A 49,760-nucleotide genomic window follows, 5' to 3' on the forward strand; every position below is an offset into this window, starting at 1 on the left:
CGCGGGGTTCAGAGTTGATGCGCGAAGGTGCGAATGCCCTTGAGGAGCATCTCCACCGAGATCGCCACCAGGATCAGCCCCATCAGCCGCTCGAACGCCATCACCGTGCGCTCACCCACGAGGCGCTGGATGTGCGTGGCACTCAGCAGCACCACAGCGCACACGGCCATCGTCGCGCACAGCGAGCCGACCCACGTCCACATGCGCCCGGGCGCCTGCGACACCAACAGCATCACCGTGGCCATCGCCGACGGCCCGGCGATGGCCGGGATCGCCAGCGGCACGATGAAGGGTTCGCCGGTGGGCTGCGACTCGGCCGCACCTTCACGCGGGAAGATCATCCGCAGTGCGATGAGGAACAGCACGATGCCGCCTGCAATCTGCAGCGACATGTCGGTCAGGCTCATCATGCGCAGGAAGCTCTCGCCAAAGAACATAAAGACGAGCAGCAGCACGAACGCGATACCGACCTCGCGCAGCACGACGCGGTTGCGGCGCTCGGGGGCCACCGGCCGCAGCGCCGAGATGAAGATGGGAATGTTGCCGAGCGGATCGGTGATCAGCACCAGCAGCACGGTCGCCGAGACAAAGGTGTATTCCATCGCCTGATGTCGATCAGGCGCCGCGACGGTATGGGCGTTCACGCAGCCATTTGGTGGCGATCCACTTCTCGCCGCGCTCGACCGGCAGGCCGGCGTGCAGCGTGTCTTCATCCAGCGTGCCGTCGGGGCGCTTGTAGACGAAGAAGACGGCGTTGCCCTTGACCGGCGCCACTTCCAGCCCGAGCTTCGGAAAGCCCGTCGCGCCGCCCGCCTGCACGCTGTTCAGGTAGATGACCATGGTGGCCACGCGCTGGCCGCCCACTTCAAGCTGGCGCGCCTCGCCGCTGCGGCCCGGGTTGAAGAAATCGAAGTGCGGCTGGTATTCGCCGCCGGGCTGGTAGTTCAGCACCTGGAAGCCTTCGCCGTGTTCGACCGGCACGCCCACGGCCTGTGCGATGCGCGCTTCGATCTTGGCGATCAACGGATGCTCGCCGACTTGGAACATCCCGCCCTGGCTTGTGCGGGCCGAGATCAGGTTTTCCTCGCCCGTATCGGGGTTCACGACGGGCGAGCGCTTGAGGCGGTTGCGCCCGATCGCGATCAGCTCGTCACACTCTGCGTCCGACAAGAAGTGCTGGAACAGCACGATGCGCGGCGTCTCGAGTGCAAACAGGATCGGAATGTCGCCGTCGGCGGTATGCACGGCATTGCTGTTTTCAACCGCCTGGTCGGCAGCAGGCGTCGGCGCGGGCGCCACGACGGGGGCGGGCGCGCGAGCGGTCAGCGCCTCATCGACGACACGGCGCGCGAAGGCGCGGTCGTAGCCGGATTGCACCATCGACGCCACCAGGGATTCGGCCTCGAAACCTTCGGTCACATGACGCTGCAGCCAGTCGCGCAGCGCGTCAGACATCGTTGCGTACGGTTGGGGGGTGGACATGCGGGATGGAGATGCAGGCGAACGAGAGATGGCCCTATTGTAGGCCCACCGTTCGCCGACAGAAGATCAGGAACCGCCTGCCGGACCGCCAGCAATACGTAGTGGCGAGAAAGGATTGCGCGCCGGCACTTCAGGCAATGCCTTGGCACGCGCAGCGGGGACAACGGGCTCGGCCGGCGCAGACACCGTCATCGCGCTCGACTCCTGATACTGCCAGCGCTTCCACGCAGCGAGCACGGCATTCGGATATTGCGGCTGGCCCCGGCTGCCGTTGTAGCGGCCCAGCGCCAAATACAGATTGCCGCCTTCCATGTCGAGGTAGTGACGCAAGATCGTGCAGCCGTAGCGCAGGTTGCTCTGCAGATGGAAAAGCTTGCGCGAGTCGTTGTCGCCGATGCTGCGCGTCCAGAACGGCATCACCTGCATCAGGCCCATCGCACCGGCACTGCTGATGGCGTATTTGCGAAAGCCGCTTTCCACCTGGATGAGGCCGAGTACCAGCGCTGGGTCCAGGCCAGCGCGCTTGGCTTCGTAATACGCCGTCTCGATCAGTTCGACGCGCACCGAGGCCTGCGGAATCTTGCCGGACATGCGCACCGACATCTCGGCCAGCCAGCGCAGGTAGCCGAGTTGCTCGTCGTTGCTGGCAAATACCGGGCGCAGCGGGCGGCTATCGGCCACGGCAGCAGACAGCGCGCTGCGCACGGCGTCCGCCAGGTATTCCTCTTTCTGGGCGCCTGCCCACGCTGCCTGCGTGCCCGCGAGCAACGTCCCTGCGCACAGCGCAGCAACGATCGGGCGGAGGGGCAGGCAGCAGCGCATGGTGGCTCAGTGTGGTGACGTTATTGCGCGAGGCGCGCCTTGAGCGTGGCCAGCACGTCGGTCGGCGCCACGGCGGTGGCGGCTTCGTCGCGTCGGCCCTGGAATTCCAGCTTGCCTTCCTTCAGGCCGCGGTCACCCACCACCACGCGGAACGGCACGCCGATCAGCTCCCAGTCGGCGAACATCGCGCCGGGGCGCTCGCCGCGGTCGTCCAGCATCACATCGATGCCGGCAGCGACGAGTTCGGCGTGCAGGCGATCGGCTTCCTCGCGCACGGCGTCGGAGCGGTCGTAGCCCACGGGGCAGATCACCACCTGGAACGGCGCGATCGAGGCCGGCCAGATGATCCCGCGCGCATCGTAGTTCTGCTCGATGGCCGCACCCAGGATGCGCGTGATGCCGATGCCGTAGCAGCCCATCACCATCGGCTGCGTCTTGCCGTTTTCATCGAGGAACGTGGCGTTCATCGCCTCGGAGTAACGCGTGCCCAGCATGAAGACGTGACCGACTTCGATGCCGCGGCAGATGGCCAGCGTGCCCTTGCCATCCGGCGACGGATCGCCTGCCACCACGTTACGCAGGTCGTAGACCTCCGGCTCGGGCAAGTCGCGGCCCCAGTTCACGCCGGTGAAGTGGTAATCCTCTTCGTTCGCGCCAACCACGAAATCGCTCATGGCGGCCGCCGTGCGATCAGCCACCACCTTCACGGGCAGCTTGGTGCCGATCGGGCCGAGATAACCGGGCCGCGTGCCGAACACGCGCAGGATTTCGCCTTCGGTGGCAAAGCGGAAATCGGCCAGGCCGGGCACCTTCGATGCCTTGACCTCGTTGAGTTCATGATCGCCGCGCAGCAGCAGCAGCCAAATCTGGGGTTCGCCGCCCTCGACGTCAGTGGCCAGCACGATGGATTTGATCGTGCGCTGCAGCGGAATCCCCAGTTGCTCGGCAACAGCCTCGCACTTTGAGCGACCAGGCGTATGCGTCTTGGTGAGCGCCTCCACGGCGGCACCACGCGGTTCGGCCGGAGCCACGGCTTCCGCAGCCTCGATGTTGGCGGCGTAGTCCGAATCCGGGCAATAGATGATGGCGTCTTCGCCCGTGTCGGCAATCACGTGAAATTCGTGCGAACCCGAGCCACCGATGGCGCCGTTATCAGCGGCCACGGCGCGGAATTCCAGGCCGAAGCGCTGGAAGATGCGCGTATAGGCGTCGTACATCTTCTGATACGACACCTTCAGGCCTTCGGCGTCCCGGTCGAAGGAGTACGCGTCCTTCATGGTGAATTCGCGGCCGCGCATGATGCCGAAGCGCGGGCGGCGCTCGTCACGGAACTTGGTCTGGATCTGGTAGAAATTGACCGGCAACTGCTTGTACGAGCGGATTTCGGTACGGGCGATGTCGGTCACCACCTCTTCCGACGTCGGCTGCATGACGAAATCGCGCTCGTGGCGATCCTTGAAGCGCAGCAGTTCGTCGCCCATCTTGTCCCAGCGGCCGGTCTCTTGCCACAGCTCGCCCGGCTGCACCACCGGCATCAGCACTTCCACCGCGCCGGCGGCGTTCATTTCCTCACGCACGATCTGCTCGACCTTGCGGATCACGCGCAGCCCCACGGGCATGTACGTATAGAGGCCCGCGCCAAGCTTCTTGATCATGCCGGCACGCATCATCAACTTGTGCGAGACGATCTCCGCGTCGGCGGGCGCTTCCTTGAGCGTGGAAATGAAGAATTGGGACGCTTTCATGCGACTGACAATAAGGGATGACGCAGCCAACCAAAGCCGCGAAAACAAGGGCAAAAGCCACCGGAATCAGGAGATGAGACGAGGCGCCTAGCGCACATTCGCGCAATCGACGCCCCTCCCCCAGGAGGCGCGAGTGAGCGGCAACATTTCGGCTTCTGTGACAGCCGAGCGACGGGCCGCTCTATAATCGGCGTAATTCTAAAGTATTCGAGGTGCAGTCATGCTCGATCGTGAAGGCTTCCGCCCGAACGTCGGCATCATCCTCATCAACGCAAGAAACGAGGTGTTCTGGGGCAAGCGCATTGGCGAGCACTCCTGGCAGTTTCCACAAGGCGGCATCAAGTACGGCGAGACGCCCGAACAAGCGATGTTCCGCGAACTGCACGAAGAAGTCGGCCTGTTGCCAGAACACGTCCGGATCGTCGGTCGCACGCGCGACTGGCTGCGGTATGAGGTGCCGGACAAGTTCATCCGCCGCGAAATACGCGGCCACTATCGGGGCCAGAAACAGATCTGGTTCCTGCTGCGCATGGTCGGTCGCGACTGCGACATCCAACTGCGCGCCACCGAGCATCCGGAATTCGATGCGTGGCGGTGGAGCCAGTACTGGGTGCCGCTCGAGGCCGTCATCGAGTTCAAGCGCGAGGTGTATCAGCTGGCGCTGTCGGAGCTTTCGCGCTTCGTGCAGCGGCAGGCGCGCGCACCGCTCTCGCCCTACGGGCGCGGCGGGCAGCACCGTGAGCGCGACGGACGTGATGCGCGCGATCACCGTGAACGTTCCGGCGGCCAGAGCGGCCGGAACGAGCCGTACACCCAGCCGGCCCTGACCGTCACCACCACGACGGTCATCGTTGAAACGGTGAGCGTATCCGCGCCGACCGCCCCCTCCCCCAACCCTGACGACACGGCTCCCAAGGACAATTCGTGAATCTGATGACGACGACACGTGGAGCGCACCGCGCTCTCGTGCCGCTCGCGCTGGCGGCTGCGCTGGCGTTGACGGCATGTGGCCATAACCGCACCGGCGACCTCGAAGACAAGCTGTTGATGGACCCGTTCAACGACAAGCCTTTCAAGGAAGACGCCGTGACCTTCCCGGCCCCGCCGGTCGATCGTGATGCCGTGCCGTTCGATGTGGGCGGCCGCACTGATTCGCCGCTGCGTTTTGCCATCGATCCGAAATCGGTGTCGATCGGCAAGGACAACGTGGTGCGCTACACCGTGCTGATCACCAGCAAGACCGGCGCGCGCAACGTGAACTACGAAGGCCTGCGCTGCGACACGGCCGAGCGACGCATCTATGCGACGCTGCGCAATGACACCAACCAATGGATCAGCAACCGCGCGGTGGACATGAACGAAACCGCGAATACCGAGTCCGCCAGCATGAATGCCTACAAGCCCGCCACGGATTGGCAGCGCGTTGGCAATGGCGGTCCGACGGACTATGCATCGGCGCTGTTGCGCTCGTACTTCTGCGACGTGCGCTCGGTAGCTGGAGATGGAAAGGCCTCTACGCTGGTGCAACGGTTGGGACAGGGCGGCCGGTATTTCGGGCCCTGAGCGGCAAACGTCGGCGTACTGCATCATCTGCCTCAAACACAAAGGCCAACCCCGCAAGGTTGGCCTTTTGTTTTGACACGCCGCCGAGCGACTGAATCAGAGCAGCACCAGGTTGTCCCGGTGCACCAGCTCCGCGGCGCTTACGTAGCCAAGTACCGACTCGATCTCGGAGGATGCCCTGCGCGCGATCAGCCGGGCCTCGGCCGACGAATAGTTCGTCAGCCCCCGCGCCACTTCACGGCCTGCCGTATCCACGCAAGAAATCACCTCGCCGCGCGCAAATTCGCCCTGCACTTCGGTCACGCCGATCGGCAGCAACGACTTTCCGCCGGCCGTGAGTTTCTCTACCGCACCGGCATCCAGCACCACTCGACCGCGCAGTTGCAGGTGATCGATCATCCATTGCTTGCGTGCCGCCATCCGCCCCGTCGGCGCGCGAAGTTGCGTGCCGATGGCCTCGCCATTCGCCAGGCGCGCAAGCACGTCGGGCTCGCGCCCCGAAGCGATGATGGTGTGCGCACCCGACTTGGCCGCACGCTTGGCCGCCAGAATCTTCGTCAGCATGCCGCCCTTGCCGATGCTCGAACCGGCGCCGCCGGCCATCTGCTCAAGATCTGGCGTGCCGGCTTGCGCCTCGTCGACAAAGCGGGCGTCCGGGTCCTTGCGCGGGTCAGCGGTATACAGGCCGCGCTGGTCTGTCAGGATGATCAGCGCGTCGCCTTCGATCAGGTTGGTGACGAGCGCGCCCAGCGTGTCGTTGTCGCCAAACTTGATCTCGTCGGTGACGACCGTGTCGTTCTCGTTGATGATCGGCACGACACCGAGGCCCAGCAGCGTGAGCAGCGTGGAACGTGCGTTGAGGTAGCGCTCGCGATCGGCCAAATCGCCATGCGTGAGCAGCACCTGCGCCGTGCGAATGCTGTGCCGCGCGAACTCGGATTCGTACACCTGCGCCAGCCCCATCTGCCCCACGGCCGCGGCGGCCTGCAACTCATGAATCTCCTTCGGACGCTTGGCCCAGCCCAACCGCTGCATGCCCTCGGCGATGGCACCGGAGCTGACCAGCACGACTTCCTTGCCGGCCGCCCGTAACGCCGCGATCTGCGCGGCCCAGCGGGCAATGGCGGCCTGGTCTAGGCCACGGCCATCGTTGGTAACCAGGCTGGAACCGACCTTAACGACAAGGCGGCGCGCATCGGCAATCAGCGAATGCAGGGCCATGGTGGACGTGTCTCCGAAGGGTGTTTGGTGTGTTCAGGCTTGACCGTCGTGGTCGACGTTGTGCAGGCTCGGGTCCAGACGCTGGTCGGGCGCGGCCGCTGCGGCGTCCTCTTCGGCGCGCAGCTCGTCGAGGTATTCCTGGATCGCGTGGACAAGCGCCTGCGTGCCGTCGTGCGTCAACGCAGAAATGCGGTGCACCGGGCCCTTCCACTTGAAGCGCTTCACGAAGTCCTTCACGCGCGCTTCGCGTTCGTCCTCGGGCACCATGTCGAGCTTGTTCAGCACGAGCCAGCGCGGCTTGTCGAAGAGTTCAGCGTCGTATTTCTTCAGTTCGCCGACAATCGCCTTGGCTTCGGCCACCGGGTCCACGCTCTCGTCGAACGGGGCAAGATCCACCACGTGCAGCAGCACGCGTGTGCGTTGCAGGTGGCGCAAGAACTGATGCCCCAGACCGGCGCCTTCCGCTGCGCCCTCGATCAGGCCGGGAATGTCGGCCACCACGAACGATTTCGACGGGCCCGTCCGGACCACGCCCAGATTCGGGTGCAGCGTCGTGAAGGGGTAGTCGGCAATCTTCGGACGCGCATTGGAAATGGCGGTGATCAGCGTCGACTTGCCGGCATTCGGCATGCCGAGCAGGCCCACGTCGGCCAGCACCTTCAACTCGAGGCGCAGGTTGCGGCGCTCACCGGCCTTGCCGTCGGTCTTCTGACGCGGCGCGCGGTTGGTGCTCGACTTGAAGTGGATGTTGCCCCAGCCGCCCTCGCCGCCCTGCGCCAGGCACAGGCGCTGGCCGTCGACGGTCAGGTCGGCGATCAGCTCTTCCGTGTCGGCGTCATAAATGGCGGTGCCCACGGGCATGCGAAGCGTAATGTCGTCGCCAGCGGCGCCGTAGCAGTCGGCACCTCGGCCGTTTTCGCCGTTGCGCGCGAGATGCTTCTTGGCAAAGCGGTAGTCAATCAGGGTGTTGATGTTGCGGTCAGCCACGGCCCACACGCTACCGCCGCGCCCACCGTCGCCGCCATCCGGTCCGCCAAACGGGACGAATTTCTCGCGGCGCATCGAGGCGCTGCCGTTGCCGCCGTCACCAGCGATCACTTCAATCCGGGCTTCGTCGATGAACTTCATGGAGGGTCTCCGCCCGTGCGGCGTGCGCACGGCAGGTAAAAAGAAATCGGCGCCGCTCGCGCCATTGCTAACAGAACGCGCCTGGAAACAAGCGCCAAGAAGCAGCGTACCGCCCAGGATCAGGGTCGCGTTTTGTTAGCAGCCAGAAACGAAAAAGCCCCGCACGGGTGCGGGGCCTTTTGACTACAAGGCTGGATCAGGCCGCCGGAACAACGTCGACGAACTGCTTCTTGCCTTCGCCGCGGTTGGCGAACTTCACGTGGCCATCGACCAGCGCGAAGAGGGTGTGGTCCTTGCCCATGCCCACGTTCACGCCAGCGTGCGTGCGGGTGCCGCGTTGGCGAACGATGATGCCGCCAGCGTTGATGGCTTGACCACCGTACACCTTCACGCCCAGGCGCTTCGACTCGGAATCGCGGCCGTTCCGTGTGGAACCGCCGCCTTTTTTCTGTGCCATGACTGAACTCCTATCCGGTTACGTAGACGACGCAGCCTTAGGCCACGATCGAGTCGATACGCAACTCGGTGTAATTTTGACGATGCCCTTGGCGCTTTTGATAGTGCTTACGACGGCGCATCTTGAAGATGTGCACTTTGTCGTGACGACCGTGGGAGATGACGGTGGCTTTGACGGCAGCCCCGCTCACCAGCGGCGCACCAACCTTGAGTTGGTCGCCGGCGCCCACTGCGAGCACCTGGTCAAGCGTGATTTCTGCGCCAACGTCCGCCGGTATCTGTTCTACTTTCAGTTTTTCGCCAGCAGCAACCTTGTATTGCTTACCGCCGGTTTTTACGACCGCGTACATTGTCGGACCTCGATAAAAGAACTAAAACGTGACTCTTGTGCCACTTGCCGCCCGCATACGCAGACGACGGACATAGAGAACTCGCAACTATACAAGAAAAACCCAAGCAAATCAAAGACTAATCGCCTGACCGGGTGCTGCGCCCGCGCAACGGCCCGCCACGTCAAGCCTGGGGCGCCGCGCCATCGGGCAAACCGCCTGGTTGCTCTATAATCTCGCGGTTTTTTGCGCAGCATCGCTCCCCGCGCAAGTCGACCATCAGCCACACGCTTTCTGTCGGAATTCGCCTTGACTCAGACCTCCGCCTCCGTCCTGCTCGCTCCTGTCGCTGAAGACATGCGCGCCGTCGATGCCGTGATCCGCCGCCGCCTAGGCTCGGAGGTGGTGCTGATCAATCAGATTGGCGAATACATCATCAGCGCCGGCGGCAAGCGGCTGCGCCCGGTGATCCTGCTGCTGGTGGCAAATGCGCTCGGCTACAAGGGCGAGCATCAGCACGAGCTGGCTGCCGTGGTCGAGTTCATCCACACGGCCACGCTGCTGCACGACGATGTGGTTGACGAATCCGACTTGCGCCGCGGCCGAAAAACCGCCAACGCCGTGTTCGGCAACGCGGCCAGCGTGCTGGTGGGCGATTTCCTGTACTCGCGCGCCTTCCAGATGATGGTGCAGGCCGACAGCATGCGCATCATGCAGATCCTCGCCGACGCAACCAACATCATTTCCGAAGGCGAGGTTCTGCAACTGCTGAACATGCACGACCCGGACGTGACGGAAGAGCGCTACCTGCAGGTCATCCGCTACAAGACCGCCAAGCTGTTCGAGGCAGCCGCCCAGATCGGCGCGGTGCTCTCAGGCGCCGACGCCGCCACCGAAGAGGCCGCTGCTGAATACGGCCGCCGCATCGGCACCGCGTTCCAGATCGTCGATGATCTGCTCGACTACACGTCCACCGCCGACCAGATGGGCAAGAACGCTGGCGACGACCTGCGCGAAGGCAAGCCGACCCTGCCGCTCATCCATCTGCTATCGAACGGCACGGAAGAACAGCGTGCACTGGTGCGCCGAGCCATCGAGCAAGGCGGCACCGAACATTTCGATGCGATCTTCGCAGCCATTCAAGCGTCCGGCGCACTGGAGTACACGCGCCAGGCCGCAGAACGCGAAGCCGCTGCAGCCGAAGCGGCAGCAAACGCATTACCCCCTTCCCTTTTCCGCCAGACGCTGATAGACTTGTGTGCTTTCTCGCTGCAACGTCAGTCCTGACACGCACGAGATCTGCGAAGAAGCATCGGGGTGTAGCTTAGCCTGGTAGAGCGCTACGTTCGGGACGTAGAGGCCGGAGGTTCGAATCCTCTCACCCCGACCAGAAATTCCCTTGTCGATCAAGGACATCAAGCCCAGCAATTGCTGGGCTTTTTTGTTTCTTAACGACCCCCTGCTGGGGGATCTACGCTAGCGGCATGCGCAACGGCCGCGCGCATCGGCACGCCAAACCCCTCTGTTATAGTGGGCGCTTCGCCGTCCTTCCCCTCCCGCTTTGGACTCTTGGCCGCTCTGGGCACAAATTGGCGCCGTCGTGCTGCTGTTGTGCTGCTCCGCCTTCTTCTCGATTTCCGAAACCGCGATGATGGCGCTCAACCGCCATCGCCTGCGGCATCTTGCCAAGTCCAACGTATCGGGCGCGCGCAATACGCAGCAATTGCTCGGTCAAACCGACAAACTGCTCTCGCTCATCCTGATCGGCAACAACCTGATCAACACCGCTGTGCCGGTGCTGATTACGACGCTGGCGATCCATTACTTCGGCAACAACGGAACGACGCTGTCGATCGCCACGGCCATCGTCGCGTTTCTCATCATCGTGTTCGCCGAGATCGCCCCCAAGATCGTGGGCGCGACCTACCCAGAACGCGTTGCTTTCCCGGCCAGCTTCATCATCAAGCCGCTGATGCAGATTTCGACGCCGCTGGTCGCGGTGGTCAACGCGTTTGCCATGGGTGTGCTGCGATTGGTGCGGATCAACACACGCAAGGCGCCTGAGCAGCGCATGTCGACCGAGGAACTGCGCACGCTTGTGCTGGAATCAGGCAACTTCATTCCGCACAAGCACCGCAGCATCCTGCTCAACCTGTTCGATCTGGACGCCATCACCGTAGACGACGTGATGACGCCGCGGGCGCGGGTGGAATCGCTGGATCTGTCGCGCCCGATTGAAGAGGTCATCCAGCAGCTCGAGACCTGCTACCACAACAAGCTCCCGGTGTTCGAGCAAGACAGCGATCAGGTGATCGGCATCCTGCATGTGCGCAAGGTCCTGTCACTGCTGGGGCACACCGAACTTACGCACGACGATTTCCGCGGCCTGCTCGCCGAGCCGTATTTCGTGCCGAGCGGCACACCCGTTTTCCGCCAGTTGCAGTACTTCCAGGAGAACCGTCGCCGCATCGGCCTGATCGTCAATGAATACGGCGACATGCTGGGGCTGGTGACGCTGGAGGACATCATCGAAGAGATGATCGGCGAGTTCACCACCACACTTCCGAACGCCGGCAAGCTCGCCTGGGACAAGGAAGGCACTTATCTTGCGGATGCGGGAATGTCGTTGCGCGACCTGAACCGGCGCCTGGGCCTGAGCCTGCCAACCGACGGCCCGAAGACGCTCAACGGGTTGCTACTGGAAGTGCTGGAAGAGATTCCCGAGGCGACTGTCAGCGTGAAGATTGCGGGCTGCGTGATGGACATCGTCCAGATGGACAGCCAGTCCATCCGCACGGTGCGGCTGCACCAGCCGCCGCAGCCCAAGCGCAGCTGACGCCACACTCGAGAGCAAACGCTTCAGTTAGAACCGTTTTCTGCCGATGTGGCACAAATGCAAGCTGCGCTTTGATGCGCGCTTTACAAATGCAGGGGCGGTCGGCAAACTGCCCCGGTTCCGGGCACCACCCCCCACGAATGGGTGGGGTACCGGCGGCAGAACATAAAACAATCGCCTTGGGGGGCGAGCGCACGCTGGAGGCGGTGGGGCCCGGCGCGCGCTGAAATGGTCAGCTTCAGCCTGACGGACTGGACTCATGACACTCGGACTCGCTCTAGCGCAGAGCAGGCGGATCGCGCCCACGCTACTCACCCAGCTCGAACAGAGCGCGCGTGAAAAACGCACGCAGCTGATCGACGAGCTGGTGGGCAGCGGGATCATGAGTGCGCACGACCTCGCCGTGTTTGTCGCCGGCAAGTACCAGATGCCGCTGCTGGACCTCGCCCAGTACAAGCTCGATACCGTACCGGCCGTGCTGTCGGCCAATAAGCACTTCGCACAGTTGCGCTTGTTGCCGCTGGGCCGTCGCGAAAACCGTCTCATCCTCGCCACGTCCGACCCAAGCGATCCAAAGCCAATCGAAGAGCTGCGTCAGAAGATGAACGTGGCTATCGAAACGGTCATCGTCGAGCACGACAAGCTGGTACGCCAGCTGAGCCTCTCCAATGAGGCGCCGGCCGAAATCAAGTCGCTCTTCCCCAAGCAGGAAGCCACGCAGATCGAGTACGACCCGGGCGCTGCTGCCGCCTCGCGTCGCACCACCACCGATGGCATCGACGATGCCCCCGTGGTGCGCTTCCTGCAGAAGCTCTTTACCGAGGCCCTGTTGCGCGGCGCGTCGGACTTGCATTTCGAGCCTTTTGAAACGTTTTACCGCGTGCGTTTCCGCATCGACGGCATCCTGGCGCAGGTCGCACAGCCGCCGCTGGATATCCGCGACAAGATCGCGACCCGCATCAAGGTGCTCTCGCGCCTCGACATCTCGGAAAAGCGCGTGCCGCAAGACGGCCGCATGAAGCTGCTCATCACCGTCCCGAAAGACCGCAAGGACAAGGACAACAAAGAGACGATCGAGCGCGCCATCGACTTCCGGGTGTCGACGCTGCCGACGCTGTTCGGCGAGAAGATCGTGATCCGGATTCTGGAGTCGTCCACCGAGCGGCTCGATATTGATCAACTCGGCTACGAGCCGGAGCAAAAGCAGTTGCTGCTCGACGTGATCAAGCGGCCGTACGGCATGGTGCTCGTGACGGGGCCCACCGGCTCGGGCAAAACGGTGTCGCTGTACACGTTCCTGAACAGGCTGAACCAGGGCGACATCAACATTTCCACGGCCGAAGACCCGGCGGAAATCCAGTTGCCCGGCATCAACCAGGTCAACGTGAACGACAAGGCGGGGCTGACCTTTGCGGCGGCGCTGAAGTCGTTCCTGCGGCAGGATCCGGACATCATCATGGTGGGCGAAATCCGGGATCTGGAAACGGCCGACATCTCGATCAAGGCTGCGCAGACCGGTCACCTGGTGTTTTCCACGCTGCACACCAACGATGCCCCGACCACGCTGACCCGCCTGATGAACATGGGGGTGGCGCCGTTCAACATCGCGTCATCGGTGCTCCTGATCACGGCGCAGCGCCTGGCGCGCCGGCTGTGCAAGGAATGCAAGAAGCCGGGGCCGCTGCCCAAGGAAACGCTGCTCGACGCGGGCTTTACCGAAGCGGACGTCGACGGCTCCTGGCAGCCGTATCACCCGGTCGGTTGCGAAACCTGCAACGGCAGCGGCTACAAGGGCCGGGTCGGTATCTACCAAGTCATGCCGATCACCGAAGCGATCCAGGAGATCATCCTGACGCATGGCACTGCGCTGCAGATCGCCGAGCAGGCGCGTAAAGAGGGCGTACTGTCGCTGCGCGAGTCGGGCTTGCGAAAAGTGAAGCAGGGGCTGACTTCCCTAGAGGAAGTGCTGGCCACAACAAACCAATAACCTTCTCGATCAATCGTTCCCATACCGGGGGGTAGGAACCAACCATGGCTACACGAGCACCTGCCGCAAGATCGGCCCCAAAAAGCGCGGCCGCCGCGCCAGCGCGAAAGACCGCCAAGACAAAGGCGCCCACGCAGTACATCTTCGAGTGGGAAGGCAAAGATCGCAAAGGCAAGATCTTCAAGGGCGAGATGCGCGCCGAGAGCATCACCGAGGTGAATGCCGTCCTGCGCAAGCAAGGCCTGTCGATCACCAAGTCCAAGCGCCGCCGTGCGGCCCGCGGCAAGAAGATCACGCCGAAGGACATCGCCTACTTCACGCGCCAGCTCTCAACCATGTTGAAGGCCGGCGTCCCGCTGCTGCAGTCGGTCGACATCATCGCGAAGGGCCACGCCAATCCGAATTTCACGCAACTGCTGACGGAAATCCGTTTCGATATCGAATCGGGCAGCAGCATGGCGCAGGCCTTCCGACGCCATCCGCAGTACTTCGACACGCTGTACTGCAACCTGATCGACGCGGGCGAACAAGGCGGTATTCTGGATGCGCTGCTCGAGCGGCTTTCGCTGTACATGGAGAAGTCGATTGCGCTGAAGGCGCAGATCAAGTCGGCGATGATCTATCCGATCTCGGTGCTGACGGTTGCCTTCTTGGTGACGGTGGTGCTGATGATTTTCGTGGTGCCGGCGTTCAAGGGCGTGTTCTCGAGCTTCGGAGCCACGCTGCCGGCCCCGACGCTGGTGGTGATGGGCATCTCCGACTTCTTCGTGCAATGGTGGTACATCATTGTTTTTGCCCCGATCATCGGCATCGTGCTGTTCACGCGGGCATTCAAGCGCTCGGAGAATGTGCAGCGCTCCACGCACCGCTGGATTCTGCGCACGCCGATCTTCGGCAGCATCATCCGCAAGGCCACCATCGCCCGCTGGACGCGCACCCTGGCCACCATGTTTGCAGCCGGCACGCCGCTCGTGGAATCGATGGAGTCGGTGGCTGGCGCAGCCGGCAACTGGATTTATCACGACGCCACAATCGAGATCCAACAAGCCGTGCGCATCGGTACCAGCCTCACCAACGCCATGCAGGCCACACACGTATTCGACAATATGGTGCTACAGATGACGCAGATTGGTGAAGAATCCGGTGCTCTCGACAGCATGCTGCTCAAGGTGGCCGAGTTTTACGAGCGCGAGGTGGACGATGCGGTGGCAAACATCTCGGCGCTGATCGAGCCCCTCATCATCGTGATCCTCGGCGTGCTGATCGGCGGCATGGTCGTGGCGATGTATCTGCCGATCTTCAAGCTGGGTCAGGTGGTCTGATGCCGGAGTTGTTTGTCATTCCCACGCTGGCGCAACTGCCAGCGTGGTTTGTCATTGCGGCCGGCGGGCTGGTCGGCTTGCTGGTCGGCAGCTTCCTCAACGTGGTGATCCACCGCCTGCCGCGCATGATCGAGCGAGAGGAAGCCAACTACATCGCCGAGCTGCGCGAAGAGCCGCTCCCTCATCCCGACGCGTACAACCTGATCGTGCCGCGCTCGGCGTGTCCGTCGTGCGGTCATCAGATCAAGGCGATCGAGAATATTCCCGTGTTGAGTTGGCTGGCGCTACGCGGCCGCTGCAGTGCCTGCAAGACACCTATCTCGTGGCGCTATCCCGCTGTGGAACTGGTGACCGGCCTGCTGACGGCGGCCTGCCTGTGGCACTTCGGCCCGACCTGGGTGGCGGTCGCGTCGGCGGTGCTGCTGTGGTTCCTGATCGCCGGCACGATGATCGACGCCGACACGCAACTGTTGCCCGACGCCATCACCCAGCCGCTGCTCTGGCTTGGGCTGGGCGTGAATCTGTTTGGCATGTTCACGCACCTGCACGACGCCGTGATTGGTGCGATGGCCGGCTACCTGTTCCTGTGGTCGATCTACTGGGCCTACAAGCTTCTGCGCGGCCGTGAAGGCATGGGCTACGGCGACTTCAAGCTGATGGCTGCACTCGGCGCGTGGTTCGGCTGGCAGGCGCTGCCTCTGCTGGTGCTGCTCTCGTCGGTCGTGGGACTGGTGTTTGGGCTCGTGCGGATTGCGCGGGGTGCGACCAGCGAATCGCCGTTCTCGTTCGGGCCATTCATTGCCGGGGCTGGCGTGATCGCCCTGCTGGCCGGCCCGCAATTGCTCATGATGGCGGGCTTCGGTCCCCTGCTTGCGCCATAGGGGCATTGCCAGCATGCGTGTGATCGGCCTGACCGGCGGCATCGGCAGCGGCAAGAGCTACGTGGCAGACCGCCTGGCGGAGCGCGGTGCCGCCATTGTCGACACCGATGCCATTGCCCACGAGATCACCGCGCCGGGCGGCGCCGCCATTCCCAAGCTGGTCGAGACCTTCGGCGCCGGCATCCTGCGCGCAGACGGTGCCATGGACCGCGATGCCATGCGCGCCCTCGCCTTCTCGGACGCCACCGCCAAATCGCGACTGGAGCAGATCACGCACCCGCTCATCCGCGAGATTGCGCTGGCGCGCGGGGCCGCCGCCCAGGCATCGGCCGCGCATCCGTACCTTGTCTACGTCGTCCCCCTGTTGGTGGAATCCCTCGCCGGGCATCAAAGTTGGCGCACGCTGGTCGACCGCATTCTGGTGGTCGACTGCCCGGTTGAGTCGCAGATTGCCCGCGTGATGGCCCGCAACGGGTTGCCGCGCGCGCAGGTGGAAGCCATCATCGCGCGCCAGGCTTCACGCGAGGCCCGCCTTGCCGCCGCCGACGACGTGATCGACAACAGCGGCACGCTGGCCGACCTGCTGCCGCAGATCGATCGTCTGGACCTAACCTACCGGTCGAATTGAAACGATCTGAAAGCGGCCGTCACAACCCTTTGCATTGTGATGAACGAGGGTCTCGCATAGAATGCGGGCAGATCGAGGCCAAATGGGCTTCGGGGCCGCATATGCCAGCGGGCCAGCACACCGGGCACCCAAGTTTTGATCCTGTACGAATATCCCTTCAACGAACGCATTCGGACGCTGCTGCGCCTCGAAGACCTGTTCGAGCGGCTGGATTTCTTTCTCGTGCAGGAACATCCGCTGCAGCACCATGTAGCGCTGACCACCCTGTTCGAGGTGGTGGACGTAGCCGGGCGAGCCGACCTCAAATCCGATCTGCTGAAAGAACTTGATCGCCAACGCCAGACGCTCACCGCGCTGCGCGCCAACCCGCAGATCGATCAGGACGCGCTCGACGCCGTCATCAGCGAGTTGGAAACCGCCTCGAGCAATCTCACTGCCACGCATGGCAAGGCCGGCCAACTCATCGCCGACAACGAGTGGCTGACGAGCATCCGCAGCCGCGCCATCATCCCCGGCGGTACGTGCGAGTTTGATCTGCCGGCGTATTTTGCTTGGCAGCATCACCCCGCCGAGCGCCGCCGCGCCGACATCATCAAATGGGCCCAACCGCTGGTGCCGCTGCGCGACGCCACGATGATCGTGCTGCGCCTGCTGCGCGAATCAGGCCAGAGTGGCAAGGTGATTGCTAACGCTGGGAGCTATCAGCAGATGCTGTCGGGCCGCGTGTACCAGCTGATGCAGGTGCGCCTGGATGAGTCGGCGCTGGGGTTCATTCCCGAGATCAGCGCCAACAAGTACATGCTCTGGGTGCGATTCACCCAGCAGGATGGCGACCTGCGACCCAAGCCGGTCGATGCGGATATCCCGTTCCAGCTGAAGCTCTGTAATTTCTGAGCCGCACCATGAATGTGAAGACCGTCAAATGCCCCAGCTGCGGCAAGCCCGTGCCTTGGGTGCCGGAGAGCCGCTACCGTCCCTTCTGCTCCGAGCGCTGCAAGCAGATCGACCTGGGGGCCTGGGCCGCCGAGCAGTACACCATCCCCGTGGTCGAAGAAGACGACCTGCCCGACGCACCTGGCGGGGATACGACCGGCAAGCTCAACTAGCCGTCGCTTCCTCGCGCATCCATTCGAAGACGGGCAACGTTGCCGGCAGCACCGGATCGACGCTGATCGGCAGCGTCTGCCAGGCGAAATCCTGGCCTTCCAGCGCGCGCAATGTCCCATCCCAAGCCGTTACCTTGCAGAAGTGCAGGCGCACGTACGCGTGCGGGTAGTCGTGCTCGATGGTGTGCCAGGGCACGCAGGCGCGTAGCGTTACGTCCAGCTCTTCCTTCAGCTCACGCGTGAGCGCGGCTTCCACCGATTCGCCCGCTTCCAGCTTGCCGCCAGGAAATTCCCAGTAGCCCGCGTAAGGCTTGCCTTCTGGACGCTGGGCCAGCAAGAACTGGCCGTCCGGCTGCACCAGCACGCCAACGGCCACTTCGGTGATCTTGCGGCCGTCGGGCGTGTGCGTGGGTGGCACTTGCGTCAGATTGTCAATCGACATGCTGCCGCCCATGCTTGCCGCCCCAGTCGCGGGCAAATTGCCATGCCACACGGCCCGAACGCGAGCCACGCTCGAGCGCCCAGACCAGCGCGTCGCCACGTGCAGCGGCGATGTCCTCGTCGCTGCAGCCGAAATGCCGGAGCCAGTGGCCGACAATGGTCAGGTATTCGTCCTGCTTGGGCGGGTAGAACGACAGCCACAGCCCGAAGCGCTCCGACAGCGAAATCTTCTCTTCCACCACTTCGCCCGGATGGATTTCGCCGTCAGACGTGTGCTGATAGGTCTCGTTGTCCTTCATGTATTCCGGCAGCAGATGGCGCCGGTTGGACGTCGCGTAGATCAGCACGTTGTCTGATTGCGTTGCCACCGAGCCGTCCAGCGCAGACTTCAGCGCCTTGTAGCCCGATTCGCCTTCTTCAAACGAAAGGTCATCGCAGAAGATCGCGAAGCGCTCCGGGCGCGCCGAGAGCTGCTCGACGATATCGCCCAGATCGGCCAGATCATCCTTGTCGACTTCGACCAGGCGCAGGCCGTCCTTCACGAATTCGTTCAGGCACGCCTTGATGAGCGACGACTTGCCGGTACCACGTGCGCCCGTGAGCAGCACGTTATTGGCCGGCAGCTTGCTGACGAACTGGCGCGTGTTAGCGACGATGGCGTCTTTCTGGCGTTCGATGTTGTGCAGATCGCTCAGGTGGATCGGCGGCAGTTGGCGGATCGGCGCGAGATAGCCGATATTGCCGAACAGGCTCTGACGTTTTCGCCAGCGGAAGGCAACGGCCTCGTTCCAATCCGCCTCGGTCAGTTCGGGCGGCAGCCATTGCTCAAGCCGCCCAAGAATGCGGTCGAGCCGTGCGGAAAGGTCGGACGACATGGCGGCAGACTCCGGATTACGAACGGTAGTCCGCGTTGATCGACACGTAGTCGTGCGAGAAGTCGCACGTCCACACGGTGGCGGTGGCGTCGCCGCGGCCGAGCGCGATGCGCACGGTGATCTCCGCCTGCTTCATCACACGCTGGCCATCTTCTTCGCGGTACTCGGGGTTGCGGCCACCGTCACGCGCGACCCACACGTCGTCGAGCCACAGGTTGACGCCGTTTACATCAAGGTCCGTCACGCCAGCGTAGCCGACGGCCGCCAGGATGCGGCCGAGGTTGGGGTCCGAAGCGTAGAACGCGGTCTTGACCAGCGGCGAGTGCGCGACCGCATAGGCGATCAGGCGACACTCCTCAACATTGCGGCCGCCCTCGACCTGGATGGCCATGAACTTCGTCGCCCCCTCGCCGTCGCGCACGATCTTCTGCGCAAGCTCTTGCGCGAGGCCCGTCAGCGCATCGCGCAGCGCCGCGTAATCAGGGTGCGATTCGGAATCGATGCGCGGCGTGCCGGCGCGGCCCGTCGCGATGACGACGAACGAGTCGTTGGTCGACGTATCGCCGTCCACCGTCACGCTGTTGAACGAATGATCGGCGGCGTGGCGCACCAGACCTTGCAGCACAGCTTCGTCCACATTGGCATCGGTGGCGATGAAGCCCAGCATCGTCGCCATGTTCGGACGGATCATGCCCGCGCCCTTGCTGATGCCCGACATGCGCACCGTCTTGCCCGACAGCGTGCACGTGGCGGATGCCGCCTTGGGTACGGTGTCGGTGGTCATGATGGCCTCTGCGGCGGCCAGCCAGTTGTCCGGCTTGGCGTTCGCCTCAGCAGCAGGCAGTCCGGCGATGATGCGGTCGACCGGCAGCGGCTCCAGAATTACGCCCGTGGAAAACGGCAGCACCTGCTCCGCCGACACGCCCAGCAGCTTGGCCACGGCATCGCAGGTCTGGCGTGCATGCGCGAGGCCCGGCGCGCCCGTGCCGGCATTCGCGTTGCCCGTGTTCACAACGATCGCCCGCGCCCCCTTGCCGCTCGCCAGATGCTCGCGGCACACCTGCACTGGCGCCGCGCAGAAACGGTTCTGCGTGAACACACCAGCCACCGCCGAGCCCTCGGCGATACGAACGAGCAGCACATCCTTGCGATTGGCCTTGCGTACACCGGCCTCGGCCCAGCCGAGTTCCACGCCGTCGATCGGCAACAGTGAGTCAGCGGCGGGCGCGACGAGATTCACAGCCATGGAGCACACCTTTCAAATGAGGATGCCCGCAGTGCGGGCATCGTGAATCAACAGAAAACGGAGCGAAGCAGCGTCAGACGAGTTTGCCGTGGCACTGCTTGTACTTCTTGCCCGAACCGCAGGGGCACGGGTCGTTGCGGCCAACCTTCGGCACTTCGCCGGCCAGTGCGGCAGCGGCGGCAGATGCCGCCGAACGCGGTGCGGCCATGGCCGGCGTTGCGCCATGGATCTCCGCATCGCCGGCGGCCACTTCGGCGAGTTCACTGAACTCGTCGTGCTTGTACTGCAGGTTGCTCAGCGCGGAAAGATCTTCTTCGATCTGCTCGGAAGCCTGCTCCAGCTCTTCCTGCGACTGGATACGCACCGTGAAGACAATACGCGTGACTTCGTTGCGAATGGTATCGAGCAGGCGGCCGAACAATTCGAACGACTCGCGCTTGTACTCTTGCTTCGGGTCCTTCTGCGCATAGCCGCGCAGGTGGATGCCCTGTCGCAGCATGTCGAGCGCAGCCAGGTGCTCACGCCAGTGCGTGTCGAGGCTTTGCAGCATCACCGAACGCTCGAAGCCGGCGAACGACTCGCGGCCCACTTGCGCCACCTTGCCTTCGTACACCGCTTCGGCAGCCTCCAGCACCATCTTGAGCAGGTCTTCGTCTTCGATCGACTGCGCGTCTTCCAGCGTCTTCACCAGCGGCTGGTCGACACCCCAGTCTTCGCGCAGAATCTTCTCCAGGCCGGCAACATCCCACTGCTCTTCCATGGTCTCGGCCGGCACATACGTGCGGAACAGCTCGGTGAACACGGACTCGCGCAGGTTCTTGACCAGATCGCCCACGTCCTGCGCTTCGAGAATCTCGTTACGCAGCTTGTAGAGTTCCTTGCGCTGATCGTTGGAGACGTCGTCGTACTGCAGCAGTTGCTTGCGGATATCGAAGTTGCGGCCTTCGACCTTGCGCTGCGCCGATTCGATTGAGCGCGTGACGATACCGGCTTCGATCGGCTCGCCTTCGGGCATCTTCAGGCGATCCATGATCGCGCGCACGCGGTCGCCCGCGAAGATGCGCAGCAGCTGATCGTCCAACGACAGATAAAAGCGCGACGAACCCGGATCACCCTGACGGCCGGCACGGCCCCGCAACTGGTTATCGATCCGGCGCGATTCGTGGCGCTCGGTACCGACGATGTGCAGACCACCGGCGGCCTTCACCTGCTCGTGCAGCGATTGCCATTCGTCCTGCAGTTGCTTCACGCGTGCGGCCTTCTCTTCATCAGAGAGCGATTCGTCCGCCATCACGAAAGCGGATTGCTTCTCCACGTTGCCGCCCAGCACGATGTCGGTACCGCGACCGGCCATGTTGGTGGCGATGGTGATCGCCTTCGGCCGGCCCGCTTCCGCGATGATGGCGGCTTCGCGCTCGTGCTGCTTCGCGTTGAGCACCTGGTGCGGCAGCTTGACCTGGTTCAGCAGGTTCGACAGCAGCTCGGAGTTTTCGATGGACGTCGTGCCCACCAGCACCGGCTGACCACGCTCGTAGCAATCGCGAATATCGCGAATGACGGCGTCGTAGCGCTCCTTCGAGGTCTTGTAGATCTGATCCTGCAAGTCCTTGCGCTGCGGCGTGCGGTTGGTCGGGATCACCACGGTCTCAAGGCCGTAGATCTCCTGGAATTCGTACGCTTCCGTGTCCGCCGTACCTGTCATGCCCGACAGCTTGTTGTACATGCGGAAGTAGTTCTGGAACGTGATGGTCGCCAGCGTCTGGTTTTCCTGCTGGATCTGCACGCCTTCCTTGGCCTCCACGGCCTGGTGCAGACCGTCGGACCAACGGCGGCCCGACATCAGGCGGCCGGTGAATTCATCGACGATCACCACTTCACCGTTCTGCACCACGTAGTGCTGATCGCGGAAGAACAGGCTGTGCGCACGCAGGGCTGCGTACAGGTGGTGCATCAGCGTGATGTTCTGCGGCGCGTAGAGCGACTCGCCCTCGCCAATCAAGCCGGCTTGCAGCAGGATCTGCTCTGCCTTCTCGTGACCGGATTCGGTCAGGTAGACCTGGTGCGATTTCTCGTCGACGTAGTAGTCGCCCGGCTTCTCGACGCCCGTGCCATCCGACTTCTCTTCGCCGATCTGGCGCGTAAGCTGCGCGGGGATGCCGTTCATGCGGCGGTACAGGTCGGTGTGATCTTCGGCCTGGCCAGAAATGATCAGCGGGGTACGCGCTTCATCGATCAGGATCGAGTCCACCTCGTCGACGATCGCGTAGTTCAGCGGACGCTGCACGCGCTGGCCGGCGTCGTACACCATGTTGTCGCGCAGGTAGTCGAAGCCGAACTCGTTGTTGGTGCCGTAGGTGATGTCCGACGCGTAGGCGGCCTGCTTCTGGTCGTGATCCATGGTGGTTAGGTTGACCCCCACCGACAGGCCCAGCCAGTTGTACAGGCGGCCCATCCATTCGGCATCGCGCTGTGCCAGGTAATCGTTGACCGTCACGACGTGCACGCCCTGCCCGGAGATGGCGTTCAGGTACACGGCCAGCGTCGCGGTCAGCGTCTTGCCTTCACCCGTGCGCATTTCGGCGATCTTGCCATCGTGCAGGACCATGCCGCCGACCAGCTGCACGTCGAAGTGCCGCATCTTCATCACGCGCTTGCTGGCCTCGCGGCACACGGCGAACGCTTCGGGCAACAGCGCATCGAGCGTCTCGCCCTTGGCAAAACGTTGGCGAAATTCCTCGGTCTTGGCCTGCAGCTCGGCATCGGAGAGCGCTTCGAACTTCGGCTCGAGCGCGTTGATCTGCGCCACCTTGCGGCGGTACTGTTTGATCAGCCGTTCATTACGGCTGCCGAAAATCTTCTTGAGAAGGCCCGTGATCATCGATGGCTAGGGCTGGTGAGCCACCCGGAAAGCGCGTCGAGGAGACCGCGAAACATAGGCAGCACAACGGCCCGGAAAGGGTTGGCGCAAAGGCGGGAGTTTAGCATGTGCAAAACTCCCGCTTGATGGCGGCAGACGCGCCGGATGTGGCAGGAACGCCGCACTTTAACGCCGCACCGAACGCCGTTCGGGCGGCTACACACTCACGCTGAACTGGGGACGGGCGCCCCCGATTGCAACCCGGGCCAGATCAATGGCCGGCCGCCGCCATGCTCTTTCCGATATCGGCCGCCGCAACTTTCGGCGCGGGCGCATTGGCCGCCATCTTGGGTTGCCCCGCGTTCTCCAGGAAAGCCACCGGATTCTGCGGGACGTCATTGACATGCACCTCGAAGTGCAGATGCGGGCCAGTGGCGCGGCCTGTGCGGCCGATCAGCGCGATGCGCTCGCCCGCCTTCACGATGTCACCGACCTTCACGAAGACCTTGGACGCATGCGCATAGCGCGTTTTCAGGCCGTTACCGTGGTCGATGTCGATCATGTTGCCGTATTCGTGGTGGAATTCGCTGGCCACCACCACGCCGCCAGCAGCCGCCACGATGGGCGTGCCGACGGGCCCGACAAAATCGACACCATCATGCTGCGTGCGCCGGCCCGTGAACGGATCGATCCGCGTGCCAAACCCGGAGGAATCGTAGCCCGTGGCCACCGGGCGCACGGTGGGCATCATCTTGGCGTGGATCTGCCGGTCCATCAGGGTGCTCTCCAGCACGCTGAGGTAATCGGTGCGCTGGTCGGCCGAGCGCGTCAGGCGGTTCAGCTCGGACTGAATTTCCGGCATCGACATCGGCCGAGAGAATGCACCCTCCGGCCCGCCGCGGCTCGGCTGCGATTTGAAATCGAACTCGCGCGGCGGCACACCTGCCAGCCCTGACACACGGGCGCCCAGGGCGTCCAGGCGCGCGATCTGCGCCTGCATTTCGCCAATGCGCGCAGCCATCAGGTTGAGGTTTTCGCGGGTGACACGCTGGTCAGCGCCGGCAACCGCGGAAGCGGTTGCGCCAGGCAGCAGGCCTTGCTTGGCCGCCAGCCACGTCCCACCGACGGACAGAGCCGCCACGGTCAGCAGTGCCGCACCAATAGCCACGAAGACGCCGCGTCGCGACAGGTGCGTCGCGCCGGCCTTGCGTGGGTGAATCAGGATGATCTGCATCGCTCGTTTTCCGGACAAAAAAGCTGCCCACCGGCACGAAAGCGCGATGAAGCGCCCTACAATGCCGGCATGCGAATCTTTGTTCATCCCGCTCTCAAGACGCCTGTGGCAAAACCCGTCCAGGACTGGCTTTCGGGTGCCGGTTCGGTCGGCCCGCTGATGCAGGCGGCCAGGCAATTGGCGTCGTTGGAAGCGGAGGTGTTGTCGCTGTTGCCGCCCGGCTTGGGCGGCGGTGTGGCCATCGGCGGCATCAAGAACGATGCGCGGGATAGCCGGGAAGCGACTCTGGTGTTGCTCGCCGCACATAGTGCGGCTGCGGCGCGCTTACGGCAGGTGGTACCCACCTTGCTGGAGCGTCTGCAGCGCCGGGGATCGCAGATTACCGCAATTCGTGTACGGGTACAACCGCAGGGCGGCAGCGACAGTTTGTGGCCACAAGAGACCGAAAAGCCGCCTAAACGCGCCAAGATGACGGCAGTTGGGGTCAACAGCCTGGCGGCACTCGCCAACGAACTGCCCGATTCGCCACTTCGGCAGGCCTTGGCCGAAATGGTTGCGCGGCACGTTGCACCTGCCGGCAAGCCCAAATGAAAAGCGCCCCGCGGGGCGCTTTTTTCATGCAGACAACCGCATCAGCCGATCACGAGAACGCCGGTTGCAACTGCGGCAGGAACGCGCGCGGCGCCTCTTCCGCCTTGTCGAATGTCACGATCTCATAGGCCGTTTCGTCCGCCAGCAGCGCGCGCAGCAGTGCGTTGTTCAGGCCGTGGCCCGACTTGTGCGCCGTGTACGCGGCAATCAGCGGATGGCCGACCACATACAGATCGCCAATCGCGTCGAGAATCTTGTGACGGACGAACTCATCGCCGTAACGCAGTTCGTCGTTGTTCAGCATGCGGTGCTCGTCGAGCACGATGGCGTTGTCGAGGCTGCCGCCGCGTGCCAAGCCGACCTCGCGCAGCATTTCAACTTCGTGCGCGAAACCGAACGTGCGGGCGCGGGCAATTTCGCGCGTGTAGCTGGTGTCGGCAAAGTCGATTTCGAACGTCTGGCCGGTCTTGTCGACCGCCGGGTGGCGGAACTCGATGGTGAACGACAGCTTGAAGCCGAAGTATGGGTCGAGGCGGGCAAGCTTGTCGCCCTCGCGGATTTCCACCGGCTTGATCACACGGATGAACTGCTTGGCCGCGCCCTGCTCTTCAATGCCCGCCGATTGCAGCAGAAACACGAACGAGGCTGCACTGCCGTCCATGATGGGGATTTCTTCGGCGTCGACGTCGACATAGAGGTTGTCGATGCCGAGGCCGGCGCAAGCGGACATCAAATGTTCGACGGTCGACACACGTGCACCGTCCTTCTGCAGCACGGACGCCAGGCGGGTATCGCCGATGGCGCTGGCGGTGGCGGGAATCTCGACGGCCGGGTCGAGGTCAACGCGCGTGAAGACGATGCCGGTGCCTGCGGCTGCCGGGCGCAACGTCAACGTCACCTTACGGCCCGAGTGCAACCCGATACCGACGGTCTTGACGAGGGACTTGATGGTGCGTTGTTTCAACATGGCCGCCCTCAACTCACGAAATTTCTACGATTGTTTTTATCTATGCAGTCTGCATAGGTGATAACCCTAAGCATACCATTTTCACATCCCTGCCTTCAAAACGACTTTTGTATCGGGATGTTAGGCGTCCTCATACTTTGCTCAACCTTAGCCCACGCACATTCAGCGCCACGGACCAGTCAGTTGCGCGGCGAGGCGGCATAGCGGGCGGTACTCCGCCATCCGGGGGAGCCGCGCGGGTGGCGTCAGAGTATCGCCAGGATCGATTCGGCGCTGCTGACGGCGAACTGTCCGGGCGCTTCCACCTGTAGCGCTGTTACCACACCGTCCTTCACGACCATCGCGTAGCGCTGTGAACGCACGCCCATGCCGCGCTTGGAGAGGTCCTGCTCCAGGCCGAGCTTGCTGGTGAACTCAGCACTACCGTCACCCAGCATGCGGATTTTGTCGTCCGTGCCCTGCGCGCGGGCCCAGGCCCCCATCACGAAGGCATCGTTGACGGACACACACCAGATCTCGTCGACGCCCTTGGCGCGCAACGCGTCGAAGTGGGCAAGGTAGCCGGGCACATGCCGCGCCGAGCAGGTCGGCGTGAACGCGCCAGGCAGCCCGAAGATGACGATCGTCTTGCCCTCGGCCAGGTGCTGGACGGAGAAAGCGTTGGGGCCGAGCGCGCAGCCGTCCTTTTCCACTTCAAAGAACTCGTAGAGCGTTGCGTCGGGCAGCGGTTGACCAGGCTGGATCATGATCGTCAGGGAGCGTGCGCGGATATCGCGATCATAGAACTTGCCACGCGAGCGCGCAGCCGGTTCGAAAAAACAAGACCGCCCGCGTGAACGGATCACGCGGGCGGTCTTGGGAGACAACACCATCAGGCCGCTTGGGTCGGAACGCACCGCGCGCGGCACAACGAACGGATACACCCGCCGGGCGGGGTGAACCCTTCCGGGGAGGCGGCCAGAGGCCAACCTGCCCGGCGGCAACGACTGTGTCCGGTTCGTCGAGCGCTGTCGACTGGCGAGCGGCGGGCCATCACACAACGGCGATCACGGGAGGGGAGCCGTGAATCGCGCGCGGCGTGTGGTGCCGCAGGCAGTCGGACGTGCGCGAGCGCTATCGAACCAACGCAGGCCCGATCAGTCCGCCTGCTTGCGCAGGAATGCCGGAATGTCGTACGTGTCGACGCCCTTCTCTTGCAGTGCTGCCACGTGAGCCGATGCCGACTCACGCGAGCTGCGCCACACGGCCGGGGTGTCGAAATTGCTGTAGTCCGGCGCAGCTGCCACCGAGTGACCGGCGCCACCGCCGAAAGCCACTGGCTGGTTGTCGGTACCGGTCTTCAGCAGCGTCATCGTCTGCTGCTGTTGTTGCTTGTTGCGAGCGGCGCGGCCCAGGCCCGTGGCAACCACGGTCACGCGCAGCGCGTCGCCCATGGCGTCGTCGTAGACCGTACCGAAAATGACGGTGGCATCTTCTGCGGCATAGCTGCGGATGGTGTTCATCACTTCCTTGGTCTCGGACAGCTTGAGCGAGCGGCTGGCCGTGATGTTCACCAGCACGCCACGCGCACCCGACAGGTCCACGCCTTCCAGCAGCGGGCTGGCCACGGCTTGCTCAGCGGCCAGACGCGCACGGTCGACGCCGGACACGGTGGCCGTGCCCATCATCGCCTTGCCTTGCTCGCCCATCACGGTCTTCACGTCTTCAAAGTCGACGTTCACCAGACCATCAACGTTGATGATTTCCGCAATGCCGGCCACCGCGTTGTGCAGCACGTCGTCGGCGCACTGGAAGCACTTGTCCATCTCGGCATCATCGCCCATGACTTCGAAGAGCTTTTCGTTCAACACGACGATCAGCGAATCGACGTTGCCTTCGAGGTCGTTCGCGCCATGTTCGCCAACCTTCGAGCGGCGTGCGCCTTCGAAGTCGAACGGCTTGGACACCACGCCCACGGTCAGGATGCCCATTTCCTTGGCCACCTGTGCAACCACCGGTGCTGCGCCCGTGCCCGTACCGCCGCCCATGCCGGCAGTGATGAAGACCATGTGCGCGCCGCGCAGTGCGTCGGCGATCTGCTCACGGGCTTCCTCTGCGCAGTGCTTGCCCACTTCCGGCTTGGCCCCAGCGCCCAGGCCGGTGCTGCCGAGTTGCAGCACGCGCGATGCGGTCGAGCGCTTGAGCGCCTGCGCATCGGTGTTCATGCAGATGAATTCCACGCCTTGCACGCCGCGGTTGATCATGTGCTGCACGGCATTACCGCCCGCACCGCCGACGCCGACCACCTTGATGATGGTGCCGTCCTGCATTTCCGTTTCAATCATGTCGAAGTCCATCATTGCCTCCAGAAGTGATCAGTCCCAGACGATGCAGCCTCCCCGCCGCAACTCCTGGTTCCTGAACAAAAAACATCAAAACAAGAAACTCAACTTGCTCCCCCCAGGGAGCACATCGTCAACGCCTGGCACACGCGTGCTCAGAAGTTGCCGATGAACCATTCCTTCATGCGCGTCCAGATCTGCTTGGCCGACCCGGACTGCACGACGACCTTGCGCCCGCGCACGCGCTGCACGCGGCCTTCCTGCAGCAGGCCCATCACCGTGGCGTAACGCGGGCTCTTCACCACTTCGTGCAGATTGCCGCGGTACTCGGGCACGCCCACACGCACGGGCTTCAAGAACATGTCTTCACCCAGCTCGACCATGCCCGGCATCATTGCGGTACCGCCAGTGAGGACCACGCCGCTGGAGAGCAGTTCCTCATAGCCGGATTCGCGCACCACTTGGTGCACGAGCGAGAACAGCTCTTCCACGCGCGGCTCGATCACGGCAGCCAGCGCCTGGCGCGAAAGCGTGCGAGGGCCGCGATCACCGACGCCCGGCACATCGATCATCTCGTCCGGATCGGCCAGCACCTGCTTGGCGATGCCGTACTGGATCTTGATGTCTTCAGCATCCGGCGTTGGCGTGCGCAGGGCCATGGCGATGTCGTTGGTGATCTGGTCGCCGGCGATGGGGATCACGGCCGTGTGGCGGATCGCGCCTTCGCTGAAGATGGCGATATCGGTGGTGCCGCTGCCGATGTCGACCAGCACCACGCCGAGTTCCTTCTCGTCTTCGGTCAGCACCGCCAGGCTCGACGCCAGCGGCTGCAGGATCAGGTCGTGCACTTCCAGGCCACAACGGCGCACGCACTTGACGATGTTCTGGGCGGCGCTCACCGCGCCCGTCACGATGTGCACCTTCACCTCAAGCCGAATGCCGCTCATGCCGATCGGCTCGCGCACGTCTTCCTGCCCGTCGATGATGAATTCCTGCGTGAGGATGTGCAGGATCTGCTGATCGGTCGGGATGTTGACGGCCTTGGCGGTCTCGATCACGCGCGCCACGTCGGTGGAGGTGACCTCCTTGTCCTTTATCGCCACCATGCCGCTCGAGTTGAAGCTGCGGATGTGGCTGCCCGCGATGCCGGTGAAGACCTCGCTGATCTTGCAGTCGGCCATCAGCTCCGCTTCTTCGAGCGCTTTCTGGATCGACTGGACGGTCGCCTCGATGTTGACGACCACGCCCTTTTTCAGCCCCTTCGATTCGGTCTGGCCCATGCCGATGACCTCGTAGGCGCCGTCGGGGCGAAGCTCGGCCACCACCGCCACCACCTTGGAGGTGCCGATGTCCAGCCCGACCAGAAGATCCTTGTATTCCTTGCTCATCGCGTTTTCTCTGTGCTTCGCGTTGCTTTGTTGTTGGCCGCCGGCTTACCCCCCAGCGTGGCTTTCGGCTTTGCAGCACTGCTGGTGCCATTCGCGGTGCCAGGTAGCTTGCCCCCCTTGGCCAGCACCGCAGCCTGCGCATCGGTCAGGAAGCGCACACCCGCCGCCCGAACTGCGAATCCGTTGGGATACCGCAGATCGGCGTATTCGATCTGACCGCCCCAGCGCTTGGTTACCTCGGGCCACGCACGCACAAAGCGGCGGGCACGCGCGGCCAACGCGGTGCGGTCATCGTCATTCAGTTCTCGGCCCAGCTCGATGACCGTGCCGTTGGACAACCGCGCGCGCCAGGCGTAGCGGTCGGTGAGCGTCACGCTCAGCGGCTCGACATTCATCGGCTTGAACCACTCGGTCATGGTCTCCAGCTTGTCGACCACGTCCTGCTCGGTTCCTTCGGGGCCAGCCAGCGCAACCAGGTCGGTGTCGTCTTCAGCTTCGGCCAGGTTGGCCACGAAGACTTCGCCATACGTGTTGACCAGCTTGCCGGACTCATTGCCGCCCCAGGTGCCGAGCGCTTCGTGTTCCTGCACTTCCACCAGCAGCCCGTTGGGCCACACGCGGCGCACGCTCGCACGCCGCACCCACGGCACCGATTCGAACGCGGCACGTGCCTCATCCAGATTCAGCGAGAAGAAATTGCCGCGCAGCTTGGGCAGCGCATTAGCGCGCAGACTCGGTACATTCACGTGGCGCAACTCGCTGCCAGCCATCGGCATTACCCGCACCTGCTGCAGCTGGAACATCGGTCGCTGCATCAGCCAGACCGCCCCAACGCCCAACGCGCCAAGCGCGAGCAGCGCATACAGCGCACTCGCGACGGCGTTGAGGAGACGGGTGTTGTGCCACATAACGTTGTGTTGTCCGGTTTCGCTGACGTTGCGTTGATTACTCGGGTTTCCAGTCGGTGCTCGCGTGCAGCTCCAGCGATGCGCTCGCCGCCAGTTGCAACACGAAATCTTCATAGCTGATGCCGGCAGCGCGTGCCCCCATCGGCACCAGCGAATGGCCGGTCATGCCCGGCGACGTGTTCATCTCCAGCAGGAACGGCGCGTTGTCCGCCTTGCGCAGCATGATGTCGGCGCGGCCCCAGCCACGGCAGCCCAGCCCGCGATAGGCCTGCACCACCAGCGCCTGCACGCGCGCGGCCACGTCGGCGGGAATTGGTGCCGGGCATTCGTAGCGCGTGTCGTCGGTGAAGTACTTGTTCTGGTAGTCGTAGTTGGCCTGCGGCGCGACGATGCGGATGAGCGGCAGCGCGGTCGCGCTCTCGCCTTCGCCGATGATCGGGCAGGTCAGCTCGTCGCCTTCGATGAACTGCTCAGCCATCACATCGCGGTCCAGGCGCGCGGCCTTTTCGTAGGCGGCGGGCAGCTCGGCGGCGCTTGTGACCTTGGTCAGGCCGATCGACGAACCTTCGCGCGCCGGCTTGACGATCAGCGGCAGGCCAAGGCGGTCGGCCACGGCCTGCCAGTCGGCGCCGGCATGCAGCATCACAAAATCGGGCGTGGGCAGGCCGTGGGTCTGCCATTGGCGCTTGGTGGCTTCCTTGTCCATCGCCAGCGCAGACGCGAGTACGCCGCTGCCGGTGTACGGAATGCCGAATTGCTCGAGCAGGCCCTGGATCGTGCCGTCTTCACCAAAGCGGCCGTGCAGCGAGATCACCACGCGGTCAAACCCTTGCTTGGCCAGATCGGCGACGGCCTGCAGGCCCGGATCGAACGGATGCGCATCGACGCCGCGCGCGCGCAGCGCAGCGAGCACGCCGTTGCCGGACATCAGCGAGATTTCGCGCTCGGCGGAACGGCCGCCCATGAGCACGCCCACCTTGCCGAGAGACTTCGGGTCGATCGTCGGATTTGGAACAAACGGACCAGTCGTCATGCTGCGGCGCCTCCGTTCAGATCCACGACGTTGGCGGTGCGCACCTGCGCCTGCAACGCAACCACTTGACCGGGCACCTGCCCGATCGACCCAGCGCCCATGGTGATGACCACGTCGCCGTCCTGCGCCGCATCCAGAATCGCTTGCGGCATGTCTTCAATCTGTTCCACGAATACCGGCTCGATCTTGTTGGCCACGCGCAGCGCACGCGTCAGCGCGCGCCCGTCGGCGGCAACGATGGGCGGTTCACCGGCGGCGTATACCTCGGCCAGCAGCAGCGCATCTACGGTGCCGAGCACCTTCACAAAATCTTCGAAGCAATCGCGCGTGCGGGTAAAGCGGTGCGGCTGGAACGACAGCACAAGCCGGCGACCGGGGAACGCACCGCGCGCCGCAGCCAACGTGGCGGCCATCTCGACCGGGTGATGGCCGTAGTCGTCGATGAGCGTGAAGCGGCCCTTGCCGTCCGCGGTCGGCACTTCACCGTAGCGCTGGAAGCGACGGCCCACGCCGTTGAACTCGGCCAGCGCCTTGACGATGGCCTCGTCCGGCACTTCCAGTTCGGTAGCGATGGCGATGGCGGCCAGCGCGTTCTGCACGTTGTGCATGCCCGGCAGGTTGAGCGTGATCGACAGCGGCGGCTCGGCATGACCGTTGAGCTGGCGGATCACGGTGAATTCCATGCGGCCATCGACGGCGCGCGCATTGACGGCGCGCACCTGCGCGTCTTCGGCAAACCCGTAGCGCACGACAGGCTTGGAGACGAACGGCAGGATTTCGCGCACGTTGGGGTCATCCACGCACAGCACGGCAATGCCGTAGAACGGCAGACGCTGCGTGAACTCGATGAACGCCTGCTTCAGACGCGCGAAGTCGTGCCCGTAGGTGTCCATGTGATCGGCATCGATATTGGTGATGACCTCGATCACGGGGAACAGGTTGAGGAACGACGCGTCGGATTCGTCGGCCTCGGCGACGATGAAATCGCCCGTGCCCAGCCGCGCGTTGGCGCCGGCCGAGTTCAGCCGGCCGCCGATCACGAAGGTCGGGTCCAGGCCGCCTTCGGCCAGCACAGACGCGACCAGGCTGGTGGTGGTTGTCTTGCCGTGCGTGCCCGCAATGGCGATGCCCTGCTTCAGGCGCATCAGCTCGGCCAGCATCACCGCACGCGGCACGATGGGGATGCGCTTGGCGCGCGCGGCCAGCACTTCGGGGTTGTCGCCGCGCACGGCGGTGGAGACCACCACGGCATTGGCGCCGATCACGTGCTCCGGCGCGTGGCCCTGCATGATCGTTGCGCCCAGCGATGCCAGACGCTGCGTAGTCGCGCTGCTGCCCAGATCCGAGCCTGTCACGCGGTAGCCCAGATTCAGCAGCACCTCGGCGATGCCGCTCATGCCTGCGCCGCCGATACCTACAAAATGGATGTTCTTGACGATGTGCTTCATATCGATTCGATTCCCTATGCCCGTGCCACCGCTACACACACGTCGGCGACACGCTCGGCCGCTTCGGGCCGTGCCTGCTCACGTGCTTTAGCCGCCATATCGGCCAATTGCGCACGCGTCAGGGACGCGAGTGTATCTGCCAGCGATGCCGGACCCAGTTCCTGCTGCGGCACCAACAGCGCTGCGCCGCGCTCGGAGAGGAAGCGCGCGTTGGTGGTCTGGTGATCGTCCACGGCATGCGGGAACGGCACGAACAGCGCCGCGACACCCGCCGCGGCCACTTCTGAAACGGTCATTGCCCCCGCGCGGCAGATCACGAGATCGGCGTGCGCATACGCAGCCGCCATGTCGTCGATGAAGGGCACGGGCTGCGCGTGGGCATCGTCAATGCCGGCGGCGGCATAGTTGGCGCGCAGCGTGTCGATCTGCTTGGCACCCGCCTGGTGAATGACGATCGGGCGCGTATCGGCCGGCAGCAACGCCAGCGCCTTGGGCACCACCTCGTTGAGGGCCGCGGCGCCAAGGCTACCGCCCACGACCAGCACGCGCAGCGGGCCGGTTCGCTCGGCATAGCGCGCTTGCGGCGAAGCCAGCATGGCCAGGTCAGCGCGGATCGGGTTGCCAACCCACTCGGCGCCAGACAGCGCATTCGGAAACGCGCACAGCACGCGATCGGCCACGCGCGCGAGCACGCGGTTGGCCAGACCTGCGATGGAATTCTGTTCGTGCAGCACCAGCGGGCGCCCCAGCAGCACGCTCATCATGCCGCCCGGGAACGTGATATAGCCGCCCATGCCCAGCACCACGTTCGGACGCACACGGCGGACCACGCCAAGGCTCTGCCAGAACGCGCGCAGCAGATTGAGCGGCAGCAGAAACTTGGTGACGAGGCCCTTGCCGCGCAAACCACCAAACTGCACCGACTCCAGCGGAAAGCCGTGCTTGGGTACGAGTTGGCCCTCCATGCCATTGGCGTTACCAAGCCACACCACCCTCCAGCCGCGCCCGGCCAGCAGCTTGGCCACCGACAGCGCGGGGAAGATGTGACCGCCCGTACCGCCGGCCATGACGAGGAGCGTGCGCGGCGCCAGATCGGCCGAAACGCGTGCCGTCATACCTTGCCCCCACGCATCAGCACGCGGTTTTCATAGTCGATACGCAGCAACAGCGCGAGCGCCACGCAGTTCATCAGGATGCCCGAGCCACCGTAGCTGACCATCGGCAGCGTCAGACCTTTGGTCGGCAGCAGACCGAGGTTCACACCCATGTTGATGAAGGCCTGCCAGCCGAGCCAGATACCCAGGCCCTTTGCGACCAGGCCGGCGAAAGTTCGGTCTAGCTGCAGCGCAGTGCGGCCGATCTCGAACGAGCGGCGCACCATCCAGTAGAACAGCAGGATCACGATCAGCACGCCGACAAAGCCCAGCTCCTCGCCGATCACGGCCAGGATGAAGTCGGTATGCGCCTCGGGCAGGTAATGAAGCTTCTCGATGCTGCCGCCCAGACCAACGCCGGTCCACTCGCCACGGCCGAAGGCGATGAGCGAGTGCGTGAGCTGGTACGCCTTGCCTTGCGCGTATTCCTCTTGCCACGGGTTGAGGTACGCGAAGATCCGCTCACGCCGCCAGGGCGACGCCACGATCAGCAGCGAGAAGGTCGAAATTGCCGTCAGCACCAGTCCGCCGAACAGCTTGCCGTTCACGCCCCCCAGGAACAGGATGCCCATGGCCACGGCCGCGATCACCAGGAACGCGCCCATGTCCGGCTCCAACAGCAGCAGCGAGCCGACAAACGCCACGGCCACGCCCATCGGCAGGAAGCCCTTGCGCACGCTCTGCATCCAGTCCTGCTTGCGCACGGTGTAGTTGGCGGCGTACAGCACCACCGCCAGCTTCATCAGTTCGGACGGCTGGAAGTTCATGACGCCCAGCGGCAGCCAGCGCCGCGCGCCGTTCACGCCCTTGCCCACGTGCGGCACGAGCACGATCACCAACAGCACCAGCGCGATGATGAAAAGCTTCGGCGCGTACTTGTCCCAGAACTTGACCGGAATCTGGAATGCGACGATCGCGCCGATGAGCCCGATCACCAGCGAGAAAATGTGGCGAATCAGGAAGTGCCCGTTGCTGTAGTTGGCGTACTTGGGCGAATCGGGCAACGCGATCGACGCCGAATACACCATCACCAGCCCGAGGCCGAGCAGCACGATCGCTACCCACATCAGCGGCTGGTCGTACTCCATCATCTTCGAGCGCGTGGGCTTGACGCCCGAAACCGCATCGCGCAGACCCTCCCACGCATTGCCGATGGTCGCGCCGATGAAGCCGCTGCGCTTGATCTGGGTGTCGCTCATAGGAGGACTCCTCGGTCTGCCGCTAATGCGGCCACGGCCTCGTGGAACACCTGGGCGCGGTGTTCGTAGTTGCGGAACATGTCAAAGCTGGCACACGCTGGCGACAACAGCACGGCATCGCCGGGTTGAGCGAGCGCCGCGGCTTCTCGCACCGCAGCTTCCAGCGTCGGGGCATCGACCAGCGTGACGCCGGTATTCGCCAGCGCCTCGCGAATCAGCGGCGCATCGCGACCGATGAGCACGACGGCACGCGCGTATTGCCCGACCGGCTCGGCCAGCGGCGAGAAGTCCTGACCCTTGCCGTCGCCACCTGCGATCAGCACAACATGCTTGGACAAGCCCGAAAGCGCAGCCACCGTCGCCCCGACGTTGGTGCCCTTGCTGTCGTCGAAGAATTCGATGTCGTCAAACGCGGCGATCAGCTCGACGCGGTGTGGCTCGCCGGCGTAGTCGCGCAGGCCATGCAGCAGCGCGCTCACGGGCAGGCCGATCGCGCGGCACAGTGCCAGCGCAGCCATCGCGTTGGTCGCGTTGTGCAAGCCGCGGATGCGCAGTGCATCAGCTGGCATCAGGCGCTTGAGGCGCACCGGCACCGGCGCGGCGGGCGCGGTGTCACCCTTCTTGCGGCGCGTGGGCTTGGGCAGATCGTCCTCGTCGGCTTCGGCCAATACGATCCAGGGCATGCCGCCATCGCGCAGCAGGCCGAGCGCATCAGGCGTGCCCGGCTCGTCGATGCCGAACGTGACATCGCGACCGGTCTTGCTGGCGAATGCCATCACGCCGGCGTCCTGACGATTCAGCACCCGCACGGTGTTGGCGCCGAAGATGCGGCCCTTGGCTGCGGCATAGGCGTCCATCGTGCCGTGCCAGTCGAGGTGGTCCTGCGTGATGTTCAGGACGGTGGCGGCGTCTGCGTCCAGCGTATGCGTGGTTTCGAGCTGAAAACTCGACAGCTCAAGCACCCACACGTCGGGCAGCGTGTCGGCATCCACGCATTCGCTCAGCTTGTCCAGGGCCGATGGGCTGATGTTGCCTGCCATGCCGACGGTCTTGCCGGCGCGCTCCACCAAGGCACCCGTGAGCGCCGTAGTGGTGGTCTTGCCGTTGGTCCCGGTGATGGCCAGCACGCGGGGCGCATAGCCTTGCGCGGCCTTGAGACCCGCCAGCGCGCGCGCAAACAATTCGATCTCACCCCACACCGGCACGCTGTGCGTATTGGCGGCGCTCAGTAGCGCAGCGACGTTGGCATCCAGCGGTGACAGGCCCGGGCTGATCGCCACCAACGTCACACCGTCCAGCAGAGACACGGCGAACGGGCCGCCCACGAATTCGGCGTCTGGCACATGCGCACGCAGCGCCGGTAGGTTGGCCGGGGCCTCGCGCGTATCAGCCACGCGCACTTGGGCGCCGTGACGGGCGCACCAGCGCGCCATTGCCAGCCCGGATTCACCGAGGCCGAGCACCAGCACCACCGGCGCGTCGAAGTCGCCGAACATGCGCGGCTCCTGCGCGGTTTCAGCAGCGGGCATCGGCTCGGCGGAATCGAGCGTCGCGATAACTGCGTCCACGGCGGCTTCAGGCTGCGTGGCGGCCACGTCGTCGTCCGGGTTGATGGATTCGGTCACGTCGGTCATGTCCGTGCTCACCGCAGCTTCAGGGTCGACAGGCCGATCAGCACCAGCATCATGGTGATGACCCAGAAGCGCACGACCACTTGCGTTTCCTTCCAGCCGGAGAGCTCGAAATGGTGATGCAGCGGCGCCATGCGGAACAGGCGCCGGCCTTCGCCATAACGTTTCTTGGTGAATTTGAACCACGTGACCTGCAGCATCACGGAGACGGTCTCGGCTACGAAGATGCCGCCCATGATGAAGAGCACGATTTCCTGCCGCACGATCACTGCGATGGTGCCCAGCGCCCCGCCCAGCGCCAGCGCGCCGACGTCACCCATGAACACCTGCGCCGGATGCGCGTTGAACCACAGGAAGGCAAGCCCCGCCCCGGCCATCGCCGAGCAGAAGATCAGCAGCTCGCCCGCGCCCGGAATGTGCGGGAACAACAAGTACTTGCTGTAGACGGCACTGCCCATCACGTAGGCAAACACGCCCAGCGCGCTGCCCACCAGCACGACCGGCATGATGACCAGGCCATCGAGGCCGTCGGTCAGGTTCACCGCATTGCTGGAACCGACGATCACGAGGTACGTCAGGATGATGAAACCGAATACGCCCAGCGGGTAGCTGATCTCTTTGAAGAACGGCACGATCAGGTGCGACTTGGCCGGCAGGTTGAGTGACAGGCCGCTGCGCACCCAATCCATGAACAACTCGAGCACGCGAATGTTGCTTGTCTCCGATACCGAGAACGCCAGGTATGCCGCTGCAAAGAGGCCGATCACGGTCTGCCAGAAGAACTTCTCGCGCGAAGACATGCCTTTCGGATCACGGTGCACGACCTTGCGGTAGTCATCCACCCAGCCGATCGCGCCATAACCGAGCGTGACCAGGAGCACGATCCAGATAAAGCGGTTGCCCCAGTCGGCCCACAGCAGCGTCGACACGGCAATGCCGATGAGCACCAGCACACCACCCATGGTGGGCGTGCCGGCCTTGACCAGATGCGTCTGCGGACCATAGCTGCGCACAGCCTGGCCGACTTTCAGTTCCGTCAGGCGACGGATCACAAACGGGCCGAACCCGAGGCCGATCACCAGCGCCGTGAGCGATGCCATCACGGCGCGGAACGTCAGATAGTTGAAGACGCGCAGGAAGCCGTAATCGTTCTGCAACCATTGCGCCAATGCCAATAACATGGGTTCTTGCTTCCCTTAATGCTGCTGTTGTGTGCTGGAACCGGTCGGCAAATCCGCTACCGGGTCTTTCAAGACCAGCGCTTCCACAATGCGTTCCATCCGCATGAAGCGCGATCCCTTCACCAATACCGTCGCGGCCGGCGCAATGGCGGGCACGCCGTGTTCAATCAAATCCTCTGCCGACGCAAAATGCTGCGCGCCCGCGCCGAATGCGTCGACCGTGTGCCGCGCAAGCTCGCCGGTTGCCAGCACCGCGTCGATGCCGTGCGTGCGCGCATAGGCGCCGATTTCTTCGTGGAATGCCGGACCCTGCGAGCCAACTTCGCCCATGTCGCCCAACACCAAGCATCGCGGCGCCGGCAGCGTGACGAGCGCGTCGATCGCCGCGCGCATCGAATCGGGGTTCGCGTTGTACGTGTCGTCGATGACAAGGCCGCCGTGTCTGCCCTGCTTGCGCTGCAACCGCCCCTTGACCGGAGCAAAGTTGCCGAGCGCTTGCGCAATCACCTCCGGGGCAACGCCCGCAGCCAGCGCGCATGCCGTCGCAGCCAGCGCATTGCGCGCGTTGTGCAAACCCAGCAACGGCAAGGTGATGACGAAGCGCTGGCCTGGGGCCTGCACATCGATGTGTTGCCCGTCGGCGGTGTCCACCACCGTGCCGGTCACAGCCCCGGCCTCGATACCGAAATCGAGCACGCGGCGCGCACCGGCCGCTGCTTGCCACACCGGCGCATATTCGCCACCGTTGGCCGCATCACGCGGAAACACCGCCACGCCATCGACCGGCAACGCGGCCAGCACAGCGGCGTGTTCTTCAGCCACCGCTTCCACGCTCACCATGAATTCCTGGTGCTCGCGCTGGGCGTTGTTGATCATCGCGACGGTGGGCTGGGCAATGGCGGCCAGTACGGCCGTCTCGCCCGGGTGGTTCATGCCCAGTTCGAGCACGGCCAGCTTGTGTTGCGCATTCAGGCGGAACAGCGTGAGCGGCAGGCCGATGTCGTTGTTGAAGTTGCCGGCAGTCGCCAGGCGGGCGTCTTCACCCACGGCCTGCGCGAAGATCGCCGAGATCATTTCCTTGACCGTCGTCTTGCCGTTGCTGCCGGTCACGGCGACGACCGGAATCGGGAACTGACGGCGCCACCCGGCGGCGAGTTGGCCGAGCCCGACACGCGTATCGGCAACGGTCAGCACAGCCACTTTGGTCACGTCCAGCGTGGCGGCCGGTGCGCGCGACACCAGCACGGCGGAAGCGCCACGCGCCACCACCTCGGGCAGGAAATCGTGCGCATCGAAACGCTCGCCGATCAGCGCGACGAACAGGTCGCCGGGCTGCACTGCGCGGCTGTCGGTTGTCACGCGCAGGATGGCCGCGTCGGGGCCCGCCAGATGGGCGCCCGCCATCCAGGCAGCGGCGTCGGTGGCGTGCATCATCACGGTCGGGGCGATCATGCGTTCACCCCGCGGGCGGCAAGCGCAAGACGCACATGCTCCTGATCGGAGAACGGCCGCTTGCGACCCGCAATTTCCTGCGTCGATTCATGCCCCTTGCCGGCCACGACGATCACGTCATGCGCATCGGCGTGCCGCACGGCATGCAGGATGGCGGCCGCGCGGTCTTCGATCTGGGTGGCGGCACGCGGGTTGTCCATGCCGTCGGCGATCTCGTCGAGGATGTGCTGCGGATCTTCGCTGCGCGGGTTGTCGGAGGTCAGCACAACGTGCGGCGCCAGGCGCTCGGCGATAGCGCCCATCTGCGGACGCTTGCCGGGGTCGCGGTCACCGCCGCAGCCGAACACGGCCCACAGTTTCCCGCCGCGCGCCTCGGTAATCGGCGCGAGTGCGCGCAGCGTCTGCTCCAGCGCGTCCGGCGTGTGGGCGTAATCCACCACCACCAACGGACCGTCTTCGCCGCCGAAACGCTCCATACGGCCGCTCACGGGTTGCAGTTTTTCCAGGCGTGCGGTGGCGTCCTGCCACGGCACGCCGGCCGCCAGCAGTGCGCCCAGCACACCGAGCAAATTCGATACGTTGAACAAACCCACCGTAGGCGCATGGACGGTCGCGTGGCCAAAGCTGCCATCTACGTCGAATGTCGTGCCGGTGCGGTGCGCGCGCACGTTGCTGGCGCGCAGCCATTGCTTGGCACCGTGCTGCGCCGCAGCTTCGCCGTCGATGCCGTATTCGATGGTTTCGACATCAGCGCGGGCGTTCTGCAGCAAGCGCACACCGGCAGCGTCGTCGCGGTTGATGACCGCGGCGCGCAGGCCCGGCCAGCCGAACAGGCGCGCCTTGGCGAGTTCGTACTCGGCCATCGTGCCGTGGTAGTCGAGGTGATCCTGCGTCAGGTTGGTGAACACCGCGATATCAAAGCAAGTGCCATCGACGCGGCCTTGCTCAAGGCCGTGCGACGAGACTTCCATGGCGATGGCGCGGGCACCCGCACGGTGCAGATCGGCGAGGCTGTGCTGGAGCTGGATGGCGTCCGGCGTGGTGAAGCCGGTAATGGCCAGCGCATCGACAAACCCGGTGCCAAGCGTACCCACCACTGCGCAACGCTGGCCGTGTTTGGTCAGCGCCTGCGCGATCCATTGCGAGCACGATGTCTTGCCGTTGGTACCCGTCACGCCAATCACACGCAATGTGTCCGGGCCGGGCACGCCGTACCACTGCGCGGCCAGCGGCCCGGCCAGTTCAGCCAGGCCGTCCACCGGCAGGATGCGCACGGGCGCGTCGGCGGGCATTGCGTAACCATGGGCTTCGGCCAGCACGGCGGAAGCGCCAGCCTCGATGGCTTGCGGAATATGCGGACGGCCATCGCCACGCTGGCGCACATTGCCGAGCACGTAGGCGACGAACACATCGCCGGTCTTGAGCTTGCGCGTGTCACTGGTGAGGTCGGCACCTGCCGGCGCCTGGGCGCGCAGCCAATCCACCACGGGCGCAAGACGCGCGGCGATGGTCGGGCGATCAGAAGTGGGCTTGGCTGTCATTGCAAGCCCCCCACCGGCTCTTCCGGCACGTCCGGCGTCATCACGAGCTGGCGCACCGGCGAATCCGGCGGCACGTTCAATGCCCGCAGGGTGCCGCCCACGATTTGAGAGAACACGGGGCCGGCCGCGCCGCCGCCATAGCGGTTGCCCACGGTCGGCTCGTCCACGCTCACCGCCACGATGATGCGCGGGTTCGACATGGGCGCCAGACCAATGAACGAGGCGCGATACTTGGAGCGGTCATAGCCGCGCCCGGTGTGCTTCCACGCCGTGCCGGTCTTGCCGCCGACGCGGTAGCCCATCACCTGGGCCTGCGGTGCGGTGCCGCCTGGCGCCGTCACCGTCTCGAGCATCTGACGGACCTGCCGTGCCACGTCCGGCGAGATCACGCGCTCGCCCTGCGGCGGCTGGCCGTCGGTGCGGTACATCGTGATCGGAATCAGCTCGCCATCGTGCGCGAAGATGGTGTACGCATGCGCAATCTGGAACAACGACACCGACAGGCCGTAGCCATATGACATGGTCGCCTGCTCGATGCGACGCCATTTGTTTGCCGGGCGCAGCCGCCCAGCCACCGCGCCCGGGAAGCCGATCTTCGGCGCCTGCCCCAAGCCAACGCTGGTGAACATGTCCCACATTTCCTGGGGCTTGAGCATCATCGCGATCTTGGTCGTACCGATGTTGCTGGAGTGCTGGATCACCTGGGCGACCGTCAACGTGCCGTAGTTGCCGGTATCGGAAATGGTCGCGCCTTCAAAGCTGTATTTGCCGTTGGTCTGCACCAGCGTGGTCGGCGTCACGCGCTTGAGCTGCAGGGCCAGGCTGATCGTGATCGGCTTCATCATCGAGCCTGGCTCGAAGGTGTCGGTCAGCACGCGGTTGCGCAGTTGCTCGCCCGAGAGGCGGCTGCGGTCGTTCGGGTTGTAGGTCGGGTAGTTGGCGAGCGCCAGCACCTCGCCGGTCTGGGCATCCAGCACGATCGCACTGGCGGCCTTTGCGCGGGTACGCTCGATGGCGGCCTTCAATTCGTTGAAGGTCAGGTACTGGATCTTGGCGTCGATCGACAGCGTTTGATCATGCCCATCACGCGGGGCCTTGAGCACGCCAACGTCTTCCACAACGCGGCCCAACCGATCCTTGATCACCTGACGCTGGCCGGCGGCACCCGCGAGGTCGGATTCACGCGCCAGCTCCATGCCTTCCTGGCCTTTGTCCTCGACGTTGGTGAACCCGACGATGTGCGCCATCGCCTCGCCTTCCGGGTAGAAACGCTTGTACTCACGCGTCTGATAGATGCCTTCGATCTTCAGCGCGGCGATCTGATCGGCTACCTCGGGCAGCACCTGGCGCTTGAGATACACGAAGCCCTTGTCTTCGCCCAGCTTGCCTGAAAGCTCCTTGTCGCTCATGCCGAGCAGCTTGGCGAGCTTCTTCATGTCTTCGCCAGGCACGTTGTTGGGCACGTCTTCGGGCACGGCCCAGATAGCCTTCACCGGCAGGCTCGTGGCCAGCACCAGGCCATTGCGATCGAGAATCTTGCCGCGCGTGGCCGGCAACTCCAGCGTGCGCTGGAAGCGCTTCTTGCCCTCGGCCTCATAAAAGCGGTTGCCAGGGCCTTGAATCCACAGCGCGCGGCCGATCAGCGCCAGGAACGCCGCGAACATCAGGAACACAACCAGCTTCGAGCGCCACATCGGCAGGCGCAGGCCCAGCACCGGGCTGGCGGAAAACTGGCCCGGACGCGCCCGCGCCGTGGTGCCGTTGGACTTGCGTGCGCCACTCATGGCTGTACTCCGGAAGCCGTGGGTGCGCTGGCCGCCGCCGAGGAAGCCCCGGAGGCTCCCCCTGCTGCCGGCAAATCGGCAAACCCCTGCAGATACTGCGTGCGCCCCGCCTGCGCGGGCGACATCTTCAATTGCTTGCTCGCGATATCGGCAATGCGAGCGCTCTTGCCCAGCGCGCTCTGCTCATATTGCAGACGCGACCAGTCGGTGTTGAGTTGCTTCTCTTCCGCCTGCGCGCGATCCAGCTCGACAAACAGTTGCCGTGCCTGGTGTTGTGCGTTGACCAGCGACAGCGCGCACAGCACCAGCGCAGTCAGCAGGAACATGTTCAGGCGATTCATGGAGGCGGCCCCGTCGGTCAGCAGCGTTCGGCCACGCGCATGATGGCCGAGCGCGCACGCGGGTTAGCCGACACCTCGGCCTCCGACGGCTTCACGCGGCCAAGCAGGCGCAACTGCGGCGCCGGCAGCTCATGCGCACGCAGCGGCGCCCGACGCAGTTCCGGCGCGGCGGATTGCTCCGGGCGCGCCAGGGCCTGCATGAAGCGCTTGACGATGCGGTCTTCCAGCGAATGGAAGCTGATCACGACGAGACGTCCCCCCTGCTCCAGGCGTTCAAAGGCGGCCTTCAGACCGGTTTCGAGGTCCGCAAGCTCTTGATTGACGTGAATCCGTAAAGCTTGAAAGGTGCGGGTCGCAGGGTCTTGACCCTTCTCGCGTGTTTTGACGGCTTGCGCCACGAGCGCGGCAAGCTCGGATGTGCGATCGAGAGGACCTCGATCCCCGGATTGGCCCCGGCGAGCAACAATCGCCTTTGCAATCTGTACAGCAAACCGTTCTTCCCCATAGTCCCGTATCACCCTCGCAATGTCGCGCTCATCAGCCTCGGCCAGCCATTGGGCTGCGGTGATGCCGCGCGTGGTGTCCATCCGCATGTCGAGCGGGCCATCCATCCGGAACGAGAAGCCACGTGCGCCTTCGTCGATCTGCGGCGAGCTGATGCCGAGATCGAGCAGCACGCCGGCCACCCGTTCAATGCCGCGCGCATCCAGGGCCGAGGCCATCTGCGCGAAGCTGTCATGCTCAATAGCGAAGCGGGCATCCTCTACGGTGCCCGCTTCGGTGATTGCTGCTGGGTCCTTGTCGAAGGCGACAAGTCTGCCGCCGGGCCCCAGCCGTTCCAGGATGAGCCGGCTGTGCCCGCCTCTCCCGAAGGTTCCATCGATATAGATGCCGTCGTCGCGCCAGATGAGCGCATCGACCGCTTCGTCTAAGAGCACCGTCTGATGGCGCAGTCCCGTACTGGCTTGGGTTGTCATCGCGCGTCATCAAAAGGAGAAATTCTTGAGGGCGTCGGGCATGCCTTGCGCCATGGCGGCTTGCTCCTTCGCGGTGTACGTGGCGGCGTCCCAGACTTCGAAGTGGCTGCCCATGCCGAGCAGCATCACGTCACGTTCAAGGGAGGCAGCCGTGCGCAGTTCTGGGGTGATGAGGACGCGGCCGGCGGTATCGAGTTCGACATCGGCGGCGCTGCCCAGGAAGATCCGTTTCCACCAGTGGGCTTCCATCGGCAGCGCAGCGATGCGCTCGCGAAAGCGTTCCCACTCGGGGCGCGGAAACAGCATGAGGCAACCGTCCGGGTGCTTGGTCACAGTCACCCGGCCCTCGGCCTGCAGCTGGAGCGCTTCGCGGTGCCGCGACGGAATGGACATCCGCCCTTTGGCATCCAGCGTCAGCGCCGACGCACCCTGGAACACGTTGGTTTCTCTCTCCGTGCGGCGACTTGATCGCCACTTACCTTGCCGTCAACTGGCCCCGAAAACGGCCTCTTTGAACCACAAAACTACACTTTCTGACACTGTTTCCCACTTTAGAGGAACGACTTTAGACGGTCAAGGCTTGCGGAGGCCTGGGAGACGGAAAATTTGCAATCAGAACAATGACTTAGCGCACCCCGCCGGAGGCTCCACCTCACTTTTCCCAATCAAATGAAGGAGATAGCGTGGTTTATGTAGAAACCACGTGAGAGAACGACAAGCGGCCAGCGCCCCGGTTCGAGGCGCAGACCGCAGGCGGCAGAGGTCGGGCGAATGGAGGAGCGTGCGCCGTGTCGGCGGGCCGATCGACCCGCGCGACACCCGACACGCCCATCAGATGCGGTAGGCGGCGGTGGTCATGACGCGTGACGCGGCACGCATGGCTTGGCGGATCGGCGCAGGCAGATCAATGCCACCGGCCTGGCGCGCGTTGTCGCCGTGGCGGATTTCGTCGTCGCGCATCTGGGCGACGATGGCGCGCGACCGGGTGTCCTGCTCGGGCAATGTATCGAGATGGCCGTCGAGGTGATGCTCGACCTGGCGCTCGGTCTCGGCGACGAAGCCAAGGCTGATCTTGTCGCCGAGGCGTCCAGCCACCGCGCCGATGGCGAAAGCGCCGGCATACCACAGCGGATTGAGCAGGCTCGGGCGGTCGTTCAATTCCTGAAGGCGCTGGGCGCACCAGGCGAGGTGGTCTTCTTCTTCGCGTGCGGCTTCGTCGAGCTGAGCGCGGATGGCGGGGTCCCGGGCAAATAGCGCTTGCCCCTGATACAGAGCCTGGGCGCAAACCTCGCCGACATGATTCACGCGCATCAGGCCGGCTGCATGGCGGCGGTCGGCCTCGGAAAGCTTGGTCGCGCTGTCGGCCTTATCCGCGGAGGTGGCCACGATAACGGCGTCAGCAGGGTTCGGTCGGCTGGCGCGGGTGACGCCTGCCACAGCGCGCAAGGCGCGGTCGAATTCGGGGATGAAGCGGTCGAACATGATTGCGGGCGCCGCCGGCAATGGCGTGCGGCGCGATCGTCATTGTAAGGCCGACACCGCGCGGGACATTGCGTCCGGTCAGAACCCGGCCGACCAAACACTACTGTACGGGATAACCCTGTTGGCGCGCGGATCGCATCTAAAACCGCAAGGAATCGAGCCTGCCTATCGCCGATCTATTTCAAATTTGGAAACAGCCTGTTGCCGGGATCAGACAGCAAACGCGCGTTTACGAACATTCGTTCGCAAATTTCGACCGAGCCCAGTACCGCGTTGCTACATTAGTCAGCGACTTCGTTTGAAAGTCATGGGGCGGGAAGACGAGAACGGAGGGTCTGCCTGCCACTGAACTCAAAATTAAAGATCTGGAGACCGACCGATGAAGAAATCGCTGCTGGCATTGGCAGTGCTGGGCACGTTTGCGGGTGTTGCGCAGGCTCAGTCGAGTGTGACGCTGTACGGCGTGGTCGACGCGAACGTCGAATACGTCAACCATGAGCAGGCCGTGACTGCGGCGGGGGTTGCCATTCCGGGCAGCAGCGGATCGCGCCTTGCGATGCAGGCGGGCGGCCTGTCTTCCAACCGCTGGGGCTTGCGCGGCGTTGAAGACATCGGCGGCGGCCTCAAGGGCCTGTTCGTGCTGGAATCGGGCTTCGGCATGGATACCGGCACGCTGCAGCAAGGTGGCCGTCTGTTCGGCCGGCAGGCGTTTGTGGGCCTGCAGGGCAACTGGGGCAAGATCACGCTGGGTCGTCAGTACACGACGATCTTCGACATGATGGCGAACTTCTCGCCGAGCGGTTACGCCACGCAGTGGGAGCCGGTGGTCGGCCTGCTGGGTGCGAACTTCCGCGAAGACAACATGATCAAGTACGGCGCTGCATTCGGGCCGCTGACGGTCGAAGCCCACTGGGCGTTCGGCGAGCGCACGGGCAGCACCACGGCCAACTCGGCCTACGGCGCCGGGGCGAACTACTTCGCTGGCCCGTTTGGCGTGGGCATCGCGTATGACGAAGTGAAGGTGCTGACGGCCGCAGAAGCCCTGGGCCTGTCGGGCGGCAACGAATATGCCCGGGACAAGCGCGCTGCCATTGCAGCGAGCTACACCACGGGCCCCGTCAAGGTGATGGCAGGCTTCCGCTATGGCAACACGGAAGCGCCCTCCAGCGGCGCCACGGCAGCACTGACGCCGCACCGCGACGACCTTTACTGGCTGGGCGTGAACTACCAGGCCACCCCGGCACTGGGCCTGACGCTGTCGTACTACTACGACAACATCAAGGAAGCGACCATCGGCGGCGCCACGATCAACCCGCGCAATCCGCAGCAGTGGAACTTCATTGCCGATTACAACTTCTCGAAGCGCACCGACGTGTACCTGACGGCAGCGTATTCGCGCAATGGTTCGCTGAACTGGGATTCGATCGGCTACGTGACGAACCCGGCAACGGGTGCACAGACGTCGGTGGGTTATCTGCCCGCAGCATCGCAGACGTACTTCATTACGCCGAACTCGGAAAACCAGGTCGGTGTGGCAGTGGGTGTGCGCCACAAGTTCTGACGCACGCTTTGGTTTTTGCCCGCCGCCCCTCTCCTTGGCGGGCGCAGAAAGGCACCTTCGGGTGCCTTTTTGCATGGCCGCACGCTATGCTCCTGCGATCAAGCCCGCCGCCGGCCAGCAGAACATCGGGACGACAACGAGCGGCAATTCATAACGACAACAACGCCAACCTAACCGGAGACCCGCATGTCCTCTTCGACTTCTCCAACCATGGCGCCCGCCGCCCCCGGCGCGGCCGCCGACGCCAGCCGCTCGCGCATCGTCTTTGCGAGTTTCATCGGCACGGCCATCGAGTTCTACGATTTCTATGTCTACGCGACAGCCGCGGCACTGGTCATCGGCCCGGTGTTCTTTCCGCATGGCTCTGCTGCGGCACAAGCGCTCTCGGCGTTCGTCACATTCGGCATCGCGTTCATTGCGCGGCCGATCGGCTCGTTCCTGTTCGGCCACTTTGGCGATCGCATCGGGCGCAAGTCCACGCTGGTGGCCTCACTGCTGGTCATGGGTATTTCCACCACGCTGATCGGGCTGGTGCCGGGGTACGACAGCATCGGCACCCTTGCACCGATCCTGCTGTGCGTGCTGCGCTTTGGCCAGGGCATTGGCCTGGGCGGTGAATGGGGCGGCGCGGCCCTGCTGGCTACCGAGAACGCGCCGGCGGGCAAGCGCGCGTGGTTCGGCATGTTTCCTCAGCTCGGCCCGTCGGTCGGATTCCTGGCATCGAACGGCCTCTTCTTCGGACTGGCGATCGCACTATCGGACGAGCAGTTCCGCAGCTGGGGCTGGCGCGTACCCTTCCTGGTAAGCGCAGTACTCGTGGCGCTGGGCCTGTATGTGCGATTGAAGATCGCCGAGACCCCGGCCTTCCAAGCCGCCATCGACCGGCAGGAGCGCGTGAAGGTGCCGGTCGCCACACTGCTGGCGCACCACTGGTGGCCGACGCTGCTGGGCGCGCTGGCCATGGTGGTCTGCTACACGCTGTTCTATATCTCGACGGTGTTTTCACTGTCGTACGGCGTGAGCACGCTGCATTTCTCGCGCCCGAGCTTCCTGGGATTGCTGTGCCTGGCGGTGGTCTTCATGGGGCTGGCGACGCCGCTGTCAGCGTGGGCGTCGGACCGCTTCGGGCGCAAGCCGGTGCTGATCGTCGGCATCATCGCGGCCATCCTGTCGGGCTTTACGATGGCGCCGCTGCTGGGTAGTGGCCAAACGCCGCTGGTAGCGCTGTTCCTCATCATCGAGCTGTTCCTGATGGGCGTGACCTTCGCGCCGATGGGCGCACTGCTGCCAGAGTTGTTCCCAACCAACGTGCGCTACACCGGCGCGGGCGTGTCGTACAACCTGGGCGGCATTCTGGGCGCGTCGATTGCGCCGTATATCGCGCAGAAGCTGGCCGAGCAAGGCGGCCTGAGCTGGGTAGGCATGTATGTGTCGGCGGCCGCGGTGGTCAGCCTGATCGGCGTGCTCTGCATGCGCGAGACGCGCGATACCCGGCTGATGTAAGGGGCCGTGCCTATCGGCGCGATTAATCCCACGAGTGGCGACCCGAGCGACCCCGCTTGACGTCGCCACGCGCGCGCTTGCCTTCCAGACGGCGCGTCTTGGAAGCGCGCGTGGGCTTGGTGGCGATGCGCGACTTTGGCACCGAAAGCCCCGTCGCAATGAATGCGGCCAGACGTTCACGGGCATCCTGGCGGTTGCGGTCCTGCGTGCGAAAGCGTTGTGCATCAATCACAATCACGCCCTCAGCAGTCAAGCGGCGGTCGCGCTTTCCCAACAGGCGAGCCCGCAACGCCTCCGGCAACGACGGCGATTGGGCGATGTCAAAACGCAACTCCACCGCCGTCGATACCTTGTTGATGTTCTGCCCACCCGGTCCGCTTGCGCGCACAAAGCGCTCGACCAGCTCGGACTCCGGAATGGACAATTGGGGGGTGATGGTGAGGTCAATGCCAGGCATTGGGGCATTGTAGGAAGAACCGGGTTTTTCTGGAGATCAGTGTATGTATCGTGGAGAACGATTCAACGGCTTCAGCCACCTGGCCGGGGCCATCCTTGCCGCGGGGGGCATGGCCGTTCTGGTAACGTCGTCCGCCCTGCACCACGACGCTTGGAAGGTGGTCAGTTCCGTGGTCTACGGCACGACGCTGGTCCTGCTCTACACAATCTCTACGCTTTATCACAGCCTGCGAGGCCCGGCCAAAAGCATCTTCCAGCGGCTGGACTATTGCGCCATCTACCTGTTGATCGCCGGCAGCTACACACCGTTTGCGCTGGTGACGCTGCGCGGCCCATGGGGCTGGGCGCTGTTTGGCATCAACTGGGCACTGGCAGCCATCGGCATTGCTCAGGAACTCTGGATCGGCCACCGCACGCGCCTGTTCTCACTGCTGATTTACGTGGTGATGGGCTGGCTGGTGCTGATTGCCATGGGGCCGCTGGCGGCCGCGCTGCCAGCACCAGGCCTGTGGTGGCTGGTGGCGGGGGGCGCGCTTTATACGACGGGCATCGGCTTCTTCCTCTTTGACGAGAAGGTGCGGCACTTCCACGGCATCTGGCATCTGTTTGTGCTGGCTGGCAGCGCTTGTCAGTTCGTCAGCATCCTCCTGTACGTGGGCTGACCGGCCACGCCTTGCTTGTAC

At 64.2% G+C, this 49,760-nt stretch carries 46 protein-coding genes and 1 tRNA gene; 15 read left to right on the forward strand and 32 right to left on the reverse strand.

Translation table 11 applies throughout. The features are described 5' to 3' along the window. Positions 1 to 8 precede the first annotated feature (8 nt). The 4 genes from ACU8YE_RS22505 to ACU8YE_RS22520 form a co-directional block, all read right to left on the reverse strand. Complete coding sequence (locus ACU8YE_RS22505) at positions 9 to 602, reverse strand: MarC family protein (protein WP_232043050.1); 594 nt, start codon at positions 600 to 602, stop codon at positions 9 to 11. Positions 603 to 615: 13 nt separating this feature from the next. Next, a complete protein-coding gene (locus ACU8YE_RS22510; RefSeq protein ID WP_232041061.1) occupies positions 616 to 1,482 on the reverse strand; it encodes a 2OG-Fe(II) oxygenase in 867 nt (288 codons plus the stop codon). A 66-nt stretch (positions 1,483 to 1,548) separates the two neighbouring features. Continuing rightward, complete coding sequence (locus tag ACU8YE_RS22515) at positions 1,549 to 2,304, reverse strand: lytic transglycosylase domain-containing protein (RefSeq protein ID WP_446929646.1); 756 nt, start codon at positions 2,302 to 2,304, stop codon at positions 1,549 to 1,551. A 20-nt stretch (positions 2,305 to 2,324) separates the two neighbouring features. Next, positions 2,325 to 4,049, reverse strand: a complete 1,725-nt coding sequence (locus ACU8YE_RS22520) for a proline--tRNA ligase (protein ID WP_446929647.1) — start codon at positions 4,047 to 4,049, stop codon at positions 2,325 to 2,327. A gap of 220 nt (positions 4,050 to 4,269) precedes the next feature. Here ACU8YE_RS22520 and ACU8YE_RS22525 point away from each other — a divergent pair, with 220 nt between their 5' ends. Further along, positions 4,270 to 4,977, forward strand: coding sequence for an RNA pyrophosphohydrolase (locus ACU8YE_RS22525; protein ID WP_433865361.1), 708 nt, complete (start codon positions 4,270 to 4,272; stop codon positions 4,975 to 4,977). Positions 4,978 to 4,982: 5 nt separating this feature from the next. Beyond that, complete coding sequence (locus ACU8YE_RS22530; protein WP_322017529.1) at positions 4,983 to 5,612, forward strand: CNP1-like family protein; 630 nt, start codon at positions 4,983 to 4,985, stop codon at positions 5,610 to 5,612. A 96-nt stretch (positions 5,613 to 5,708) separates the two neighbouring features. Here the strand turns inward: ACU8YE_RS22530 and proB are convergent, their stop codons facing one another. From proB to rplU, 4 genes are all read right to left on the reverse strand, one after another. Then, a complete protein-coding gene (proB, locus tag ACU8YE_RS22535) occupies positions 5,709 to 6,833 on the reverse strand; it encodes a glutamate 5-kinase (protein WP_343620954.1) in 1,125 nt (374 codons plus the stop codon). A gap of 33 nt (positions 6,834 to 6,866) precedes the next feature. Continuing rightward, positions 6,867 to 7,961, reverse strand: coding sequence for a GTPase ObgE (gene obgE, locus ACU8YE_RS22540; RefSeq protein WP_232041067.1), 1,095 nt, complete (start codon positions 7,959 to 7,961; stop codon positions 6,867 to 6,869). A 196-nt stretch (positions 7,962 to 8,157) separates the two neighbouring features. Beyond that, positions 8,158 to 8,418, reverse strand: a complete 261-nt coding sequence (rpmA, locus tag ACU8YE_RS22545) for a 50S ribosomal protein L27 (protein WP_004633021.1) — start codon at positions 8,416 to 8,418, stop codon at positions 8,158 to 8,160. 37 nt (positions 8,419 to 8,455) lie between these two features. Then, complete coding sequence (gene rplU, locus ACU8YE_RS22550) at positions 8,456 to 8,767, reverse strand: 50S ribosomal protein L21 (RefSeq protein WP_004633023.1); 312 nt, start codon at positions 8,765 to 8,767, stop codon at positions 8,456 to 8,458. A 336-nt stretch (positions 8,768 to 9,103) separates the two neighbouring features. On the opposite strand from rplU, the gene ispB reads away from it, so the two are divergent. The 9 genes from ispB (at position 9,104) to ACU8YE_RS22595 (ending at position 17,506) form a co-directional block, all read left to right on the forward strand. Continuing rightward, a complete protein-coding gene (ispB, locus tag ACU8YE_RS22555) occupies positions 9,104 to 10,033 on the forward strand; it encodes an octaprenyl diphosphate synthase (RefSeq protein WP_446929655.1) in 930 nt (309 codons plus the stop codon). Positions 10,034 to 10,059: 26 nt separating this feature from the next. Beyond that, positions 10,060 to 10,136: transfer RNA gene (locus ACU8YE_RS22560), tRNA-Pro, on the forward strand. A 171-nt stretch (positions 10,137 to 10,307) separates the two neighbouring features. Further along, positions 10,308 to 11,582, forward strand: a complete 1,275-nt coding sequence (locus ACU8YE_RS22565; protein WP_414561105.1) for an HlyC/CorC family transporter — start codon at positions 10,308 to 10,310, stop codon at positions 11,580 to 11,582. A 259-nt stretch (positions 11,583 to 11,841) separates the two neighbouring features. Beyond that, complete coding sequence (pilB, locus tag ACU8YE_RS22570) at positions 11,842 to 13,569, forward strand: type IV-A pilus assembly ATPase PilB (protein WP_322017520.1); 1,728 nt, start codon at positions 11,842 to 11,844, stop codon at positions 13,567 to 13,569. A gap of 44 nt (positions 13,570 to 13,613) precedes the next feature. Further along, positions 13,614 to 14,891: a type II secretion system F family protein gene (locus ACU8YE_RS22575; RefSeq protein ID WP_316871836.1), complete on the forward strand. Its 1,278-nt coding sequence runs from the start codon at positions 13,614 to 13,616 to the stop codon at positions 14,889 to 14,891. Further along, a complete protein-coding gene (locus ACU8YE_RS22580; RefSeq protein WP_316871837.1) occupies positions 14,891 to 15,772 on the forward strand; it encodes a prepilin peptidase in 882 nt (293 codons plus the stop codon). The genes ACU8YE_RS22575 and ACU8YE_RS22580 overlap by 1 nt, the downstream gene beginning before the upstream one ends. 13 nt (positions 15,773 to 15,785) lie before the next feature. After that, positions 15,786 to 16,400 (forward strand): dephospho-CoA kinase, encoded by a 615-nt coding sequence (coaE, locus tag ACU8YE_RS22585; RefSeq protein WP_446929648.1) that lies wholly within the window; start codon positions 15,786 to 15,788, stop codon positions 16,398 to 16,400. A 135-nt stretch (positions 16,401 to 16,535) separates the two neighbouring features. Further along, positions 16,536 to 17,294, forward strand: a complete 759-nt coding sequence (zapD, locus tag ACU8YE_RS22590) for a cell division protein ZapD (protein ID WP_232041072.1) — start codon at positions 16,536 to 16,538, stop codon at positions 17,292 to 17,294. An 8-nt stretch (positions 17,295 to 17,302) separates the two neighbouring features. Then, positions 17,303 to 17,506, forward strand: a complete 204-nt coding sequence (locus ACU8YE_RS22595; protein ID WP_232041073.1) for a DNA gyrase inhibitor YacG — start codon at positions 17,303 to 17,305, stop codon at positions 17,504 to 17,506. Here the strand turns inward: ACU8YE_RS22595 and ACU8YE_RS22600 are convergent. The 5 genes from ACU8YE_RS22600 to ACU8YE_RS22620 all read right to left on the reverse strand — a co-directional run bounded on the left by ACU8YE_RS22600 (position 17,499) and on the right by ACU8YE_RS22620 (position 24,159). Beyond that, positions 17,499 to 17,948, reverse strand: coding sequence for an NUDIX domain-containing protein (locus ACU8YE_RS22600; protein WP_446929649.1), 450 nt, complete (start codon positions 17,946 to 17,948; stop codon positions 17,499 to 17,501). The genes ACU8YE_RS22595 and ACU8YE_RS22600 overlap by 8 nt on opposite strands. After that, a complete protein-coding gene (locus ACU8YE_RS22605) occupies positions 17,938 to 18,822 on the reverse strand; it encodes an ATP-binding protein (protein WP_446929650.1) in 885 nt (294 codons plus the stop codon). Before ACU8YE_RS22605 ends, ACU8YE_RS22600 begins: the two co-directional genes overlap by 11 nt. 16 nt (positions 18,823 to 18,838) lie before the next feature. Continuing rightward, positions 18,839 to 20,068: a bifunctional glutamate N-acetyltransferase/amino-acid acetyltransferase ArgJ gene (gene argJ / locus ACU8YE_RS22610; protein ID WP_232041076.1), complete on the reverse strand. Its 1,230-nt coding sequence runs from the start codon at positions 20,066 to 20,068 to the stop codon at positions 18,839 to 18,841. Positions 20,069 to 20,141: 73 nt separating this feature from the next. Continuing rightward, entirely contained in the window at positions 20,142 to 22,946 is a 2,805-nt protein-coding gene (gene secA / locus ACU8YE_RS22615) for a preprotein translocase subunit SecA (protein ID WP_232041077.1), read from the reverse strand. A gap of 250 nt (positions 22,947 to 23,196) precedes the next feature. Further along, entirely contained in the window at positions 23,197 to 24,159 is a 963-nt protein-coding gene (locus ACU8YE_RS22620; RefSeq protein ID WP_260802228.1) for a M23 family metallopeptidase, read from the reverse strand. Positions 24,160 to 24,228: 69 nt separating this feature from the next. Between ACU8YE_RS22620 and ACU8YE_RS22625 the strand changes: the two genes are divergently transcribed. Then, positions 24,229 to 24,750 carry a DciA family protein gene (locus ACU8YE_RS22625; RefSeq protein ID WP_260802256.1) on the forward strand — a complete coding sequence of 174 codons (522 nt, stop codon included), beginning with the start codon at positions 24,229 to 24,231 and terminating at the stop codon, positions 24,748 to 24,750. 49 nt (positions 24,751 to 24,799) lie between these two features. Here ACU8YE_RS22625 and lpxC read toward each other — a convergent pair whose 3' ends face one another. From lpxC to coq7, 18 genes are all read right to left on the reverse strand, one after another. Next, a complete protein-coding gene (lpxC, locus tag ACU8YE_RS22630) occupies positions 24,800 to 25,717 on the reverse strand; it encodes a UDP-3-O-acyl-N-acetylglucosamine deacetylase (RefSeq protein WP_024979175.1) in 918 nt (305 codons plus the stop codon). Between the two features lie 245 nt (positions 25,718 to 25,962). Then, positions 25,963 to 26,463, reverse strand: coding sequence for a peroxiredoxin (locus tag ACU8YE_RS22635; protein WP_252690551.1), 501 nt, complete (start codon positions 26,461 to 26,463; stop codon positions 25,963 to 25,965). Between the two features lie 390 nt (positions 26,464 to 26,853). Continuing rightward, positions 26,854 to 28,053, reverse strand: a complete 1,200-nt coding sequence (gene ftsZ / locus ACU8YE_RS22640) for a cell division protein FtsZ (protein ID WP_012436466.1) — start codon at positions 28,051 to 28,053, stop codon at positions 26,854 to 26,856. Positions 28,054 to 28,193: 140 nt separating this feature from the next. Beyond that, positions 28,194 to 29,426: a cell division protein FtsA gene (ftsA, locus tag ACU8YE_RS22645; RefSeq protein WP_024979178.1), complete on the reverse strand. Its 1,233-nt coding sequence runs from the start codon at positions 29,424 to 29,426 to the stop codon at positions 28,194 to 28,196. Beyond that, positions 29,423 to 30,334, reverse strand: coding sequence for a cell division protein FtsQ/DivIB (locus tag ACU8YE_RS22650; protein WP_232041080.1), 912 nt, complete (start codon positions 30,332 to 30,334; stop codon positions 29,423 to 29,425). Before ACU8YE_RS22650 ends, ftsA begins: the two co-directional genes overlap by 4 nt. 37 nt (positions 30,335 to 30,371) lie before the next feature. After that, a complete protein-coding gene (locus ACU8YE_RS22655) occupies positions 30,372 to 31,367 on the reverse strand; it encodes a D-alanine--D-alanine ligase (protein WP_232041081.1) in 996 nt (331 codons plus the stop codon). Further along, positions 31,364 to 32,815 carry a UDP-N-acetylmuramate--L-alanine ligase gene (gene murC, locus ACU8YE_RS22660; protein ID WP_232041082.1) on the reverse strand — a complete coding sequence of 484 codons (1,452 nt, stop codon included), beginning with the start codon at positions 32,813 to 32,815 and terminating at the stop codon, positions 31,364 to 31,366. Before murC ends, ACU8YE_RS22655 begins: the two co-directional genes overlap by 4 nt. A gap of 14 nt (positions 32,816 to 32,829) precedes the next feature. Beyond that, a complete protein-coding gene (gene murG / locus ACU8YE_RS22665; RefSeq protein WP_446929651.1) occupies positions 32,830 to 33,930 on the reverse strand; it encodes an undecaprenyldiphospho-muramoylpentapeptide beta-N-acetylglucosaminyltransferase in 1,101 nt (366 codons plus the stop codon). Continuing rightward, positions 33,927 to 35,168: a putative lipid II flippase FtsW gene (gene ftsW / locus ACU8YE_RS22670; RefSeq protein ID WP_232041084.1), complete on the reverse strand. Its 1,242-nt coding sequence runs from the start codon at positions 35,166 to 35,168 to the stop codon at positions 33,927 to 33,929. Before ftsW ends, murG begins: the two co-directional genes overlap by 4 nt. Then, positions 35,165 to 36,664, reverse strand: a complete 1,500-nt coding sequence (murD, locus tag ACU8YE_RS22675) for a UDP-N-acetylmuramoyl-L-alanine--D-glutamate ligase (protein WP_446929656.1) — start codon at positions 36,662 to 36,664, stop codon at positions 35,165 to 35,167. The genes ftsW and murD overlap by 4 nt, the downstream gene beginning before the upstream one ends. A gap of 146 nt (positions 36,665 to 36,810) precedes the next feature. Beyond that, positions 36,811 to 37,980: a phospho-N-acetylmuramoyl-pentapeptide-transferase gene (gene mraY / locus ACU8YE_RS22680; RefSeq protein WP_232041085.1), complete on the reverse strand. Its 1,170-nt coding sequence runs from the start codon at positions 37,978 to 37,980 to the stop codon at positions 36,811 to 36,813. A 15-nt stretch (positions 37,981 to 37,995) separates the two neighbouring features. Beyond that, the gene (locus ACU8YE_RS22685) at positions 37,996 to 39,432 is read right to left on the reverse strand and encodes a UDP-N-acetylmuramoyl-tripeptide--D-alanyl-D-alanine ligase (RefSeq protein WP_446929652.1); all 1,437 of its coding nucleotides are present in this window, start codon (positions 39,430 to 39,432) and stop codon (positions 37,996 to 37,998) included. Then, positions 39,429 to 40,973, reverse strand: a complete 1,545-nt coding sequence (locus ACU8YE_RS22690; RefSeq protein WP_446929653.1) for a UDP-N-acetylmuramoyl-L-alanyl-D-glutamate--2,6-diaminopimelate ligase — start codon at positions 40,971 to 40,973, stop codon at positions 39,429 to 39,431. Before ACU8YE_RS22690 ends, ACU8YE_RS22685 begins: the two co-directional genes overlap by 4 nt. Then, complete coding sequence (locus ACU8YE_RS22695) at positions 40,970 to 42,757, reverse strand: peptidoglycan D,D-transpeptidase FtsI family protein (RefSeq protein WP_446929654.1); 1,788 nt, start codon at positions 42,755 to 42,757, stop codon at positions 40,970 to 40,972. The genes ACU8YE_RS22690 and ACU8YE_RS22695 overlap by 4 nt, the downstream gene beginning before the upstream one ends. Continuing rightward, positions 42,754 to 43,098, reverse strand: coding sequence for a cell division protein FtsL (gene ftsL / locus ACU8YE_RS22700; RefSeq protein ID WP_253542964.1), 345 nt, complete (start codon positions 43,096 to 43,098; stop codon positions 42,754 to 42,756). The genes ACU8YE_RS22695 and ftsL overlap by 4 nt, the downstream gene beginning before the upstream one ends. Before the next feature lie 17 nt (positions 43,099 to 43,115). Next, positions 43,116 to 44,075 (reverse strand): 16S rRNA (cytosine(1402)-N(4))-methyltransferase RsmH, encoded by a 960-nt coding sequence (gene rsmH / locus ACU8YE_RS22705; protein ID WP_112183567.1) that lies wholly within the window; start codon positions 44,073 to 44,075, stop codon positions 43,116 to 43,118. A gap of 9 nt (positions 44,076 to 44,084) precedes the next feature. After that, the gene (mraZ, locus tag ACU8YE_RS22710; protein ID WP_024979191.1) at positions 44,085 to 44,513 is read right to left on the reverse strand and encodes a division/cell wall cluster transcriptional repressor MraZ; all 429 of its coding nucleotides are present in this window, start codon (positions 44,511 to 44,513) and stop codon (positions 44,085 to 44,087) included. Positions 44,514 to 44,906: 393 nt separating this feature from the next. Then, positions 44,907 to 45,557 (reverse strand): 2-polyprenyl-3-methyl-6-methoxy-1,4-benzoquinone monooxygenase, encoded by a 651-nt coding sequence (gene coq7, locus ACU8YE_RS22715; protein WP_316871842.1) that lies wholly within the window; start codon positions 45,555 to 45,557, stop codon positions 44,907 to 44,909. A 379-nt stretch (positions 45,558 to 45,936) separates the two neighbouring features. Between coq7 and ACU8YE_RS22720 the strand changes: the two genes are divergently transcribed. After that, positions 45,937 to 47,118: a porin gene (locus ACU8YE_RS22720; RefSeq protein WP_232041092.1), complete on the forward strand. Its 1,182-nt coding sequence runs from the start codon at positions 45,937 to 45,939 to the stop codon at positions 47,116 to 47,118. A gap of 186 nt (positions 47,119 to 47,304) precedes the next feature. Beyond that, the gene (locus ACU8YE_RS22725; protein ID WP_232041093.1) at positions 47,305 to 48,621 is read left to right on the forward strand and encodes an MFS transporter; all 1,317 of its coding nucleotides are present in this window, start codon (positions 47,305 to 47,307) and stop codon (positions 48,619 to 48,621) included. A 22-nt stretch (positions 48,622 to 48,643) separates the two neighbouring features. Here the strand turns inward: ACU8YE_RS22725 and arfB are convergent, their stop codons facing one another. Beyond that, positions 48,644 to 49,078 (reverse strand): alternative ribosome rescue aminoacyl-tRNA hydrolase ArfB, encoded by a 435-nt coding sequence (gene arfB / locus ACU8YE_RS22730; protein ID WP_232041094.1) that lies wholly within the window; start codon positions 49,076 to 49,078, stop codon positions 48,644 to 48,646. Between the two features lie 43 nt (positions 49,079 to 49,121). Between arfB and trhA the strand changes: the two genes are divergently transcribed. Continuing rightward, positions 49,122 to 49,739: a PAQR family membrane homeostasis protein TrhA gene (gene trhA, locus ACU8YE_RS22735; protein WP_232041095.1), complete on the forward strand. Its 618-nt coding sequence runs from the start codon at positions 49,122 to 49,124 to the stop codon at positions 49,737 to 49,739. Positions 49,740 to 49,760: the final 21 nt, after the last annotated feature.

Source organism: Ralstonia sp. VS2407, from assembly GCF_052950655.1.

Bases quoted from the DNA above. Each gene is read 5' to 3' on its own strand.
- ACU8YE_RS22505 (WP_232043050.1), bottom strand. From the start codon at position 602: ATGGAATACACCTTTGTCTCGGCGACCGTGCTGCTGGTGCTGATCACC.
- ACU8YE_RS22510 (WP_232041061.1), bottom strand. From the start codon at position 1,482: ATGTCCACCCCCCAACCGTACGCAACGATGTCTGACGCGCTGCGCGAC.
- ACU8YE_RS22515 (WP_446929646.1), bottom strand. From the start codon at position 2,304: ATGCGCTGCTGCCTGCCCCTCCGCCCGATCGTTGCTGCGCTGTGCGCA.
- ACU8YE_RS22520 (WP_446929647.1), bottom strand. From the start codon at position 4,049: ATGAAAGCGTCCCAATTCTTCATTTCCACGCTCAAGGAAGCGCCCGCC.
- ACU8YE_RS22525 (WP_433865361.1), top strand. From the start codon at position 4,270: ATGCTCGATCGTGAAGGCTTCCGCCCGAACGTCGGCATCATCCTCATC.
- ACU8YE_RS22530 (WP_322017529.1), top strand. From the start codon at position 4,983: ATGACGACGACACGTGGAGCGCACCGCGCTCTCGTGCCGCTCGCGCTG.
- proB (WP_343620954.1), bottom strand. From the start codon at position 6,833: ATGGCCCTGCATTCGCTGATTGCCGATGCGCGCCGCCTTGTCGTTAAG.
- obgE (WP_232041067.1), bottom strand. From the start codon at position 7,961: ATGAAGTTCATCGACGAAGCCCGGATTGAAGTGATCGCTGGTGACGGC.
- rpmA (WP_004633021.1), bottom strand. From the start codon at position 8,418: ATGGCACAGAAAAAAGGCGGCGGTTCCACACGGAACGGCCGCGATTCC.
- rplU (WP_004633023.1), bottom strand. From the start codon at position 8,767: ATGTACGCGGTCGTAAAAACCGGCGGTAAGCAATACAAGGTTGCTGCT.
- ispB (WP_446929655.1), top strand. From the start codon at position 9,104: ATGCGCGCCGTCGATGCCGTGATCCGCCGCCGCCTAGGCTCGGAGGTG.
- pilB (WP_322017520.1), top strand. From the start codon at position 11,842: ATGACACTCGGACTCGCTCTAGCGCAGAGCAGGCGGATCGCGCCCACG.
- ACU8YE_RS22575 (WP_316871836.1), top strand. From the start codon at position 13,614: ATGGCTACACGAGCACCTGCCGCAAGATCGGCCCCAAAAAGCGCGGCC.
- ACU8YE_RS22580 (WP_316871837.1), top strand. From the start codon at position 14,891: ATGCCGGAGTTGTTTGTCATTCCCACGCTGGCGCAACTGCCAGCGTGG.
- coaE (WP_446929648.1), top strand. From the start codon at position 15,786: ATGCGTGTGATCGGCCTGACCGGCGGCATCGGCAGCGGCAAGAGCTAC.
- ACU8YE_RS22595 (WP_232041073.1), top strand. From the start codon at position 17,303: ATGAATGTGAAGACCGTCAAATGCCCCAGCTGCGGCAAGCCCGTGCCT.
- ACU8YE_RS22600 (WP_446929649.1), bottom strand. From the start codon at position 17,948: ATGTCGATTGACAATCTGACGCAAGTGCCACCCACGCACACGCCCGAC.
- ACU8YE_RS22605 (WP_446929650.1), bottom strand. From the start codon at position 18,822: ATGTCGTCCGACCTTTCCGCACGGCTCGACCGCATTCTTGGGCGGCTT.
- argJ (WP_232041076.1), bottom strand. From the start codon at position 20,068: ATGGCTGTGAATCTCGTCGCGCCCGCCGCTGACTCACTGTTGCCGATC.
- secA (WP_232041077.1), bottom strand. From the start codon at position 22,946: ATGATCACGGGCCTTCTCAAGAAGATTTTCGGCAGCCGTAATGAACGG.
- ACU8YE_RS22620 (WP_260802228.1), bottom strand. From the start codon at position 24,159: ATGCAGATCATCCTGATTCACCCACGCAAGGCCGGCGCGACGCACCTG.
- ACU8YE_RS22625 (WP_260802256.1), top strand. From the start codon at position 24,229: ATGCGAATCTTTGTTCATCCCGCTCTCAAGACGCCTGTGGCAAAACCC.
- lpxC (WP_024979175.1), bottom strand. From the start codon at position 25,717: ATGTTGAAACAACGCACCATCAAGTCCCTCGTCAAGACCGTCGGTATC.
- ACU8YE_RS22635 (WP_252690551.1), bottom strand. From the start codon at position 26,463: ATGATCCAGCCTGGTCAACCGCTGCCCGACGCAACGCTCTACGAGTTC.
- ftsZ (WP_012436466.1), bottom strand. From the start codon at position 28,053: ATGGACTTCGACATGATTGAAACGGAAATGCAGGACGGCACCATCATC.
- ftsA (WP_024979178.1), bottom strand. From the start codon at position 29,426: ATGAGCAAGGAATACAAGGATCTTCTGGTCGGGCTGGACATCGGCACC.
- ACU8YE_RS22650 (WP_232041080.1), bottom strand. From the start codon at position 30,334: ATGTGGCACAACACCCGTCTCCTCAACGCCGTCGCGAGTGCGCTGTAT.
- ACU8YE_RS22655 (WP_232041081.1), bottom strand. From the start codon at position 31,367: ATGACGACTGGTCCGTTTGTTCCAAATCCGACGATCGACCCGAAGTCT.
- murC (WP_232041082.1), bottom strand. From the start codon at position 32,815: ATGAAGCACATCGTCAAGAACATCCATTTTGTAGGTATCGGCGGCGCA.
- murG (WP_446929651.1), bottom strand. From the start codon at position 33,930: ATGACGGCACGCGTTTCGGCCGATCTGGCGCCGCGCACGCTCCTCGTC.
- ftsW (WP_232041084.1), bottom strand. From the start codon at position 35,168: ATGAGCGACACCCAGATCAAGCGCAGCGGCTTCATCGGCGCGACCATC.
- murD (WP_446929656.1), bottom strand. From the start codon at position 36,664: ATGTTCGGCGACTTCGACGCGCCGGTGGTGCTGGTGCTCGGCCTCGGT.
- mraY (WP_232041085.1), bottom strand. From the start codon at position 37,980: ATGTTATTGGCATTGGCGCAATGGTTGCAGAACGATTACGGCTTCCTG.
- ACU8YE_RS22685 (WP_446929652.1), bottom strand. From the start codon at position 39,432: ATGATCGCCCCGACCGTGATGATGCACGCCACCGACGCCGCTGCCTGG.
- ACU8YE_RS22690 (WP_446929653.1), bottom strand. From the start codon at position 40,973: ATGACAGCCAAGCCCACTTCTGATCGCCCGACCATCGCCGCGCGTCTT.
- ACU8YE_RS22695 (WP_446929654.1), bottom strand. From the start codon at position 42,757: ATGAGTGGCGCACGCAAGTCCAACGGCACCACGGCGCGGGCGCGTCCG.
- ftsL (WP_253542964.1), bottom strand. From the start codon at position 43,098: ATGAATCGCCTGAACATGTTCCTGCTGACTGCGCTGGTGCTGTGCGCG.
- rsmH (WP_112183567.1), bottom strand. From the start codon at position 44,075: ATGACAACCCAAGCCAGTACGGGACTGCGCCATCAGACGGTGCTCTTA.
- coq7 (WP_316871842.1), bottom strand. From the start codon at position 45,557: ATGTTCGACCGCTTCATCCCCGAATTCGACCGCGCCTTGCGCGCTGTG.
- ACU8YE_RS22720 (WP_232041092.1), top strand. From the start codon at position 45,937: ATGAAGAAATCGCTGCTGGCATTGGCAGTGCTGGGCACGTTTGCGGGT.
- ACU8YE_RS22725 (WP_232041093.1), top strand. From the start codon at position 47,305: ATGTCCTCTTCGACTTCTCCAACCATGGCGCCCGCCGCCCCCGGCGCG.
- arfB (WP_232041094.1), bottom strand. From the start codon at position 49,078: ATGCCTGGCATTGACCTCACCATCACCCCCCAATTGTCCATTCCGGAG.
- trhA (WP_232041095.1), top strand. From the start codon at position 49,122: ATGTATCGTGGAGAACGATTCAACGGCTTCAGCCACCTGGCCGGGGCC.